Annotated in this window: 46 protein-coding genes and 1 pseudogene (1 of these 47 running past the window's edge); 13 read left to right on the forward strand and 34 right to left on the reverse strand. The window is 40.1% G+C overall.

All coding sequences use genetic code 11. The features are described 5' to 3' along the window. The first annotated feature begins 90 nt into the window (after window positions 1-90). Entirely contained in the window at window positions 91-852 is a 762-nt protein-coding gene (locus tag L641_RS0120940) for an IS5 family transposase (protein WP_024600859.1), read from the forward strand. Between the two features lie 67 nt (window positions 853-919). On the opposite strand, the gene L641_RS0120945 is transcribed toward L641_RS0120940, so the two are convergent. Further along, entirely contained in the window at window positions 920-1,732 is an 813-nt protein-coding gene (locus tag L641_RS0120945) for a DUF3025 domain-containing protein (RefSeq protein ID WP_024603029.1), read from the reverse strand. A 107-nt stretch (window positions 1,733-1,839) separates the two neighbouring features. Between L641_RS0120945 and L641_RS0120950 the strand changes: the two genes are divergently transcribed. Both L641_RS0120950 and L641_RS0120955 read left to right on the forward strand, forming a co-directional pair. Then, a complete protein-coding gene (locus L641_RS0120950) occupies window positions 1,840-3,468 on the forward strand; it encodes a M28 family metallopeptidase (protein ID WP_024603030.1) in 1,629 nt (542 codons plus the stop codon). A gap of 85 nt (window positions 3,469-3,553) precedes the next feature. Next, window positions 3,554-4,723, forward strand: coding sequence for a putative manganese transporter (locus tag L641_RS0120955; RefSeq protein ID WP_024603031.1), 1,170 nt, complete (start codon window positions 3,554-3,556; stop codon window positions 4,721-4,723). An 80-nt stretch (window positions 4,724-4,803) separates the two neighbouring features. Here the strand turns inward: L641_RS0120955 and L641_RS0120960 are convergent, their stop codons facing one another. From L641_RS0120960 to seqA, 6 genes are all read right to left on the reverse strand, one after another. Continuing rightward, on the reverse strand, window positions 4,804-6,372 hold the full coding sequence (locus L641_RS0120960) for a dihydrolipoyllysine-residue acetyltransferase (protein ID WP_024603032.1): 1,569 nt from the start codon (window positions 6,370-6,372) through the stop codon (window positions 4,804-4,806). Window positions 6,373-6,380: 8 nt separating this feature from the next. Beyond that, a complete protein-coding gene (locus L641_RS0120965; protein ID WP_013464999.1) occupies window positions 6,381-7,358 on the reverse strand; it encodes a transketolase C-terminal domain-containing protein in 978 nt (325 codons plus the stop codon). Continuing rightward, window positions 7,358-8,572 carry a thiamine pyrophosphate-dependent dehydrogenase E1 component subunit alpha gene (locus L641_RS0120970; RefSeq protein ID WP_024603033.1) on the reverse strand — a complete coding sequence of 405 codons (1,215 nt, stop codon included), beginning with the start codon at window positions 8,570-8,572 and terminating at the stop codon, window positions 7,358-7,360. The genes L641_RS0120965 and L641_RS0120970 overlap by 1 nt, the downstream gene beginning before the upstream one ends. A 265-nt stretch (window positions 8,573-8,837) precedes the next feature. Next, window positions 8,838-9,890 (reverse strand): succinylglutamate desuccinylase, encoded by a 1,053-nt coding sequence (gene astE, locus L641_RS0120975; protein WP_024603034.1) that lies wholly within the window; start codon window positions 9,888-9,890, stop codon window positions 8,838-8,840. Window positions 9,891-9,971: 81 nt separating this feature from the next. Continuing rightward, window positions 9,972-11,609 (reverse strand): phosphoglucomutase (alpha-D-glucose-1,6-bisphosphate-dependent), encoded by a 1,638-nt coding sequence (gene pgm / locus L641_RS0120980; protein ID WP_013465002.1) that lies wholly within the window; start codon window positions 11,607-11,609, stop codon window positions 9,972-9,974. 9 nt (window positions 11,610-11,618) lie between these two features. Continuing rightward, window positions 11,619-12,203: a replication initiation negative regulator SeqA gene (gene seqA, locus L641_RS0120985; RefSeq protein WP_008113782.1), complete on the reverse strand. Its 585-nt coding sequence runs from the start codon at window positions 12,201-12,203 to the stop codon at window positions 11,619-11,621. A gap of 488 nt (window positions 12,204-12,691) precedes the next feature. On the opposite strand from seqA, the gene L641_RS0120990 reads away from it, so the two are divergent. From L641_RS0120990 to fur, 5 genes are all read left to right on the forward strand, one after another. Beyond that, a complete protein-coding gene (locus tag L641_RS0120990; RefSeq protein ID WP_013465003.1) occupies window positions 12,692-13,459 on the forward strand; it encodes an alpha/beta fold hydrolase in 768 nt (255 codons plus the stop codon). Between the two features lie 95 nt (window positions 13,460-13,554). Continuing rightward, window positions 13,555-13,776, forward strand: a complete 222-nt coding sequence (locus L641_RS0120995; protein ID WP_008113777.1) for a DUF2788 domain-containing protein — start codon at window positions 13,555-13,557, stop codon at window positions 13,774-13,776. 2 nt (window positions 13,777-13,778) lie between these two features. After that, entirely contained in the window at window positions 13,779-14,057 is a 279-nt protein-coding gene (gene ybfE, locus L641_RS0121000; protein WP_008113775.1) for a LexA regulated protein, read from the forward strand. A 13-nt stretch (window positions 14,058-14,070) separates the two neighbouring features. Beyond that, window positions 14,071-14,598 (forward strand): flavodoxin FldA, encoded by a 528-nt coding sequence (gene fldA, locus L641_RS0121005; RefSeq protein ID WP_008113772.1) that lies wholly within the window; start codon window positions 14,071-14,073, stop codon window positions 14,596-14,598. A gap of 182 nt (window positions 14,599-14,780) precedes the next feature. Continuing rightward, window positions 14,781-15,224, forward strand: coding sequence for a ferric iron uptake transcriptional regulator (fur, locus tag L641_RS0121010; protein WP_013465004.1), 444 nt, complete (start codon window positions 14,781-14,783; stop codon window positions 15,222-15,224). A gap of 72 nt (window positions 15,225-15,296) precedes the next feature. Here fur and glnS read toward each other — a convergent pair whose 3' ends face one another. Next, the gene (glnS, locus tag L641_RS0121015; RefSeq protein ID WP_013465005.1) at window positions 15,297-16,961 is read right to left on the reverse strand and encodes a glutamine--tRNA ligase; all 1,665 of its coding nucleotides are present in this window, start codon (window positions 16,959-16,961) and stop codon (window positions 15,297-15,299) included. Window positions 16,962-17,175: 214 nt separating this feature from the next. On the opposite strand from glnS, the gene L641_RS0121020 reads away from it, so the two are divergent. Next, window positions 17,176-18,246 carry a DUF3083 family protein gene (locus L641_RS0121020; RefSeq protein ID WP_024603035.1) on the forward strand — a complete coding sequence of 357 codons (1,071 nt, stop codon included), beginning with the start codon at window positions 17,176-17,178 and terminating at the stop codon, window positions 18,244-18,246. A gap of 77 nt (window positions 18,247-18,323) precedes the next feature. Here L641_RS0121020 and sucD read toward each other — a convergent pair whose 3' ends face one another. The 8 genes from sucD to sdhC form a co-directional block, all read right to left on the reverse strand. Further along, window positions 18,324-19,196 carry a succinate--CoA ligase subunit alpha gene (sucD, locus tag L641_RS0121025; RefSeq protein ID WP_024603036.1) on the reverse strand — a complete coding sequence of 291 codons (873 nt, stop codon included), beginning with the start codon at window positions 19,194-19,196 and terminating at the stop codon, window positions 18,324-18,326. Further along, window positions 19,196-20,362, reverse strand: coding sequence for an ADP-forming succinate--CoA ligase subunit beta (gene sucC / locus L641_RS0121030; RefSeq protein WP_008464053.1), 1,167 nt, complete (start codon window positions 20,360-20,362; stop codon window positions 19,196-19,198). The genes sucD and sucC overlap by 1 nt, the downstream gene beginning before the upstream one ends. 176 nt (window positions 20,363-20,538) lie before the next feature. Then, window positions 20,539-22,056 carry a 2-oxoglutarate dehydrogenase complex dihydrolipoyllysine-residue succinyltransferase gene (gene odhB / locus L641_RS0121035; RefSeq protein ID WP_024603037.1) on the reverse strand — a complete coding sequence of 506 codons (1,518 nt, stop codon included), beginning with the start codon at window positions 22,054-22,056 and terminating at the stop codon, window positions 20,539-20,541. Window positions 22,057-22,059: 3 nt separating this feature from the next. After that, complete coding sequence (sucA, locus tag L641_RS0121040) at window positions 22,060-24,879, reverse strand: 2-oxoglutarate dehydrogenase E1 component (protein WP_024603038.1); 2,820 nt, start codon at window positions 24,877-24,879, stop codon at window positions 22,060-22,062. An 87-nt stretch (window positions 24,880-24,966) separates the two neighbouring features. Continuing rightward, a complete protein-coding gene (locus tag L641_RS0121045; RefSeq protein WP_008112091.1) occupies window positions 24,967-25,683 on the reverse strand; it encodes a succinate dehydrogenase iron-sulfur subunit in 717 nt (238 codons plus the stop codon). Between the two features lie 10 nt (window positions 25,684-25,693). Continuing rightward, the gene (sdhA, locus tag L641_RS0121050; protein WP_013465011.1) at window positions 25,694-27,466 is read right to left on the reverse strand and encodes a succinate dehydrogenase flavoprotein subunit; all 1,773 of its coding nucleotides are present in this window, start codon (window positions 27,464-27,466) and stop codon (window positions 25,694-25,696) included. Beyond that, the gene (gene sdhD / locus L641_RS0121055; protein WP_013465012.1) at window positions 27,467-27,814 is read right to left on the reverse strand and encodes a succinate dehydrogenase, hydrophobic membrane anchor protein; all 348 of its coding nucleotides are present in this window, start codon (window positions 27,812-27,814) and stop codon (window positions 27,467-27,469) included. Then, window positions 27,805-28,182 (reverse strand): succinate dehydrogenase, cytochrome b556 subunit, encoded by a 378-nt coding sequence (sdhC, locus tag L641_RS0121060; RefSeq protein WP_076916082.1) that lies wholly within the window; start codon window positions 28,180-28,182, stop codon window positions 27,805-27,807. Before sdhC ends, sdhD begins: the two co-directional genes overlap by 10 nt. A gap of 406 nt (window positions 28,183-28,588) precedes the next feature. On the opposite strand from sdhC, the gene L641_RS0121065 reads away from it, so the two are divergent. From L641_RS0121065 to L641_RS0121075, 3 genes are all read left to right on the forward strand, one after another. After that, window positions 28,589-29,875 carry a citrate synthase gene (locus L641_RS0121065; RefSeq protein WP_013465014.1) on the forward strand — a complete coding sequence of 429 codons (1,287 nt, stop codon included), beginning with the start codon at window positions 28,589-28,591 and terminating at the stop codon, window positions 29,873-29,875. Between the two features lie 111 nt (window positions 29,876-29,986). Beyond that, window positions 29,987-31,213 carry a SufS family cysteine desulfurase gene (locus tag L641_RS0121070; protein WP_024603039.1) on the forward strand — a complete coding sequence of 409 codons (1,227 nt, stop codon included), beginning with the start codon at window positions 29,987-29,989 and terminating at the stop codon, window positions 31,211-31,213. A 12-nt stretch (window positions 31,214-31,225) separates the two neighbouring features. Continuing rightward, the gene (locus L641_RS0121075; RefSeq protein ID WP_024603040.1) at window positions 31,226-31,642 is read left to right on the forward strand and encodes a SufE family protein; all 417 of its coding nucleotides are present in this window, start codon (window positions 31,226-31,228) and stop codon (window positions 31,640-31,642) included. A gap of 36 nt (window positions 31,643-31,678) precedes the next feature. Here the strand turns inward: L641_RS0121075 and tcdA are convergent, their stop codons facing one another. Genes tcdA through L641_RS0121110 form a run of 7 tightly spaced genes read right to left on the reverse strand, consistent with a single transcriptional unit; the run spans window position 31,679 to window position 39,139 of the window. Continuing rightward, a complete protein-coding gene (tcdA, locus tag L641_RS0121080; RefSeq protein ID WP_024603041.1) occupies window positions 31,679-32,476 on the reverse strand; it encodes a tRNA cyclic N6-threonylcarbamoyladenosine(37) synthase TcdA in 798 nt (265 codons plus the stop codon). Continuing rightward, complete coding sequence (locus tag L641_RS0121085) at window positions 32,477-33,157, reverse strand: TIGR01621 family pseudouridine synthase (protein WP_024603042.1); 681 nt, start codon at window positions 33,155-33,157, stop codon at window positions 32,477-32,479. Further along, a complete protein-coding gene (gene kdsB, locus L641_RS0121090; protein ID WP_024603043.1) occupies window positions 33,150-33,914 on the reverse strand; it encodes a 3-deoxy-manno-octulosonate cytidylyltransferase in 765 nt (254 codons plus the stop codon). The genes L641_RS0121085 and kdsB overlap by 8 nt, the downstream gene beginning before the upstream one ends. Next, complete coding sequence (locus L641_RS0121095; protein WP_008112074.1) at window positions 33,902-34,099, reverse strand: Trm112 family protein; 198 nt, start codon at window positions 34,097-34,099, stop codon at window positions 33,902-33,904. Before L641_RS0121095 ends, kdsB begins: the two co-directional genes overlap by 13 nt. Beyond that, a complete protein-coding gene (gene lpxK, locus L641_RS0121100) occupies window positions 34,089-35,069 on the reverse strand; it encodes a tetraacyldisaccharide 4'-kinase (RefSeq protein ID WP_024603044.1) in 981 nt (326 codons plus the stop codon). The genes L641_RS0121095 and lpxK overlap by 11 nt, the downstream gene beginning before the upstream one ends. Further along, entirely contained in the window at window positions 35,066-36,811 is a 1,746-nt protein-coding gene (msbA, locus tag L641_RS0121105) for a lipid A export permease/ATP-binding protein MsbA (protein WP_013465021.1), read from the reverse strand. The genes lpxK and msbA overlap by 4 nt, the downstream gene beginning before the upstream one ends. 60 nt (window positions 36,812-36,871) lie before the next feature. Next, on the reverse strand, window positions 36,872-39,139 hold the full coding sequence (locus tag L641_RS0121110) for a DNA internalization-related competence protein ComEC/Rec2 (RefSeq protein ID WP_024603045.1): 2,268 nt from the start codon (window positions 39,137-39,139) through the stop codon (window positions 36,872-36,874). On the opposite strand from L641_RS0121110, the gene L641_RS0121115 reads away from it, so the two are divergent. After that, window positions 39,119-39,625, forward strand: coding sequence for a DUF2062 domain-containing protein (locus tag L641_RS0121115; RefSeq protein WP_024603046.1), 507 nt, complete (start codon window positions 39,119-39,121; stop codon window positions 39,623-39,625). The genes L641_RS0121110 and L641_RS0121115 overlap by 21 nt on opposite strands. A 97-nt stretch (window positions 39,626-39,722) precedes the next feature. Here the strand turns inward: L641_RS0121115 and L641_RS0121120 are convergent, their stop codons facing one another. The 11 genes and pseudogenes from L641_RS0121120 to L641_RS0121170 form a co-directional block, all read right to left on the reverse strand. Further along, the gene (locus L641_RS0121120) at window positions 39,723-41,462 is read right to left on the reverse strand and encodes a DUF3466 family protein (protein WP_024603047.1); all 1,740 of its coding nucleotides are present in this window, start codon (window positions 41,460-41,462) and stop codon (window positions 39,723-39,725) included. 11 nt (window positions 41,463-41,473) lie between these two features. Next, a complete protein-coding gene (locus L641_RS0121125) occupies window positions 41,474-43,387 on the reverse strand; it encodes an ABC transporter ATP-binding protein (RefSeq protein ID WP_024603048.1) in 1,914 nt (637 codons plus the stop codon). A 15-nt stretch (window positions 43,388-43,402) separates the two neighbouring features. After that, on the reverse strand, window positions 43,403-43,642 hold the full coding sequence (locus L641_RS0121130) for a glutaredoxin family protein (RefSeq protein ID WP_024603049.1): 240 nt from the start codon (window positions 43,640-43,642) through the stop codon (window positions 43,403-43,405). Further along, complete coding sequence (rlmKL, locus tag L641_RS0121135) at window positions 43,635-45,752, reverse strand: bifunctional 23S rRNA (guanine(2069)-N(7))-methyltransferase RlmK/23S rRNA (guanine(2445)-N(2))-methyltransferase RlmL (RefSeq protein WP_024603050.1); 2,118 nt, start codon at window positions 45,750-45,752, stop codon at window positions 43,635-43,637. Before rlmKL ends, L641_RS0121130 begins: the two co-directional genes overlap by 8 nt. Window positions 45,753-45,842: 90 nt before the next feature. Continuing rightward, window positions 45,843-46,373: a cell division protein ZapC gene (locus tag L641_RS0121140; RefSeq protein WP_024603051.1), complete on the reverse strand. Its 531-nt coding sequence runs from the start codon at window positions 46,371-46,373 to the stop codon at window positions 45,843-45,845. Between the two features lie 125 nt (window positions 46,374-46,498). Then, window positions 46,499-47,509: a quinone-dependent dihydroorotate dehydrogenase gene (gene pyrD, locus L641_RS0121145; RefSeq protein WP_024603052.1), complete on the reverse strand. Its 1,011-nt coding sequence runs from the start codon at window positions 47,507-47,509 to the stop codon at window positions 46,499-46,501. Window positions 47,510-47,615: 106 nt separating this feature from the next. Beyond that, window positions 47,616-52,457, reverse strand: coding sequence for an NAD-glutamate dehydrogenase (locus L641_RS0121150; RefSeq protein ID WP_024603053.1), 4,842 nt, complete (start codon window positions 52,455-52,457; stop codon window positions 47,616-47,618). Between the two features lie 210 nt (window positions 52,458-52,667). After that, a complete protein-coding gene (locus tag L641_RS0121155; RefSeq protein ID WP_024603054.1) occupies window positions 52,668-54,989 on the reverse strand; it encodes an MMPL family transporter in 2,322 nt (773 codons plus the stop codon). After that, window positions 54,989-55,989: pseudogene (locus tag L641_RS22545) on the reverse strand (YCF48-related protein). Before L641_RS22545 ends, L641_RS0121155 begins: the two are co-directional and overlap by 1 nt. A gap of 123 nt (window positions 55,990-56,112) precedes the next feature. Beyond that, entirely contained in the window at window positions 56,113-57,477 is a 1,365-nt protein-coding gene (locus L641_RS0121165) for a DUF1329 domain-containing protein (protein ID WP_008112052.1), read from the reverse strand. Window positions 57,478-57,490: 13 nt separating this feature from the next. Next, window positions 57,491-57,671 carry the final stretch of a DUF1302 domain-containing protein gene (locus tag L641_RS0121170; protein ID WP_024603055.1) on the reverse strand. 1,916 nt of this gene lie beyond the right edge of the window, so only the last 181 of its 2,097 coding nucleotides appear in the window; its start codon lies beyond the right edge, outside the window; it ends in the stop codon at window positions 57,491-57,493.

The raw sequence follows: 57,671 nt of genomic DNA on the forward strand, positions 1-57,671 counted from the left end.
TAGGGCGTGTTGATCTTTGTGGTATGAAAAACAAACAGCATGAAGATAAGGTATAATTGAATTCGCCAGAAAACTTTACACCGAACCTACATGCCAAGATTAATGCTAACAGACGGGACATGGAATGTCTTATCAAAAGTAATGTACTTAAGTGGTCGAATTTATAATAAGCCCGACCATAGAAAAACGCTCGAAGGCATACTGTATAAGATGCGCACAGGTATTCCATGGCGAGATTTACCTTCTGATTTTGGCCGTTGGAGTGCTATCTACAGACGGTTTAATTTATGGTCCAAAAAAGGGATTTTGAATGAACTGTTTCGCGCATTATCTCGTGATGCGGACATGGATTGGGTCTTCATTGATGGCAGTATTGTCAGGGCTCATCAACATAGTTGCGGTGCAAGAACTGCTGACAATGAATCAATTGGAAAGAGCCGAGGTGGAAATTCTACGAAAATTCATCTTGCAGTCGATAGCGGAGGGTTGCCTGTTTATTATGAATTATCCTGTGGAAATACGCATGATATCGTCCATGCAGAGTCACTCGTAGCTAATTGCCCAACAAGTAATATGGTTGTCGCAGATAAAGGCTACGACAGTGAAAAACTGAGAGCGTTTGTTCGTGATAATAACGCTACACCCGTTATTCCACGTAAGGGCAACAGTTTAGTAGGCAATGAAGATATTGACTGGTGCATGTATAAATATCGGCACTTGGTTGAGAATGCATTTGGCCGTATTAAGCAATATAGAGGGATAGCCACGCGGTATGAAAAGCTTGAACGAAATTATCATTCAATGCTCGCTTTAGCATTTACTATGATGTGGCTACCAATGTGGGCTGATTGATATATGTACTACAAAGATCAACAGCCCCTAGTGAGCTTAAACTTCTTTTTAAGCGCGGTAACTTCTATCATTTTCGTGTCCTTCGTTTCGGTCTAAAATAGTCCGTGTTATCGTAAAATGATGGATTGTTATTCTCATCAAACCAACCAGGAACACCTAATAAAGGTAAAGGTGAAAGCTGTTTGTTATCGGCTAAACAATCATCAGTTTTAATCATCTCATAAAGGCGCTGATCTAGGTACTGGTATTGCGTTACTAAATCTTTACAAAATATTTCATCCGGTACATTTACAAATAAGGCTTTGCCAGTCAGTCCAATATAAGGTTTGGTTAACATTTCATAATTGGCATGGCCAAACATGAAAGGTGCAATGGTTTTACCCCACTGCTCTCTATGTTCGATGAAGGCTGTTTTCCATTGATGATCTCTTAACCACTCTTTCCACTGTGATTCGCTAATAGCTAAAACCACACCGCATTCGTCAAACAAGGTCAGTGCGTTACGGTGTTTACTTCGTTGTTTTAACCCATGCAACGCTATTTCATCAACATGACGCTGATTAATAAGGGCTTTTGTTTTTGGAAATAAGCACCAAATAAAACCACCAAACAGATCATGCCAGTTTTGTTGTCGGGTGGGCACGTCCCCTGTTTCAAAAATGACTTGTTCATAATAGCGCTCAGCAAAATCAACCTTGGCATCATCGACAAAACGAATGGGCAGATTATTAGCATTGATGGCGTTTAAATACGGGGTAAAGTACGCAGGCTCAGGCCAGTCTGTTTGCTGATCTATTTTAAACAGCTGACGAAGGTGCTCAAATGCACCTCCATTTATACTCGTTACTTGAAATTGTTCTGGGGGAGTAAAACGCTTCATTGTTACCTTTACTGTACATTTTTATCAGCAACAGTTTACCGCAAAAACTGGTTCTAATTAACAGAAGTTCATATACTAACGCCACTTAGAACAAAAAAAGAGCTAATATGAAACGTTATTTTTCTTTGACCCTAATAACAACGGCAATTTTAGCCGGCTGTGCAACAACAAGTATTACATCTGATGATGTCGCTAAAGGCTACAACAGCATTCAAGCGGATGAAATTGCTAAGCATGTAAAAGTGTTAGCTTCTGATGAATTTGGTGGACGTGCTCCTTCATCTGAAGGTGAAAAGCTTACGCTTGATTACTTAACAAAAGAATTTACTGCTTTAGGCTTTGAGCCGGGTAATGGCGACAGCTTTTTCCAAGAAGTGCCGCTTGTATCGTTAGAAGCAGACTCTGATATGGTGCTTAATATTGGCGGTAAAGACTACCAATACAAAAAAGACATGGTTATGGGTAGTAGCCGTATTAGTGCGCAAGAAGGAATTGAAAACTCGGAGCTTGTATTTGTGGGCTACGGTGTTAACGCACCTGAATATAACTGGAATGATTACGAAGGCCTAGATGTTAAAGGTAAAACCGTTGTTATGCTGGTAAACGATCCGGGTTTTGCAACTAAAGATCCTGCTTTATTCACCGGCGATGCAATGACCTATTACGGGCGTTGGACTTACAAATACGAAGAAGCAAGCCGTCAAGGTGCTGCAGGCGCTATTATTATTCATGAAACTGCTCCAGCGTCTTACCCTTGGTCTGTGGTTGAGAACTCATGGAGTGGCGAGCAATTTGGTTTCGTAAAAGAAAACAATAATATGGACCGTGTTGCTGTTGAAGGTTGGGTTACTGTTGATGTAGCAAAAGAGCTTTTTTCTAAAGCAGGCCTTGATTTTGAAACCGCCAAAGCAAACGCTGCCAAAGGTGCTTACCATGTTGATATGGGCGATTTAACAGCCACTGTAAATGTAAAAAACACCATCAAAAAATCGGTATCTTATAACTTTATTGCCACTCTTCCTGGTAGTAAAACACCCGATGAGCATATTATTTACTCTGCGCATTGGGATCATTTAGGAACGGATAAAAACCGTAAAGGCGATCAAATTTATAACGGCGCACACGATAACGCAACAGGTACAGCCGGTATGATAGAAGTTGCCGAAGCCTTTACCAAACTAGGTAAACGCCCTGACCGTTCAATGACCTTTTTAGCGGTAACCGCTGAAGAGCAAGGTTTATTAGGCTCGAAATATTATGCTGCGAATCCAGTTATTCCAGCTAATAAAACCGTTGCAAATATTAATATGGACAGCTTAAACCTATTAGGTAAAGTAAAAGATATTAGTGTGGTGGGTATTGGTAAATCACAAATGGATGAGCTATTAGCAACTGCGGCCAAAGAGCAAGGCAGAACAGTATCGGGCGACCCTAAACCATCTTCAGGTGGCTACTACCGCTCAGATCACTTTGCCTTTGCTAATATGGGTGTTCCTGCCATGTATGCCGGTGGCGGTACACAAGCGTTTGACGATGAAACTGCAAATTACCGTAAGCGTATGAGCTTAGTACTGCGTGGTTGTTACCATCAACCTTGTGATAGATACCGCGATGAGTGGGATTTATCAGGTGCGGTTCAAGATTTACAATTATTTTATAAAGTAGGTTTTGATATTTCACAACAAACTCAGTGGCCTACGTGGAATGAAAACTCAGAGTTTCAACGTAAAAAGTAACTACTGCGACAACACGTAAATGATATTGATTATCATTTAATAAAATAGTACAGTGCGATCTCATTCTTTAATTAGGTCGTACTGTATGTTTTTAACATCCCATTTAGGAGTTATTTCGCCAGCTGCAAAACGTGTTTTTCATCAAAATAAACGCCTAATTTTACCTCTGTTAATTTTAGTCTGTTTAGCCCTGCCCGATTTACGCGCCATAACAATTACTGCACTCAGTGATGCTTTTTTTCAAGTCAGTGTGTTTGTTGCTGCGACCTTATTTATTTACTACTACGCGATTGATCATTTACCCCAACTAGAGCTTCGTTACCTAAATGCTAAGTCACCGGTATTAGAGGTCAGCTTTGCTGCTTTTTTAGGCATGTTACCAGGCTGTGGTGGCGCGATTATTGTGGTGACTCAATTTACAAAAGGCCAAGCTAGCTTTGGCGCAATTGTTGCTGTATTAACGGCCACTATGGGTGATGCCGCGTTTTTATTGTTAGCGACTCGCCCTACCGAGGGTTTAACCATCATGGCAATAGGGTTTGTGGTTGGCTCAGTAACGGGTTTAATCGTCAACACACTTCATAAAACAGGCTACTTATGCCCAACTGATCAAAAGCACACACCACAGGTTACCCTTTTACCGACGAAAATAATTACGCTCAGTAAGCCTATTTGGTACATCGCTATTATTCCGGGGTTACTCATTGCCTTTTTACTCGCTTTTAATATTGATTTGAGCCAATTTGGGCAGTACACCACATTCACTGTTACTCATTTTGGCGCATTAATGGCGTTGTTTGTCGTATTTATGTGGGCGTTATCTTCAAAAGGTGAAAGCTATAAAGAAGTAACCTCAGAAGATGATATATGCAGTCCACCTTCAAAACTCACAAAAGTACTGCAAGATACTCATTTTGTAACCGCGTGGGTGGTTGCCTCCTTTATATTATTTGAACTACTGGTTACCGTGTTTGGCCTTGACTTAAAAACATGGTTTTTAAATTATGCTTATATGGCCCCGCTCATAGCGGTTTTAATTGGTTTTTTACCTGGCTGTGGCCCGCAAATAATTGTTACCACTTTATATATTCAAGGGGTTATTCCGTTTAGCGCATTAGCGGCCAATGCCATTTCCAACGATGGCGATGCGCTTTTCCCAGCCATTGCCATGACACCTAAAGCGGCTATTATTGCCACGCTATATACCGCTATTCCCGCGTTATTAGTTGGTTATGGACTGTATTTTTTTAGCTAAATCAGTCTAGCTTTTATTTATTAAGTTATAAAAAAACCAGCTAATTGCTGGTTTTTTAATTTATAAATGAATATAAAGACTTAGCGCATAGCCATCATCATTTTAGCTGGCTGCTCTAAGTATTCTTTCCATAAATTATTAAAGCGCGCAATAGTGCCGCCATCAATTACACGGTGATCCCCTGACCAACTTACTTGCATAATTGCACGCGATACCACTTGCCCTTGCTCGTCAAAGCGCGGAAGGTGCTGTAATTTACCTAAGGCAACAATCGCCACTTCTGGCTTATTAATAATTGGCGTAGCTATAGTGCCACCAATCGCACCTATATTCGAAATACTAATAGTACCGCCTTTTAAATCATCTGGTGCTACGCGGCCTTCTCGAGCTGAGTTAGTTAATTGCGTTAAATTATTAGCTACCTCTACAATACTTTTAGTTTGGCAGGCTTTAATATTTGGTACTAATAAGCCCACTTTAGAATCCACTGCAACCCCGATATTGTGATCATCGTAGTAGGTAATTTCACTGCAATCATCGTTTACTTTTGAGTTAAGTACCGGGAATTCAGTCATTGCCAAGGATAACGCCTTAATAAAGAACGGCATCATAGTTAACTTAACACCCTGTGCTTTATATTGCTCTTTAAGATCAGTTCGAAGTGCAATTAAATCAGTTAAGTCAATTTCATCACTGTAGGTAAAATGTGGAATAGTAGAAACCGACGCCACCATTTGTTTTGCCATGGCCGCTTTAATGCCTTTAATCACTTCTGTTCGCGTTCCACCCGAACTAGTTGAGTTCTCAGTACTACGAGTGTTTTTACTCTGAGTCGTTTGTGGCTTGTTAAGCTCAGAGGTATCCATGCCAGATGGCACTTCATTTTTTATAAACGCCTCAATATCTTGTTTATAAATACGGCCATTTTTACCACTACCTGGTACGCAGGTTAAATCAACGTCAAGCTCACGCGCTTTACGCCTAACCGCCGGTGATGCAACCGCTTTTTCGTTAACTATTGCAGTTTGCGTTTGCTTAGCAGGTGCGTCTGACGTTGCGTTACTTTGCGCTTTTACAACTGCTTGGTTAACATCAACGTCTTCTTTTGCGACTTGCCCTGCAACCGTCATTTGAAATAATGGGCTATGCACCTTTGCAATTTCACCTTTTTGATAATACAGCTTTTGCACTGTACCGGTGTATTTAGCCGGTATTTGTACTAATGCTTTATCGGTCATTACATCACAAACGGCTTGGTCTTCTTCTATTTCATCGCCTTCTGCTACTAACCACTCTACAATTTCACACTCAACAATACCTTCACCAATATCGGGTAAGATAAAATCTTCTAAGTGTTCACGAGTAGATGTTGGTGCAGATGATGTTTCAGTCTTTTCGCTGGGTGCTTCCCCGGCAACATCCATTGCAAATAACGGCGCATGTACTTTAGCAATATCGCCTTTTTTACAATGCAGCTTAGTGATCACCCCATCGTGTACCGCTGGAATTTGCACTAAGGCTTTATCTGTCATCACATCACAAATAGGCTGATCTTCTTTTACAGTGTCGCCCTCTTGTACCAGCCATTCGACTACTTCGCATTCAACTATGCCTTCACCAATGTCAGGTAATATAAAATCTTTAGCCATGGAAACCCCTAAAAGTTCACTGATTGTTTAATTGCGGCCATTACTTTTAATGCATCTGGAACATATTCTTTTTCGAGCGCCAGCGGGTATGGCGTATCTAGACCACACACACGTAAAATAGGCGACTCTAAATGCAGAAAACACTCTTGAGCGATGGTTGCGGCTATTTCTGCGCCAAAACCGTTAGTAATAGGTGCTTCATGACTAACAATAAGACGGCCTGTTTTAGTCACTGATTTAGCAATCGTTTCAACATCCCATGGTAAAATACTGCGAAGGTCAATCACTTCACAGCTAATGCCCTGTTCACTGGCTTGCTTTGCCGCTGCTTCTATAATTTCCATTTGTGCACCCCACGCTAGTAAAGTAACGTCAGTACCCTCTTGAACTACTTCAGCTTTACCAAGTTCAATGCTGTAATCTTCTTCAGGCACTTCACCAGTTGAGGCGCGGTATAAACGTTTGGGCTCAAAAAATAGCACTGGGTTGTCGTCTTTAATACACGCACGCAGTAAGCCTTTAGCTTGGTACGGGTTACGCGGCACGACAATTTTTAACCCTGGCGTGTGAGCAAAGTACGCTTCTGGCGATTGCGAGTGATACAAACCACCAGCAATACCGCCACCGTAAGGTGTACGAATCGTTAGATTACCCACATTAAACTCATTACCACTACGATAACGAAACTTAGCCGATTCATTCACTATTTGGTCAAACGCAGGAAAGATGTAATCAGCAAATTGAATCTCTGCCAATGCAGGTGCACCAAAGGCTGCCAAACCATTAGCAAAGCCTAAAATACCTTGCTCTGTGAGCGGGGTATTGAATACGCGATGCTTACCGTACTTTTCTTGTAACCCTGATGTTGCTCTAAAAACACCGCCAAAATAACCCACATCTTCACCAAAAATACACGCTTGAGGATGTTCATTCATGGTGATATCTAAAGCAGAATTAATTGCATGTAGCATGTTCATTTTAGCCATTACTTAATTCTCCCTGCTGTTGTTGGGTAGGCCTCTGGATGTGCTTTTATATGCGTTTTAAGTTCATCATATTGACGTTGTAAAGATGGAATTGGCGTATCGTAAACATCTGAAATTAGCTCTTCTAACGCCGGCTTATCAATTACTTCAGCGCGTTTTAGTGCCGCTAAAATATCATCACGAATTGTTTCTTTCGCTTTGATATCTTCTGCGTCATCTAACCAATTTTGTTTTACTAACCATTTTCTAAAGCGCTCAATTGGGCATGTTTTATAGTTTGCTTCTTCATCTTTTGAACGGTAACCGCTTGGATCATCTGATGTTGAATGCGCACCTAAACGATACGCTATCGATTCAATTAATACCGGTTCACCTTGTGTCGCAGCAATTTCGCGAGCTTTTTTAGTTGCCGCGTAAACGGCGAGCGCATCACTGCCATCAACACGAATGGTTTTAATACCATAACCCACACCACGCGATGCAATCCCATCGCCTTTAAATTGCTCATCGGCTGGGGTTGAAATAGCATAACCATTGTTACGTGCAAAAAAGATAACCGGTGCTTTATGTACTGCAGCCATATTTAAGCCTGCATGAAAATCACCTTCTGAAGCAGCCCCTTCACCAAAATAACAAATAGTAACGTTATCAATAGTACTTGCTAGTTCACCTGTTTTAGCATCAATGTGTTTTATTTTTTGACCATATGCGTAACCCGTAGCCTGTGGAATTTGTGTTCCCAAAGGTGATGAAATGGTCATGTAGTTAAGTGCTTTAGAACCATAATGGATCGGCATTTGACGGCCTTTACCTAAATCTAATTCATTAGAAAACATTTGGTTCATAAATTGATCAAGGGTAAAACCACGATAGTGTAAGGCTGCTTGTTCACGGTATTGCGCCATGATCATGTCATCTTGATCAAGGGCTGCAGCAGAGGCTGTTACCGCCGCTTCTTCCCCTAAACACTGCATGTAAAAGCTAACACGCCCTTGGCGTTGAGCACCCTGCATACGTTCATCCAATAAACGAATAAAACGCATGGTTTCGTATAATTTAATCGCGGTGTGTTTAGAAATATCAGGTGCAGGAGCACTAGGATGAATGTCGCCGTCCTCAGTTAAAATACTCAGGGTTGGAATATTAAGTGCGTGGCCGTCAATAAACTCAAGCTCATGATTAATATTCAGCGATACGTTATTGGGATTACTCATAACCTACCTTCTTTTGTTGTCGGTATCACAGCGCCCCTTTGGATTATTATTATGGGTGATAGTTGCTGAATAAACTTTGCAACATCTGCACTGTATTTAATTAAAGCTGCCAACACTTTACGTTAACGTAAAGTGTTATTCAACAAAACTGTGACCAAAGAAAAGTAAATAATGAGCAAAAAACTGGCAAGTTAACTATACATATAATTAACCACTTATTAATCAGTTGGTTAAACTTTCATAACAAGTGGTCTGATGTGTTGATTTAGCTAAAGCGGCTATCCACTTGCATAGGGACTACTGTAAGTAATGCACGTTGCCCAATGGCAACCTGTGCGTTAGGAAAAATAATTGCTTCCCCTTCTACGTCGGCATATATGGCATTATCGCCATCGGTGGCTAAAAGCTCACCCTTTGCAAACCCTGTAAAATTCTCGGCATCGTCAGAAAACGGAAAACTAAAGTTTTGCGCTGTGCGGTTAATAGTACGATGAACAGAAAACAACTCAAAGTCGCTTGCATTAAATTCTGGGTATTTTACTTCTTCTTGGCTAATTAATGCAGTTAAAGTTTGTTTTGTTTTTGCAAAGCGTGACATGTCGTTTTCACCAAAGGGTTTCACTTGCCCAAGCTCTACAGTAAATGAGTCAGCCCCATGCACAAACGACGAATAGTAGCTAAACGTGGTAGCAGGCGACTTCATCATCAATACTGTATTTACACCACAGCTTAATAAGAACTGCAGTTGCGACTTTTTCCAAGGCTTGCCATGTAAGAATGGGTAAACAGCAAATTTTTCGTTTTTAGAACCGCGAATAGCGGTATGTAAATCATAATGACAGCGATACGTACCCTGCTCTGAACGCGCATAAAAATCGCTAACATATTGCTCAAGTTTATCAGCACGAACACGTTCGTCGTTCATCGCTATGCCATCAACAGTGTGGTGGCCGTTAAACAAGCGGTTTAAGTTCTCTTCTACAAATCGTTTACCAATATTAATTGACTGAGGATTACCAAAAATAAATAAAACACGTTGTTGTAATTCAAGTTGCTCACTAATAATGTGTTTAATGAGTTCATCGCAAATTTCAATGGGGGCTGTCTCATTGCCATGAATGGCACTGGATAGCACCACATTTTTTGACGTTATACAATCAGGTTCAAACTCAATCACTCCGGTATCGTGTATGGTAACCTGAGTATTGTTATTAAGCGTAAATTGACCTGCCTCTAAATGCCATTCATGGTTTCGCGAAAGCGTTAAAAAATCACCATCTTGTTTTAATTGATTAATATATTCTGCAGTGGCTGACATAACGATAAAAGCCCTTTTTTTTGTAAATTATAGATACAAAAACGGCTGATAAAATCAGCCGTTTTTAGTTGTAATTGAAACTTAGCTAATCACTGAATCAACCAGTTTTTTAGCTTCTTTTTCTAATAAGGCTAAGTGCTCTTCGCCTTTAAATGATTCTAAGTAAATTTTATAAATATCTTCTGTACCTGACGGACGCGCCGCAAACCAGCCGCTTTCAGTTACCACTTTTAGACCACCAATAGCTGCATTATTACCTGGCGCATGAGTTAGCTTTTGTAAAATAGGCTCACCCGCTAAGGTATCTGCTTTTACGTCATCAGCACTGAGTGCTTTTAATCGCGACTTTTGCTCAGGCGTTGCTGGCGCATCTAGGCGTTTATAAAGTGGCGCACCAAATTCTTGCTCTAGTTCTTTATACAGCGCAGACGGTGTTTTACCTGTAACTGCAAGAATTTCAGCGGCGAGTAAGCCCATGATAAAGCCATCTTTATCTGTACACCAAACCGTGCCATCAAAACGTAAGAAAGCCGCACCAGCGCTTTCTTCACCACCAAAGGCCAATTTGCCTTTGTTTAAACCCTCAACAAACCATTTAAAGCCAACGGGTACTTCTTTTACTTTACGCTTGTTGCGCTCAGTTACCTTGTCAATCATTGAGCTAGAAACAAGGGTTTTACCGATTTCAACACTGGCATCCCAATCACGATGCGTTAGTAAATAGTCAATCGCTACGGCTAAAAAGTGATTAGGATTCATTAACCCATCTGGTGTTACTATACCGTGACGGTCATAATCAGGGTCATTACCAATCGATAAATCAAAATCATCTTTAAGGGCAATTAAATTAGCCATTGAATAAGGTGATGAGCAATCCATACGAATTTTGCCATCTTTATCAAGCGGCATAAATGCAAAACGTGGATCAACACTGTCATTAACGACCGTTAAATCTAAATTATATTTTTGCGCAATCACTGGCCAAAAGTTAATGCCTGAGCCACCTAATGGATCAATACCAATCTTGATGCCTGCATCGCTAATCGCTTTTAAATTAATAATGTTTTTTAAATCATCAATATAAGGCGTCATTAAATCTTCGTAGCGAATAAAACCAGAACGTGAAGCTTTAGCAAAAGGAAACAGTTCTACTTCAACTAAGTCTTCTAATAATAATTGATTGGCTCTGTCTTCAATCCATTTTGTAACGTCTGTGTCTGCAGGACCGCCATTGGGCGGGTTATATTTAAAACCGCCATCTTCTGGTGGATTATGAGATGGAGTCACTACAATGCCATCGGCAAGCTCATTAGGATGATTTTTATTATAACTAACAATAGCATGGCTAATAACTGGCGTTGGAGTAAAGTCACCATTTTCTTGGGTGATCACTTGGACTTCATTAGCAACCAACACTTCAATTGCTGAGTTAAAGGCCGCCTCGCTCAGTGCGTGGGTATCTTTACCTAAAAATAACGGACCAAATATATCGTTCTGTTTTCTGTAATCACAAATAGCTTGGGTAATTGATAATATGTGTGATTCGTTAAATTTTACATCGTAGGCACAGCCTCGGTGCCCTGAGGTGCCAAATGCAACACAATGCTCGGGGTTTTGCTCTAAGTCAGGCTCATTTAAATAATACGCAGACACTAACTTTGGTACATTCACTAAAGCCGATTGTGGTGCAGTTTTACCTGCGCCGGAATGAATTGCCATGGTCTTTCCTTAAAGATAATCACGAATTTTTTCAGCTTGCTCGTTGCTATAGCCTAAACTAAGTGCAACTTCATGCAGCATCATTTTTTTACGCGTGGTATTAGAATTGGTCATCACCCAATATTCACTGTCAGTGATATTTTTTGGGTTCATACTACTACCGCTATTCACTAAGTCTTCTTTACTGGTCGCGAAGTAAACACGATCTCGACCTTTAATATCTAGTACCGCAGAGAAGTCTGTTTTATGCGTTCGATAAAATGCACTTAAAATAAATAAAAAACGACCTACAACGCCTTTTTGCATCGCCAATTCTTCTTTATTTAAAATATTAAATACGTTCGCATTCTTTTTATTTACCGGCGGTTTTGCCACTTGGGTTGGCTGTTCAACGTCTGCTATAGGTTGTTCTAGTGATGAATTAGACACACTAACGGTTTCATTTTTATGATCAGTGTCTAATTTAGTGGTGTTAATTTTTTCGCCGTTGAGATTTAATAAACGACGTAAAATAGTGGATGCACTCTCACCAATACTCTGTGTATTGCTTGCAATGTACTGATATAACTCGTCGTCTATGTCGATTTGTTTCATGTTCTTCCTGTCATTACGGGTCACATTTTTCTTTCGATATGATTATACCCAAATCACCTCAAGATGCGAGCGTCGTTGGAATTAAAAGCGATTTAGGCAAGGCATTGATTGCAAACAATAGTCGTTCTATTGCTAAAACCAATAACGCAGTATAAATCGCTTTTAAACCAACCCTCTGGGCGTTTCACAGGAACTTACTCTCATCGTTGTTAATTTTTAAAAGGGATCACCATTGTTGCAAACTAACGCCTTGATATTAAGCCCCGGTGAAACGCTGAATTCTGTATCTTGTGATGGTTTGGGTATATACCCAATCCAGTTAGAAATGCGAGTTACAACCCACGCGACCCTAAACATAGTAGTAATTAATAATGACCAAATAATCAGGAAGCTAGGTATTTTTGAGTCCAACATACAAATAATACCTGTATTTTTTGCTTTTTAGGGTAATGCTCGGCAAACTATGCGCAAAATTGAAGGAGACGTCTATGCAATTAAATTACAAACAAATTGGTCAAGGTCCAAATGTTATTTTGATCCATGGACTGTTTGGCTCTTTAGAAAACCTTAATGTGATTGCGAAGCCATTAAGCGAGCATTTTTGTGTAACCAACGTTGATTTACGTAATCATGGCCTTTCGCCCCACAGCGATGAAATGGATTATACTGCAATGGCTAATGATGTTGTTGAATTAATGACGGCATTAAACATACAAAAAGCGCATCTGGTTGGGCACTCTATGGGCGGCAAAGTGGCGATGCAAATAGCACTGAGCCATACTGATTTAGTCGATAAACTAGTGGTTCTTGATATTGCGCCTGTGAGCTACCCTGCGCGCCATACTCAAATACTTGAGGCTTTAAATGCAGTTAAAAATGCAGATATTAGTGATAGAAAGCAAGCTGATTTAGTAATGCAACCGTATATAGAGGAGTTAGGTGTACGTCAGTTTTTATTAAAAAGCTTATATAAAAATGATGATGGGCACTTTGTTTGGCGCTTTAATTTACCTGTGCTCGATAATAAATATTCAACTATTACCGCAAACATTAATGCAAATAATTCTTGTTTGTGCGAAACTCTGTTTATTAAAGGTAATGACTCTGACTACATTTTAACCGAGCATCGCGAAGCGATTAATGCGCTGTTTAAAAACGTCAGTGCAAAAATCATTCATGGTGCGGGTCATTGGTTACATGCCCAAAAACCACAGGCTGTAAACAAAGCAATCAATGATTTTTTAACTGCAGTTTAATGTTATTTTTATGGCGTGTTTTTGATTTATCACACTAAATAATTAAAGATTTATGTGCTATAGTACGCGCCGTTTAATTTAAAGGTTATACGTCGATGGTCAGTCAGTTTATTAACGAATTTGATACCTTAGGGTTGTATTTTGGCTTAGCAGGTATTTTTATTTTTATCGGCTTGGCAATTAAAGACGTACTGAAAAGCGGCAATGTGCCTAAATTTGGTCGTTATATTGTGTGGCTGGTACTCTTTTTAGGTTGCTCTGGCTTTATTGCCAAAGGACTTATTCAGGTATTTTGGCAAGGTGCGGGTGTAGGTTAAGCATGGCCAAGTCAGAAACAGATAGAACAACGCTTGATTTATTTGAATACGAGAAACGTCCAGGTAGACCTAAAACTAATCCCCTTCCTCGGGATATGCAGTTAAAGGTTAATAAACGTAATCAAATAAAAAGAGATAAGGCACGTGGTTTAAAGCGTGTTGAATTTAAAGTTTCGTCACAGCTGTATCAGGCACTGAGTGATATGGCAGATGCACAAAATATTAGCCGCAGTGCGTTGATCGAAACAATTTTACAAGAAAGATTGGCTATTGATAGATAAAAGGTTTAAATCCATGGCAAGTGTAGGCATTTTTTTCGGAAGTGACACAGGTAACACAGAACACGTAGCAAAAATGATCCAAAAAGAATTGGGTAAAAAGCTCGTTGCTGTGCATGACATTGCAAAAAGCTCTAAAGAAGAGATTGCTGAGTTTGATCTGATCTTATTCGGTATTCCAACTTGGTATTATGGTGAAGCGCAATGTGATTGGGATGATTTCTTTCCTGAGCTTGAAGAAGTAAGCTTTGAAGGTAAACTAGTGGCTATTTTTGGCTGTGGCGACCAAGAAGACTATGCAGAATACTTCTTAGATGCTATGGGCATGATCAACGATATCGTAACAGAACGTGGCGCTATTGTTGTTGGCCATTGGCCAACAGACAGTTATGATTTTGAAGCATCAAAAGGCATGGCTGATGACAAGCATTTTGTTGGTTTAGGTATTGATGAAGACCGTCAGCCAGAATTGACTGAGCAGCGCGTTAAGCAATGGTGTGCTCAGGTATATGATGAAATGTGCTTAAGTGAGTTAGCAGATTAATCCCCCCTTTTTTATGCTAACTGTTTAAAATATTATCAAACAGTTAGCATTTTCCGCGTTAATGTTGATATAGATCAATTGTTCTTTGCACTTCCTGCTAAGGCACGTTATCCTAACTGTTATTGTGACGAGTACATCTTGCAAGATGTCTAGTATAACTAAATAAAATTGAGACAGATTTAATGACTGATCATAACTTGGAACTTAAAAAAGCCGGGCTAAAGGTAACTTTACCGCGTATTAAAATTTTAGAGATTCTTCAATCTCCAGATAACCAACACATAAGCGCTGAAGATGTTTACAAGGTTTTATTAGATCTAGGCGAAGAAATTGGTCTTGCGACTGTTTACCGTGTTTTAAACCAATTTGATGATGCAGGAATTGTAAGCCGTCACCACTTTGAAGGCGGTAAGTCAGTATTTGAACTTTCTGGCAGCACTCACCATGACCACTTAGTGTGTTTAAAATGTGGCAAGGTTGTTGAGTTTGAAGATGATTTAATTGAACGTCGTCAACTTGAAATAGCTGAAGAAAACGGTATTAAGCTGACCAATCATTCTCTTTACCTATATGGCGAATGTGAAGATAAAGACGCGTGTAAAGCGTTTGCGCAAAGCAATAGTTAAAAGCCTATTTAGTTTAATAAAAAAAAACCTGCGATTAAGCAGGTTTTTTTATAACTAAAAAATAGAGCAGTATTATTTGTGCTCTATTTTAGCCCACGAATCACGTAAGCCAACCGTTTGGTTAAATACCAGGTTTTCTGATTTAGTATCACGTGAGAAATAACCGGTACGCTCAAACTGAAAACCTTGTGCAGGTACAGAATTAGCCAATGAAGGTTCAAGTTTAGCATTAGAAATAACCACTAATGAGTCTGGGTTTAACGTGCTTTCAAAGTCCTCTGCGGCTGCAGGGTTAGGCACACTGAATAAACGGTCATATAAACGTACTTCAGCTGTCACTGACTCAGGCGCAGATACCCAATGAATAACCCCTTTTACTTTACGACCATCGCTTGGATTTTTACCCAATGTTTCAGGATCGTAAGTACAGTAAATAGTGGTAATTTCACCATTGTCGTCTTTTTCAACACGCTCTGCCTTAATCACATAAGCACCACGTAAGCGTACTTCTTTATCAAGCACTAAACGTTTAAACTTATTGTTCGCTTCTTCACGGAAATCTTCGCGTTCGATAAAAATTTCACGCGTGAAAGGCACTTCACGGCGACCCATTTCTTCTTTATTTGGGTGATTAGCCACAGAAAGCGTTTCTACTTTATCGGCTTCATAATTCTCAATCACAATTTTCACTGGATCAAGTACAGCCATTGCACGCGGAGCATTTTCGTTTAAGTCATCACGGATACACGCTTCAAGCATACCCATTTCAACCATGTTTTCTTGCTTGGTAATACCGATACGCTGACAAAATTCACGAACAGATGCCGGTGTATAACCACGACGGCGCAGACCCGCAATGGTTGGCATACGCGGATCATCCCACCCTTCTACGTGCTTATTAACCACTAAGTCATTAAGCTTACGCTTTGACATAATTGTGTATTCAAGGTTTAAACGTGAAAACTCAATTTGTTGCGGGTGACATTCAAGGCTGATGTTATCCAATACCCAGTCATATAAACGACGGTTATCTTGGAACTCTAGCGTACATAATGAATGAGTAATGCCTTCAAGTGCATCAGAAATACAATGCGTGAAGTCGTACATTGGGTAAATGCACCACTTATCCGCTGTTTGATGATGATTAGCAAAACGTATACGGTATATAATTGGATCGCGCAGCACCATAAATGAGCTGGCCATATCTATTTTAGCGCGAAGGACACATTCACCTTCTTTAAATTCACCGTTACGCATTTTTTCAAATAATGCGAGGTTTTCTTCAGGTGATGTTTCGCGGTATGGGCTGTTTTTACCAGGCTCTTTTAATGTACCACGGTATTCGCGAGCTTGATCTGCAGTTAAGAAACAAACATACGCTAAGCCTTTATTAATAAGCTCTACCGCATAACCATAAAGTAGATCAAAATAGTTTGACGAATACTTAATCTCACCATCCCAATTAAACCCTAACCACTGTACGTCTTCTTTAATTGAATTAACGTAGTTAATATCTTCTTTTTCTGGGTTTGTATCGTCAAAACGAAGGTTACATAAACCGTTATAGTCTTTGGCGATACCAAAATTTAGGCAAATTGATTTTGCATGGCCAATATGTAAAAAGCCATTAGGTTCAGGTGGAAAACGGGTATGCGTTGTGGCATGTTTTCCACTTGCTAAATCTTCATCAATTCGGGTTCTAATAAAGTTATTTGGGCGATTCTCGATTTCCGCCATAGGATTATAAACCTCTGTATATTGCGTGATAACAAAACTACTGCATTATTACAAAAACCAACCTTAACATACAGTAATAGATGCGGGTTTATGCAGTTATTACCAAAGTTTGTTAGATAAGGGATAGTTTATGAGCAAAATTTGTTTTAGCGCAATATTAAAGTCATTAAAGCGATTTATAGTAAACGAATAACCCCAACTTAAAGGAACGAAGATGGCCTCATTAAATCAACACCGCATATATATTCCAAGTAATGCACGTGCAAATCATTACTTATTAGCTGAAATTACACCTAATGAAGATTTTTATAAAAACTTTAGTAATATTAATGCTTGCTATGAACGAATTGCGCGTCAGTTATTTGCATCATGTGATGAATATGAACTGCATAATGTCCATTTACTCGCAAATGATAAACTCCCCGTGGTGAGATTTCATGATGAGTCTTACCAACTTGAAACCGATAAGCAAATGTTGTTTTTTTATAACCCTCGTTACCATGAAGCACATAAACTACATCACACAGAAAATCAGCAAAGTAAAAAAATACGCCTATTGTTTTTAGCTACTGGTGAAGATATACGTGCCCACTCAGCGCAATTTCATACCAATGTACAAAAAGTATTGAGTCATTTACAAGATCAGTTATTCTTAGACCAGCCAAGCTTTAAGCTACGCGATCATCAACATTTAACCTATGATTTATTCGCTAAAGAAAAAGGTAATAAAGAAAGCTATGGTTATAAACTAAGAAGTTTGTACCCTCGCTATCAATCCAGACAATGCGCAATACCTAGTAGCCATGCTGAAATGACTTACGTCACCTTCTCTATTCCCGTGTCACGTAATATTAAAACGCAATTTCAAACACAAATTAATAGCCATACTTATAAACCGTTTTATAACCACTTTTTGCAGTTATTTACTCAACTTTGTGAAGATAATAAACTCACCCATGCAGCGATGGTTGCCAATGGGGCAATGCCAATAATTCGTAATAGTGAAGTAGATAGAAATGAGGGAAATGGTGAGTTACAAAAAATTAGTTTTGATATAGAAGATTCAGCGCCGCAAATAAAAGTATTTTTTGATGAAAATAAACTCGTAGAGACGCTACATTTTGTGATTGTTGCCGCCGCACATAACAAACATGAGATTGGCTATGGTCGCTTTATGAACCAAGTAGAGAAAACCGTTCATGCATTCTGTGATGAATTAGCTATTAATAAGCAGCGCCAAGATTTATCTCTGCGATTTTTTCAACATATTAGTTACCCGTTTTAAGATTAAGGGCAATACGCTCTAGCCATACATAAAAAAAGGCTCGCAATTGCGAGCCTTTTTTAAAGAATAACCGCTGATTACCAGCCTGTTTTTTCTTTAAGTGCTTTACCGATATCAGCCAGTGAACGTACAGTTTTTACGCCCGCAGCTTCTAATGCAGCAAATTTCTCATCAGCAGTACCTTTACCGCCTGCGATGATTGCGCCAGCGTGACCCATACGCTTACCTTCTGGTGCAGTAACACCAGCAATGTAAGAAACAACAGGTTTAGTTACGTTAGCTTTGATGTACTCTGCAGCTTCTTCTTCTGCAGTACCACCAATTTCACCAATCATTACGATTGCTTCAGTTTGGTCGTCTTTTTCGAACATTTCTAAAACGTCGATAAAGTTAGTACCTGGGATTGGGTCGCCACCAATACCAACACACGTAGACTGACCAAAACCAGCATCTGTAGTTTGTTTAACTGCTTCGTACGTTAAAGTACCAGAGCGTGAAACAATACCTACTTTACCAGGCTTGTGGATGTGACCAGGCATGATACCAATCTTAGTCTCACCAGGAGTGATAACACCTGGACAGTTAGGACCGATCATACGTGTACCTGTTTGATCTAGTTTAACTTTAACGTCAACCATATCAAGTGTAGGAATACCTTCAGTAATACAAACAATTAGCTCGATGCCCGCATCGATTGCTTCTAAGATTGCATCTTTACAAAAAGGTGCTGGTACGTAGATAACTGATGCAGTTGCGCCAGTTGCTTCTACAGCGTCACGTACTGTGTTAAATACTGGAAGACCAAGGTGCGTTTGACCGCCTTTACCTGGGCTTACACCACCAACCATTTGTGTACCGTACTCAAGCGCTTGCTCTGAGTGGAAAGTACCTTGACCACCAGTGAAACCTTGACAGATAACTTTTGTATCTTTATTGATTAATACAGACATTATTTGCCCTCCGCAGCAGCAACAACTTTTTCAGCCGCGTCTGTTAATGATTCAGCAGCGATGATGTTTAGATCAGACTTAGCAAGTACTTCACGACCTAGTTCAGCATTAGTACCTTCTAAACGTACAACTACTGGTACTGTTACACCTACTTCTTTAACTGCGCCAATGATGCCTTCTGCAATCATGTCACAACGAACGATACCGCCGAAGATGTTAACTAAAACAGCTTTAACGTTGTCATCTGAAAGGATAATTTTGAATGCTTCAGATACACGTTCTTTCGTTGCGCCGCCACCAACATCTAGGAAGTTAGCTGGCTTGCCACCGTGTAGGTTTACGATGTCCATAGTACCCATTGCTAGGCCTGCACCGTTAACCATACAACCTACGTTACCATCAAGGGCTACATAGTTAAGCTCGAAGCTTGCTGCGTGAGCTTCACGCGCATCTTCTTGAGATGGATCGTGCATTTCACGGATTTTAGGTTGACGGTAAAGTGCATTACCATCGATACCGATTTTACCATCTAGACAGTGAAGGTTACCTTCATCTGTGATTACTAGCGGGTTGATTTCAAGTAATGCGAAATCGAAATCGTTGAACATATTACCAAGACCCATGAAGATCTTAACAAACTGTTTCATTTGCGTTGGGTTAAGACCCAATTTAAAACCAAGCTCACGTGCTTGGTAAGCTTGAGGACCTACTAATGGATCGATCTCAGCTTTGTGGATAAGTTCTGGTGTTTCTTCAGCAACAGTTTCAATTTCAACGCCGCCTTCAGTAGACGCCATGAACACAACTTTACGAGAAGCACGGTCAACAACAGCACCTAGGTACAGTTCGTTAGCGATGTCAGTACAGCTTTCTACTAAAATTTTAGCAACTGGCTGGCCTTTCTCGTCTGTTTGGTAAGTAACTAGGTTTTTACCTAACCAGTTAGCTGCAAACGCTTTAACTTCGTCGATAGTTTTAACTAGCTTTACACCGCCAGCTTTACCACGTCCACCTGCGTGAACCTGAGTTTTAACAACCCACATATCGCCGCCAATCTTTTCAGCAGCTGCTGCAGCTTCTTCAGGTGTATCGCAAGCGAAACCTTGAGAAACTGGTAAACCATATTCGGCAAAAAGTTGTTTTGCCTGATACTCATGCAAATTCATGATGCTTTATCCAATTTTTTATATTAAAAGAGTTGAATATTTATGCAAATAAACAACTATCCCAAATTGCGTGCCTAGTATAGATCTCATGGCGCTACATGAAAACCCCAGTATGACCATAGGCACAAAAAAAAAGCTGTGATTTTAACTCACAGCTTATATTTCATACTACTTAATTAAACATCCAGCAGTAAACGTGTTGGATCTTCAAGTAACTCTTTAATTGTTACTAAGAAACCAACTGATTCTTTACCATCGATTTGGCGGTGATCGTAAGATAACGCTAAGTACATCATAGGTAAGATTTCAACTTTACCGTTTACAGCCATTGGACGATCTTGGATTTTGTGCATACCCAAAATTGAAGACTGCGGTAAGTTAATAATTGGAGTAGATAGTAACGAACCAAATACACCACCGTTGGTGATAGTGAAGTTACCGCCGGTCATATCGTCAAGTGTTAGCTTACCATCACGACCTTTAAGCGCTAGCTCACGAATACCCTTTTCGATTTCTGCAACAGATAGCTTGTCACAGTCTTTAAGTACAGGTGTTACTAAGCCACGAGGTGTAGAAACAGCAATGCTGATGTCGAAATAGTTGTGGTAAACAATATCATCGCCATCAATTGATGCATTTACATCTGGGAAACGCTTTAACGCTTCAGTCACTGCTTTCACGTAGAAAGACATGAAACCTAAACGGATACCGTGGCGCTTTTCAAATACTTCTTGGTACTGCTTACGAAGATCCATGATTGGCTTCATGTTAACTTCGTTAAATGTAGTTAACATTGCAGTAGAGTTTTTCGCTTCAAGAAGACGATTCGCAATTGTTTTACGTAAACGTGTCATAGGCACACGTTTTTGTGTACGGTCACCCATAGGTGCTGCTGGCGCTGCTTCAGCTTTTGCCGCTGGCGCAGGTGATTTTAAGAATTGATCAACATCTTCTTTAGTCACACGACCATTTTTGCCTGAACCTTTGATTTTTGATGCATCAAGGCCTTTCTCAGCAATTAAACGACGAACTGATGGCGTTAACACATCTGAACCCTCGCTTGAGCTTTCTTCTTTGGCTGCTGGTGCATCCGCTTTAGCGTCAGATTTAGCGGGTGCAGCGCCTGCTTTTACTTTACCAATTACTTGCTCACCAAGAACAGTATCGCCTTCGTCATGAATGATTTCACCCATAACGCCGTCTTCTTGGGCAACCACTTCAAGTACAACTTTATCTGTTTCAATATCAACCAAGTTTTGGTCGCGTGTTACCGCGTCACCTGGTTGAACATGCCAAGTAGCAATTGTTGCATCTGCAACTGATTCTGGAAGTACAGGTACTTTAATATCCACTTCTTTACCTTCTGATGCTGGTGCTGATTGCGCCGCCGGCGCGTCTTCTGATTTTTCTGATGCTGAGCTATCTTCTTTTGGCTCTTTACTTGGTGATGCTTCTTGCGCATCACCAATTAAACCGATCACTTGGTCACCAAGTACCGTAGCACCTTCTTCTTGTGAAATTTCAGTGATCACACCGTCATTTTGTGCAACCACTTCTAAAACCACTTTGTCTGTTTCAATGTCTACTAAGTTTTGGTCACGGCTTACTTTGTCGCCAACACTTACATGCCATGTAGCAACGGAAGCATCTGCAACCGACTCAGGAAGAACAGGAACTTTAATTTCTGTGCTCATTGCTTATCCTTTCTTTTCTATAGTAAGCGCGTCGGCAACGAGCGCTTGTTGTTCTTTAGTATGTACTGACATATATCCACATGCAGGAGATGCTGATGCCTTACGGCCTGCATATTTCAATTTTGCACCTTGTGGAATTGCATCAACAAAGTGATGTTGTGAACAGTACCAAGCGCCTTGGTTTTGCGGCTCTTCCTGACACCACACAAAATCAGTAACGTGTTGGTAACGTTCAATAATTGCTTTCATTTCGTCATGTGGGAACGGGTAAAGCTGCTCAACACGAACAATTGCAATATTGTCTTGCTCAAGTTTACGACGCTCTTGTAATAGTTCGTAGTAAACTTTGCCGCTACAAAATACAACACGTTCTACTTTCTTAGCATCAATCTCATCAATTTCATCAATGATGTTGTGGAATACCCCCTCAGAAAGCTCTTCTAGCGATGACGTTGCAAGTGGATGACGTAGCAATGATTTAGGTGTCATTACAATCAGTGGACGACGCAGTGGTCTAACTGATTGACGACGTAACATTGCGTACACTTGCGCCGGTGTTGATGGCACACATACTTGCATGTTGTGATCAGCACAAAGCTGTAAAAAGCGTTCTAGACGAGCTGAGCTGTGCTCTGGACCCTGACCTTCATAGCCATGAGGTAACAAACACGTTAAGCCACATAAGCGACCCCACTTTTGCTCACCTGAACTTAAGAACTGGTCAAATACCACCTGTGCACCATTAGCGAAATCACCAAATTGTGCTTCCCACAATACTAATGAGGTCGGCTCTGCAGTTGCATAACCATATTCAAATGCTAATACCGCTTCTTCAGACAGTACTGAGTCGAACACTTCAAACGTACCTTGATCTTCACTAAGGTTCTGTAATGGTAAATACGTTGCACCATCTTTTTGACTATGAACAACCGCATGACGGTGGAAGAAGGTACCACGACCTGAATCTTGTCCAGTTAGACGAATATCAGTGCCTTCAGCTGCAATAGTTGCATACGCTAAAGTTTCTGCCATACCCCAATCAAGTGGTTTTTCGCCAGCAGCCATTGCTTTACGATCATCGTATATTTTTTTAACACGAGATTGTGCTTTGTACTCTTCTGGGTAACTTGCAACTATGTTACCAAGTTCTTTAAGCTTTTCTACCGAAACGCTAGCATCGTAATCAACACTCCATTCATGGCCTACATACTTAGCCCAATCTGAAGAGTGTGATGTTTCTGGCTGTATTTCTTCAACAACACAGTTGCCATCGTCTAAACCATTACGGTAATCATCAGCAAGCGCTTTCACTTCATCTTCTGTGAAAGAACCTTCAGAAATCAGCTGATCCGCGTAGATTAAACGAGGTACTGGGTGTTTTTTAATTTTTTGGTACATAATTGGCTGTGTAGCGTTAGGCTCATCAGCTTCGTTATGACCATGGCGACGGTAACAAACAAGGTCAATCACAACGTCACGTTTAAACTGATTTCTAAAATCAAGCGCGAGTTGCGTTACAAAAGCAACCGCTTCAGGATCGTCAGAGTTTACGTGGAAAATTGGCGATTGAACCATTTTTGCGATATCAGTACAGTAATCAGTTGAGCGTACATCGTCTTTTTTACTTGTTGTAAAACCAACTTGGTTATTAACAACAATACGGATACTACCGCCACAACTAAATGCATTAGTTTGCGATAAGTTAAACGTTTCTTGAACAACACCCTGACCTGCAATTGCTGAGTCGCCGTGGATAGTGATTGGAAGTGCTTTGCTGCCTGTTTTGTCATTTAGACGATCAAGACGTGCACGCACAGAGCCCATAACCACCGGATTTACGATTTCTAAATGCGACGGGTTAAACGCAAGTGCCATGTGCACGTTGCCACCTTTAGTCGCGAAATCTGATGAATAACCCATGTGGTATTTAACATCACCTGAGCTTAACGTTTCTTTGTGCTTGCCAGCAAACTCATCAAAAAGTTCTGATGGATTTTTGCCTAGCACATTAACGAGAACATTTAAGCGACCACGGTGGGCCATACCAATAACGGCTTCTTTTTGGCCACTTTCACCGGCACGGTGAATAAGCTCTTTTAACATAGGCACTAACGCATCGCCACCTTCAAGTGAGAAACGCTTAGCACCCGGGAACTTAGCCCCTAAATATTTTTCAAGACCATCAGCCGCTGTTAATCCCTTGAGGATTCGTAGCTTTTCATTTTTATCAAATTTTGGCCTAGACTGAACAGACTCTAAACGCTGTTGTAACCAACGCTTTTCTTCTGTTGATGTGATGTGCATATACTCGGCGCCAATAGAACCACAGTAAGTGGTTTTTAGTGCTTGGTATAACTCACCTAAAGGCATAGTATCGCGGCCAACGGCAAACGATCCTACGTTAAATTCGCGGTCAAAGTCAGCATCCGATAAGTCGTGGTACTCTAGCTCTAAATCTCGTACACGTTCTCGTTGCCAAATACCTAGTGGATCTAGGTTTGCATTTTGGTGTCCACGAAAACGGAAAGCATTAATAAGTTGCAGTACTTTAACCTGTTTAAGGTCGCCACCACTGCCCTCTGCTACCACTACTTCTCTATGCTTGTTTTTAGCAAGCGCCGCAAATTGTGAACGAACTTCTGAATGTTTTACTTCAACATCCACACCATCTACTTTTGGTAACTGTTCGAACACTTCTCGCCATTCTTCTGGCACCGAAGTCGCATCGTCTAAATACGCTTCATAAAGCTCTTCAACATAAGCAACGTTACCGCCGTTTAAATGTGAAGATTCTAGCCATGCCTTCATCACACCTTCGTGCATTTATAAGCCCTTTTTTTTAGCGCAGAAATTAATAGTTATATAACAAGATGGCTAATAAATTATTAGCCATCTTTCGTCTACTAGAAATTAAACCGAGCGGTTTAATAACATAGATTTTATTTGTCCAATTGCTTTGGTCGGATTAAGACCCTTAGGACAAACGCTAACACAGTTCATGATACTGTGGCAACGGAACACACTGAATGCATCGTCTAAGTCAGCTAAACGCTCTTCTGTTGCTGTGTCTCGGCTATCAGCTAAGAAACGGTAAGCATGAAGAAGGCCTGCTGGACCTATAAACTTATCTGGATTCCACCAGAAAGAAGGACACGATGTAGAACAACATGCACATAAAATACACTCGTAAAGCCCATCTAATTTATCACGTTCTTCGATAGATTGAAGACGTTCACCTGCAGCAGGCTCATCATTAATTAGATACGGTTTTACTTTTTCGTATTGAGTGTAGAACTGACTCATGTCAATAACAAGGTCTCGAACAACAGGAAGTCCAGGTAATGGACGTACTACGATTTTACCTTTGCCATTTTTTTGCAGCGTAGATAAAGGAGTAATACATGCTAAACCGTTCTTACCATTCATGTTTACGCCGTCTGAACCACACACGCCTTCACGGCATGAACGACGAAACGATAGTGTAGGATCTTGCTCTTTTAATAGTAAAAGTGCATCCAATACCATCATGTCTTGGCCTTCCTCAGTTTGCAAAGTGTAATCTTGCATACGAGGTGCGTTATCAACATCCGGATTGTAACGATAAACTGAAAATTGTACTTGTGCCATCGTCTCGCTCCTAGTAGGTACGTGCTTTAGGTGGGAAAGCTTCACGTGTTTTAGGCTCGTAGTTTACTTTACGCTTGCTCATTTCATCCGTTACCGGATTAAATACTGAGTGACATAACCAGTTTTCGTCATCACGATCTGGGAAGTCAAAGCGAGAGTGTGCGCCACGGCTTTCAGTACGGAAGTTTGCAGCTACTGCAGTTGAGTAAGCTGTTTCCATTAAGTTGTCTAGTTCTAAACATTCAATACGCATGGTGTTAAAGTCTGATGATTTGTCATCAAGACGCGCGTGCTGTAAACGTTCACGGATTTCTTTAAGTTCAGTAAGACCTGTAGCCATTGAGTCACCTTCACGGAATACCGAGAAGTTAAGCTGCATACATTGTTGTAGGTCTTTCTTGATTTGAACTGGGTCTTCGCCTTGACCAGCTGTTGAGTTTTCCCAACGGTTAAAGCGCGCAAGAGACGCTTCTAAGTCAGACTCTGAAGCCGCTTTAGAAATTTCAACGTCATTTAGGTATTTACCTAAGAAGTTACCTGCTGCACGGCCAAATACAACTAAATCAAGTAATGAGTTACCACCTAAGCGGTTAGCACCATGTACAGATACACAGGCAATCTCACCAACAGCAAATAAACCTTGTACTACTTTTTCGTTGCCAGCAGCATCGATATTAAGTACTTGACCATTTACGTTTGTTGGCACACCACCCATCATGTAGTGACATGTTGGGATAACTGGAATCGGTTCTTTTGCAGGGTCAACGTGAGCAAATGTTTTAGCAAGATCACATACACCTGGAAGACGTAAGTTAAGCGTTTCTTCGCCTAAGTGGTCAAGTTTCAACTTAAGGTGAGGACCCCAAGGACCATCACAACCACGACCTTCACGAATTTCTGTCATCATTGAACGAGCAACAACGTCACGAGACGCTAAATCTTTAGCATTTGGTGCGTAACGTTCCATGAAGCGTTCGCCATCTTTATTTAAAAGATAACCACCTTCACCACGACAACCTTCAGTTACTAGCGTACCAGCGCCAGCTATACCTGTCGGGTGGAACTGCCACATTTCCATGTCTTGCATAGAAATACCAGCACGTGCAGCCATACCAACACCGTCACCGGTATTAATGTGAGCATTGGTTGTTGATGCGAAAATACGACCTGCACCACCTGTCGCTAACACAACTGCTTTTGATTTGAAGAAGGTGATTTCACCTGTTTCAATTTCAATCGCTGTACAGCCTACTACATCGCCATTATCGTTTTTAACTAAATCAAGTGCATACCATTCTGAGAATACATTGGTTTTGTTTTTAACGTTTTGTTGATAAAGAAGGTGTAATAATGCATGACCCGTACGGTCAGCTGCTGCTGCAGTACGCGCAGCCTGTTCACCACCAAAGTTTTTCGATTGACCACCGAAAGGACGTTGGTAAACACGGCCATTTTCAAAACGCGAAAATGGTAAGCCCATGTTTTCTAATTCAGTAATAGCTTCTGGGCCAGTTTGACACATGTATTCGATAGCGTCTTGGTCACCGATAAAATCGGAACCTTTCACGGTATCATACATATGCCATTCCCAGTTATCTTCATGCGAGTTACCTAACGCGACTGTAATACCGCCTTGAGCAGATACAGTGTGTGAGCGTGTCGGGAAAACTTTAGAGATTAGCGCACATGTTTTGCCAGATTCAGTAATAGCAAGGGCAGCGCGCATACCTGCACCACCGGCACCAATTACTACGGCGTCAAATTCACGAACAGAATATTTCACTTAAACACCCCATAAAACGATTAAACCCACAGCTACGTAAGCAACAGCCATTAGGTTTAGTACAAAGCCTAAAAAAGCACGCAATTTAGCGTTCTTTACATAGTCGGTAAGAACCTGCCAAAGGCCGATACGGGTATGAACCATAATGCAAACTAGGGTGATTAACGTTGCCCCTTTCATTGCTAGGTTTGAGAATAGGCCTGTCCAGGCTTCATATGTGACTTCTGGCATTGCTAAAAAATAGCCAATAATAAAGATTGCATACGCGCTGATTATTAATGCCGTTGTGCGTAAAGATACAAAATCTTGTACGCCATCACGTTTAAGAGTTGCTTGATTTAAGACCATATCCACACCCCTGCCAATACAGCAAACACAACGCCAAGTGCCATCGCAATTTTAGCGCTAGTATTGCCTGATTCAAGTTCTTCCCAATGCCCCATATCCATAATAATGTGACGGATACCACCGATAAGGTGATAACCCAATACAGAAAGGGTGCCCCAAGCTATAAATTTGGCAATGAATCCGTTAAACAGACTCTTGACGAATTCAAAACCTTCAGCTGAAGAAAGAGACTCTGACCAAGCCCAAATGACAAACGTTAAAGCAAAAAATAATGCAACACCGGTGACGCGGTGAAAAATTGAAGCTTTAGCCGTTGCCGGCATAGATATAGTTGTTAGATCTAGATTTACAGGTCTTTGCTTTTTCACAGTTACTTGCCCATCTTGCCCGCAGTGGGGCTCATCTACTTGTTTTTCTAAAACCCACCAAATGTTTCTGGTGGAACTATCAAAATAAACGTATTGATACTAATAAAGTTCACTTTTTATGAAAATTATTATGTAAAAAAAAGTTTACCCAAATACAAATTGGTTAAAAACCTCCGTTAGTATATATAGCCGGAGACTCTTTTACAATTCTTGTTTACTTTGAGTCGTTTGCGAATTAGCCAATGGTATAATATTCAATCTATACCGAATATTTATTATACATATGTGCATAATACTTATAAAAATTGACTTTATACCCCTCTTTCACGTTAAAATGTAAAGATGTGCTTAGAATAGATTTTAGAATATAAAAATCAGAATAGTTATCTTAATAGGAGATACATAGATGGCAGATAAGAAAGCCACGGTCCATATTGATGGGCTAGATCCAATCGAACTTCCAATTTATCAAGGTACTGCTGGCCAAGATGTAATTGACGTACGTACACTCGGCTCACATGGTCACTTTACTTATGACCCAGGTTTCATGTCGACTGGTTCTTGTGAATCTACCATCACTTACATCGATGGTGGCAAGGGTGTTTTATTACACCGTGGTTACCCAATCGAACAGTTAGCAGAAAGCTCTAACTACGTTGAGTTATGCTACTTACTATTAAATGGTGAGTTACCAACTAAAGAGCAATACGATGATTTCGCTACAAAAATCACTCGTAGCACTATGCTAGATGAAAAAATCGCAAACTTCTTCCAAGGTTTCCGTTTTGACGCTCACCCTATGGCGATGCTATGTGGTGTGGTTGGTGCTTTATCTTCTTTCTACCATGAAGATCTGGATATCACTGATGCAGTTCAACGTAAAACAAGCGCTATTAAATTAGTTGCTAAGTTACCAACAATTGCAGCAATGGCGTACAAAACAAACATCGGTCAACCATTTGTATACCCACGCAATGACTTAAGCTATGCAGAAAACTTCTTACACATGATGTTCTCTGTACCTGCTGAAGAATACAAAGTAAACCCTGTCACAGCTAAAGCAATGGATAAAATCTTCATGCTTCATGCTGACCATGAGCAAAACGCATCAACCTCTACAGTACGTTTAGCAGGTTCTTCTGGTGCTAACCCTTATGCATGTATTGCTGCGGGTATTGCATCACTTTGGGGCCCTGCTCACGGCGGTGCTAACGAAGCATGTTTAAACATGTTAGAAGAAATTGGCTCAGTTGATCGCATTGACGAATACGTAGCAAAAGCAAAAGATAAAGCGGACCCGTTCCGTCTTATGGGCTTTGGACACCGTGTTTACAAAAACTTCGATCCTCGTGCAACAGTAATGCGTCAAACATGTCATGAAGTGTTAGCAGAGCTAAACATTCAAGATCCATTACTTGATATCGCAATGAAACTAGAGCAAATTGCACTTGAAGACCCGTACTTTGTTGAGAAGAAACTTTACCCTAATGTAGATTTCTACTCAGGTATTATCTTAAAAGCAATCGGCATCCCTACCAGCATGTTCACTGTAATCTTTGCAATGGCACGTACTGTAGGTTGGATCTCACACTGGGACGAGATGCTTTCTCAACCTGGTCATAAGATCAGCCGTCCACGTCAGCTTTACACAGGTGAAACACACCGTGATTATAAAGCAACTGACAAGCGCTAAGCATTAAGTTAGTTTAAAAGGCCGCCTCTGCGGCCTTTTTTATTACCTGCTACTTGAGAATTATCTTAAACAGATTACAATTCCTGCCCACTTGATTAACTTTATGAGCCTATGTCTGTGTCCTCGTTTGATCCTAAAAAAATCCGTAATGACTTTCCTACTCTAAATCAGACAATCAATGGCTACCCTTTGGTTTATTTAGACTCAGCAGCAACAACACAAAAACCACAATGCGTGATTGACGCTACCACAGAGTTTTACACCTTACAGAATGCAAATGTTCACCGCGGACGTCATACGCTGAGTGAACAAGCTACAGCGGCTTATGAGCAAGTACGTCAACGCGTTGCCGATTATTTTCAAGTAACCAGTAGCGAAATTGTCTGGACCAAAGGTGCCACTGAAGCGATTAACTTAGTTGCTCATGGCTTAAGAAATACATTAACAGCTGCTGACACTATTTTAATTAGCCCAATCGAACACCACGCTAATATCGTGCCGTGGCAAGAACTGGCAGCGCAAACCGGGGCAACATTAAAAACTTTACCACTTAACGCAGATGCTACGTTTGATATAGCACAGTGTTGTGAAGTGATTAAGCGCACCAACCCTGCACTACTGGCTATTACTCACGCTTCTAATGCGCTAGGCAATATTACTGATTTAGTCCCCTTAATAGCCTCAGCTAAGGCGGTAGGCGCGCTAACCTTAGTCGATGGCGCACAAGGGGCGCTGCATTTAAGACCGAATTTAAAAAAGCTCGATTGTGATTTTTACGTGTTTTCTGCTCATAAAATGGTGGGGCCAACAGGGCTAGGCGGTTTATATGGCCGTTATACAGCCCTTAATGCACTATCGCCTTATCAAACAGGCGGTGAAATGATTGAAAAAGTAACCTTAACGCACAGTACTTATCGTAATGCACCGGCTAAATTTGAAGCAGGAACGCCAAATATAGCCGGTGTTTTAGGTTTTGGCGCTGCACTTGAGTATTTAATGGCGCTTGATCTGCAAACATTACAGCATTATGAACAGCAGTTGTTTATTTATGCAGCGAACGCATTGAGCAAAATAGACGGTATTATTATCTACAGCGACCTCAAATCGAATATTGGCACACTTTGCTTTAATTATAAAAATGAACATCCTTATGATCTGTCAACTTTACTTGACGGCTATGGTATTGCTGTACGAAGTGGTCATCATTGTACCCAACCTTTAATGAGTCATTTAAACCTAAATGGTTCACTGAGAGCGAGTTTTGCTTTTTATAATACGACTAAAGATGTAGACCAATTTATTGCCGCACTCAAAGAATGCATTGCTTTATTAGACTAATTTGGATAAATAATGACACACACATATCAACTCGTAACTAAAAGTATTCAAAGCAGTAGTAGCTGGCAACAAAAGTACCGTGAAATTATGTTACTCGGTAAAACGCTGCCACCTTTAGCCGATATATTAAAAACAGATGATGCGTTAGTGCCAGGCTGTGAGAGTAAAGTATGGATGTTTGTCGAGTTTGACTTAACCGAGAATGCACTGGTTGTAATTGGTGACTCTGATACTCGCATAGTAAAAGGCTTATTGGCGTTAATTTTAGCCCTGTATAACGGTTTAACACCCGAAGAAGTGTTAGCAGTAAATGCTTATGATGAATTTGAAAAGCTTGGCTTAATCAGTCATTTGAGTGCGTCTAGGGGTAATGGAGTAAAAGCCATGGTTGAAACAATACAAACCATGGCCAAACAAAAAGCGCTTTAAGCGCTTTTTAAATACTATTAAACCAAAACACTTTATCTAAGTATTTAGACGCGCACGCTTGTCTAAGTATTTTCGAACCGCTTTAGCGGCAACAAAAAAACCAAAACTACCGGTGATCATCGTCACTGAGCCAAAGCCATTATTACAATCCATGTTCATACTGCCATCAGCATTTTGCTTCGCATGACACACACTGCCGTCACTACCTGGGTAAACAAGCTGTTCAGTGGAATATACACAGTCAATATTAAATTTACGTTTTGGGTTTGAACTGAAATTATATTGTTTACGCAAAATGTAACGCACTTTTGCAAGTAATGGATCTTGAGTGGTTTTTGCCACATCGCCAAAGGTAATTTGACTCGGATCGGTTTGACCACCTGCACCGCCAGTTGTAATTATAGGCATTTTATTACGTTTACAGTGAGCTATTAACGCCGCTTTTTCTTTAACCGCATCAATACAATCTATTACATAATCAAAACCTTGAATATGTTCTTGAATATTATCAAGGCTAATAAAGTCATCAATCACATTCACCACACACTCAGGGTTGATAAGCTTGCAGCGAGTTTTCATCGCCTCAACTTTAGCTTCCCCTATTGTGCCTGTTAAGGCATGAATTTGACGATTTACATTAGTTGCACAAATATCATCTAAATCAATTAAGGTGATTTTACCTACGCCGGTACGCGCTAGTGCTTCAGCAGTCCAACTGCCTACACCACCAATACCCACAACACAAAAATGTGCTTGCTGTAACCACTCAAATTGCTGTTGACCATACAGACGTTTAATACCACCAAAGCGGATATCAGTTACTTGTTCACTCATTTACCAATCCAGTTTCCACGGCGTTTGCCAAGAATTAAAATCTTGATGTTTAATCAATTGCGCATACTCTTCACCAGATTCTGGCAACAGGGTATGTTGTATTTTTTGCCCTTTCCATAAAAAATCCAGCGCAAATGCATGTAAATAGGTACGCTCTGCAGGGCTGCCTGCATAACTTGCATCACCCATTATGGGGGCACCCAAACTCTTTAAAGCAACTCTGAGCTGATGGGTTTTACCCGAATAGGGTTTTAATAGGTAAGCTCTAAAACCACTTTTAAAACTAAATGAATAAAACCGCGTTATAGCGGGATTTATTTGCGAGTTTAATAATTTAAAAGTACCCCGACGTGACTTCGCCATGTCTCCTTTAACCCAACCTTGCTTTTTTTTAGGCTTAGAATCACTTACAGCTAAATAAAATTTATTTATAGTATGCTCAGTAAACATCTGGGTAAACTTTGCCGCAGCGTCTTTATGCCGCGCTAATATGATCAGCCCTGAAGTCACTTTGTCTAGACGATAAACCGCAAACAATTTTTCGTTTAGTTGTTGCTCAGCAAGTACCACAAAACCAGGGCTATCTTCTGAATGAAAATTAAGCCCTGCAGGTTTAGTTATAATATAAAAATCATCGTGCGTGTATTGCACCTTAAACACAGGCGTATCTGCTTTATTCACGCGCTTTACTTTGAATATGCGCAACGACTTTAGCTAAATCCTCTGGTGTATCAACCCCAGCATGAGGGGTCACCAGCGCTTGCTCTATTTTAATCGCATAGCCATGGTAAAGCACCCTTAGCTGCTCTAGTGATTCTAAAACTTCTAATGGTGATACCGATAATTGAATATATTGCTTTATAAACCCTGCGCGATACGCGTAAATACCCACATGGCGTTGAAAAGGCGCTAAATTAAGTGGTTGCTGCTCTGCCATCATAGCACTTCTATCAAATGGAATGCTGGCTCTTGAAAAATATAAGGCATTTTTATTAATATCGCTGACCACTTTAACCGCATTAGGGTTAAACACCTCATCACGCTCTTCAATGGCAACACTTAGGGTTGCCATAGGCGCGGTTGATTGCGCTAATAATGTAGCCACTTGTGACACGTTATCAGGGGATAATAATGGTTCATCGCCCTGCACATTAACCACGATAGTATCTTCTGATAAATTTAATAAATCAACGACTTCTGCTAACCGTTCAGTCCCTGATTGATGATCTTCTCGAGTCATCAATACATCATTGGTAAAGTGTTTAGCCGCATCAAATACTTTTTGATGATCGGTGGCAATAACCACTTTACTCGCTCCCGACAAACACGCTTTTTCATAGACATGTTGGATCATTGGCTTGCCACAAATATCAGCAAGTGGTTTACCTGGCAAACGAGTAGAAGCGTAACGCGCAGGAATAACAACTACGAATTCCACTTTTCTACCTCTTCAAGAGACAATTCTCGGGCTTCATTTTCAAGTAATACCGGAATATCATCGCGTACCGGGTAAGCAAGCTTTGCAGCTGTACTGATCAGCTCTTGGTTTTCTTTATCAAAGCGCAACTTACCTTTACACACGGGGCAAGCAATAATTTCGAGTAACTTCGTATCAAAGGCCATGATGGATCCCTTTTTCTTTTAATAGTAAATTTAATGTACTTATTACCGCCGCTGTTGGTTGAGCATCAACAGGCAGGTAATACCAATTAGGTTTTGCAAAATCACGGCATTTAACCGCATCTTTTTCTGTCATTAATACACAGTCATCGCCAAATTGAGCGAAATCATCAGCGCTATAAGCATAATGATCGCGAAAATGATGTGTAGACAGTAATTTAATACCCTGTGCTTGCAGTGAAGCCTCAAAACGACCTGGGTTACCAATAGCACTCACCGCATGCGCAGCCTTTAAAGGCGTCGCTATATCCGTGTTATCGGCAACGCGTTTAATAACCGATGGCTGCAAGCGATAACTAAACTCATCCTCAGAGCCATTTTCAATTACTACGTCTACGCTCTTTAATCGAGAGACGGTTTCGCGCAGTGGCCCTGCGGGCATTAGCAAACCATTACCAAATTTTCTTTCGCTATCAACAATACAACATTCTATGCTGCGTGCCATTTTGTAATGCTGCATGCCATCATCAGAAATGATCACATCAAGCTTAAAGTTTGCGTTGAGCTTTTCTATATTGTGCTGCCTATTTGGCCCCACAACTAACGGACATTGTAAACGGTTAAATAAAAGTACCGGCTCATCCCCAGCCTCTAAAGTAGTCGTATTAGCAGTCACTAATAATGGGTAATGAGCTGCTTTCCCACCATAGCCGCGACTAATTAAACCAACAGATAAACCTTGGGCGATTAAGTGATCATGCAGCCATAATACAAATGGGGTTTTACCATTACCGCCAACGCTTATATTACCAACCACAATAACCGGTGTTTTGCTGATAAACGATTTAAAAATGCCGAACTTATAGCAATATCTACGCAGCAAAGAAATACAGCCAAAAATAGCGGACAGTGGTAATAGCAATAATGTAATTAAGCTAAAAGGTTTATACCAGCTTTGCTCTATTTTACTCACCCTTGCTCACCAAACTGCATTTTGCATAACGCAGAATAAGTGCCATCGTTAGCAAGTAAATCTGTATGGGTACCACTTTCAATAACTTGACCACTGTCTATTACATAAATGCGGTCACTATTTTCAATAGTCGATAACCTATGCGCAATTACAATAGACGTTTTGTCTTTCATTAATGTATCGAGGGCATGTTGAATGAGTTTTTCTGATTCAGTATCCAGCGCCGAGGTCGCTTCATCTAAAATTAAAATTGGTGCATCTTTTAATATTGCGCGAGCAATCGCGATACGTTGACGTTGACCACCTGAAAGCATCACTCCATTCTCACCAACCATAGTGTTAAGTTGTTCCGGTAAATCTTTAACAAACTCCCACACATGAGCTTGTTTAGCCACAGCATGAAGCTCTTCCATCGATACATCGCGTTGGAGGCCATAACAAATATTATTTGCAATCGTGTCATTAAAAAGCACCACTTGCTGCGATACTAAAGCAAATTGACGACGTAAATCGGTGAGCTTATATTCATTTAAAGCAATACCATCCAGTAATATTTCACTGGGCGCTTCTAAATCATAATAGCGAGGTAATAAATTTGATATGGTGGATTTACCCGAGCCTGAGCGGCCAACAAGCGCAATGCTCTCGCCCGCTTTAATAGTCATAGACAAATTATTTAATACCGGCTCGTCTTTGGTTGGGTATTTAAAGGTGACATTTTTTACCTCAATATGACCTTTAACTTTATCAACCGATAAGGTGCCTGTGTCCTTTTCTATTTCTTCATCTAGCACTAAAAATACACTCTGCGCAGCTGAAATACCGCGTTGTAAATCGCTATTCACATTGGCAAGCTGTTTTAACGGACGTAGTAACATCATCATCGAAGAAATAAGCACTACAAAATCCCCAGAGCTAATACTGTCTATCATTGAGGGCATAGACACCACCCATAAAATAACGGCCATTGCACTGGCGGCTAAAATTTGAATGATAGAGACACTTAACGCCTTAGTCGCATCCATTTTGATACGTTGCTGGCGATTATGATTATTAATTTTAGAAAATTGATCGATTTCTTGAGTTTGACCACCAAAGCCGTGGATCACTTTGTGACCACTGAGCATTTGCTCTGAGCTGCGGGTAACTTGACCCATCGCAGACTGAATATTTTTAGATATATGACGAAAACGTTTAGATACCACCGCCACTATAATAGCCACTAATGGAATAATAACTAAAAAGATTAACGATAATTGCCAGCTGGTATAAAACATAACTGCAAGTAAAAACACCACAAAAGCGCCTTCACGAACTACAATAAGCAGTGCTTTGGTAATCGCTTGCTGTACTTGCTCTGTATCAAAGGTAATTTTTGAAATAAGGTCGCCAGTCGAGTTTTTATCATGAAACGATACTGGCAAATGTAATATATGCTCAAATAGTTCTTGGCGAAGCGCACGCACTACCTGCGAACCAACATAGCTTAAACAGTACGATGACATAAAATTAAATACGCCACGCCCGATCACCAACGCAATAACCACAAATGGCGCATAAGTAAGTACCTGACTATTACGCTCATTTAAACCTTCATCAATAAACGGCTTCATCAGTTGGATGAATAATGCATCCATACCTGAATAACCTATCATTCCAATAATTGCGACGATGGCAACCGACTTATAGGCACCAACGTAAGAAACAAGCCGTTTATAAATTTGTGTAGTACTTTGATCCATAACACTCTCTAAAACCACTGACAGCCTCTATTGTATCCTTAGCAACAGCAAAACAAAACGTCAATCTTTGATAAACCAATAACTTTCCTGCGCCCTCGCTGTAGTAAGCTCAAGGTGCTTAGCATAAAAATCAACCCTAACTTGTCCTACATCACCGGTGCTATATTGTTTGGCGTTTATTTTATTGTAACGCTCAACTACCGCTTTACTTGGAAATTGCCACTGACCTTGATAGGCACTTGAATGAATCACAATCGTTGGGTTTACTGCCTTAATAAACTCGTTACTCGAGGAGCTGTCACTGCCGTGGTGTGGGCTTATCAAAACGGTACTTTGTAAATCATCTTCCTTTATAATTAATTGCGACTCTCGCGTCTTTGATATGTCACCGGTAAGTAGCACACTATAGTTTGCAGCTGAGATTTTAACGATACAGGAATTATCATTACTATTATTAAATTCCTCTTTAGCAAAAGTTTGAATACTCAACCCATTAAAATCGAGTGTTGTTGCTATACAGTCGTTATATACACCATTTGGATGAAAATAATCAAAACTCCTTGCATAACCGGCCGCTTTAAAATGCGCAACACCTCCGGCATGATCGTTATCTTGATGACTGACAATCGCGGTACTTACCGTTAGATTATGGGCGTCAATATAGGGTAGTAATACACTAGGCACACGACTAAAGCGATTAAAGTAACTCGGGCCAAAATCATAAATAAACGCATGTTTGTCTTTTTTTATCAATACCATTAGGCCATGGCCTACATCAAATACGTTCAACTGCCAAAGACTAGATTGCGTAAAATAATAATTAGACAGTAAAGTCAAAAGCGGAATACACGCCAGTACGCGAAGCTCAATAAAATAAAGTAAAGGAACGACACTATAAAGCAGCACCACAGTGGTTATACTTACCTGACCAACATTAAGCCAACGTATGTGCTGCGGTATTGCCAGCAACATTTGATAAATATAGGTCAGTGGAAAATCATACAACACAATAAACGCATACCAGTCGGTTAATAACCCCAGCAACACACTTAAAAATAAAGCAGGCATTAATACAAAAGATAAAATGGGAATAGCGACAAGATTTAAAACTAAACCTGCTAAACTCACGCCATTAAAAAAGTATAATGACAGCGGTAATAAGCCAATAAATAATCCCAGTTGAATAATAAAAAGAGTGCGAATGTTGGCTAACAATGAATGACCTCGCAGCGGAAACTGTTTTAAAACCATAAAAATAATACATACCGCTAAAAAGGAAAAATACAGGCCAGGATTAAGCAAACTAAATGGATTAACCGCTAGAATAATAACCAACGCATATAAAATACTTCGCCATCTAAGCGCTTGCTTCGCTAAATAATAAAGCAACAAATAACAACCCAACATAATTAAGGCGCGGGTTGCCGAAATAATGAAATCACTCAAGTAAACATAAATAAAAGCGGCAACAAAGCCAGCAGCGCTATAAAAAATAGCAATATTTAATGATTGATTTAGTTCAGGCTTAATCAACTTAAGAAAACAGCGCACTGCAAAATAACAAAAGCCGAAAACCAAAGAGATATGCAATCCAGAAATAGCCAGTAAATGGCTTAACCCAAGACTTTGCATTAATTGTTTATGCTCAAAGGTCATTAACGACTTGTCTCCAGTTAAGAGCACATAATATAGCCAATTAAGTTCAGCACTACTTACGAGCTTTTTGACATAAGTCCTATAAGCCGCGATATGATTATTTTGTGGGCGGTTGTAAATCGCTAACTGCTTATTTAATACTGTGCCTTTAAACGCTATTTTTTGTGTAAAGGCATAGAGTTGACTGTCGAACACAGTAAAATTTTTAATCCCCCTAAAATTTTTTAACCTAACTTGAGCAGTAAAAGCATCACCTGGCTGAATAGGTTGTGTTGAATTAATACTTAATAAGGCATTAGGTGCTCTAAACTGACTATATTCGCTATCTTCCAAACGGGTTATTTTCACTTTTACGTATTGTGGAGGTGTTGAAGAAATAACTTCTTCGACAACAACATTGACTGAATAAGCATATTTTTCGTGCTCATTAGGTAATTCAAATGAATAAAACAAGATAAAATGTGCCGCTACACAGCAAATACCGCAAATAAAGCCTAACAATACAGTTAAAAACGGCTTAAAATACGTGCTCACAATGAGGATTAAAATTGTGATAACTGTAAATTCAAGGGTTTGGTAATAAAATACGGTAACAACAACTCCGATAACAAACCCAAGACTCATCCACACAGAAGTAAATGGTTGCTTTAAATGGCTAAAAAAACGATCCAACGGTTTTTACCCGATCCAAATAAAATTAGACATCACAAATCGCTAAGAATATTTGGCCGTCTTTTACATGATGCTAACCTTTGGCATTTAAATAGACGTTCGGCACGAGGTGCTTTTGCTGTTGGGCTTTTTTTTGCTTTCATCCCTGTTCCTTTTCAAATGGTGCTCGCGGCTGCCGCAGCGATAATTTTGAGAGTTAATTTACCCATTTCTGTTGCGCTAGTATGGATCACTAATCCACTGACTATGCCGCCAATTTTTTACGGCTCCTACCTTGTTGGTACATTAGTACTTAATCAACCAGAACAACACTTTGCGTTCGAAGCCAGTTGGGCATGGTTTATAGAAAGCTTAACGACAATTGGCCCTGCATTCTTAGTCGGTTCTTTGGTATGCGCCTCTATCGCCAGTGTTATTGGCTACTTTGGAATAGATCTAATGTGGCGCCGCTCTGTAAGGCGGGCATGGGGAATGAGAAATAATTAGCCTCTCTTCCTTTAAATGCTTACATTACTATAGACAAAAAAAACCCAACTTAACAAGTTGGGTTTTTTAGTCGTTCTGTTTAACGATTTAAGCTCATTTAAAATCTAAATACACGTCTTAAACCAACAAGTGGTAGTAATAATAAACCAAGCCAAGAAAAGCTCGCAGAACTGCGTTCGTAAAATTCAGCATCTGGGGCTTTACAATTCTCAACTTCACCATTAGGGATAGGCGAAAGTTTTACCGCAACGGCTACACTTTCATATTCAATATTACCATTTACATCGGTAACAACTCCGCCCAATGAATTTCGTTTTTCAACTGTTTTAGTCGCAACACCAAATACTTCGTTGTTTTCATTAATCGATTTAGCTTCTACCATTTTATAGCTGAAACTGGTTTCACCATCACTGTCATAACAAGGCAGCAATTTATTTAGGTTAGTGATCTTGTCATCGCCAATTTTATAAATGAAGGCTTCTGAACGGCGGGTGTTCTCAGATTCACCAATTTCACCTTCACCAACAATGTAACCTTGATTATTAATGTCATTTGCATATGAGCTTGAGCTTATAAAGTAATCTTCAGGAAACACGGTCGTGTTTGTATTTATATCATGGTAAAAAAGTTTATTTCTTAGCGTGCCTTCTATTCGCTTGGTCGCATAACCTACAACAATATCGTTATCGTTGATAGCAAATGCTTTACCACTTTGCCAGTCATCTCTTTGTTCAATAAAATCAACCACTTCACCATCTTTAAAGTAAACTGGCATCGTTAAAATTGTGGAATCTCTATCAAAGTAACGGGTATTAGAAAAACCGGCCGCAACGCCATTTTTATTAACCGCTAATGCATTACTAATAAATGGGTTACTGTCTTCATCTTCTTTTGGTGTCAGCGCTAAACCTAACAATTCTGTTGAGGTTACATTATAGGCACTATCTAGTGTCCACTTAACCGCTGTTTTATTAAATAAACCACGTGTGTTACGACTATTAATTGATTCAATACACGTCATTACAGGTTCATCAAGACCATCACAATTATCAGCAATTAAGGTTTGTCTCTCTGTAGGGATACTCACTGATACATTACCAACAACAACGTAACCCGTGTCAGTGGCAACAATATCAGACGCTTTACTCGTCCCACCATGTTCAGTAAATTCTGGAACAAGCGGCACTTCTACACCGCCTTCAGAAATTAAAATACCACGTTCTATAAACTCTCGGGTAAACCAAGTTTCTTCTTCAGTTTCACCATCTGGTGTAAAAGTGATTTTATCAAACGGTGCACTGCCCCAACCTACGGTCGTACCGTCCTGTGCAACAGCATTATAAAAATTGCTGGTCGATCGCGTTAACCCATCATAATCAACCGAAGCCACATCAAACAAAGATTGCTCTGTAATTACACCACTGTTGTAATTTGTAGCAACAATTGAGCTAATTTTTTGATATTCAAAGTTAGCAGATAAGTTTGACAAAAAACGAACCATAAAAGTATGCGCATCAGCATTGGTATAAATAGCGTCGTTGTTTTCGATGTCATCAAGTGTAAACGTAATTTCTTTGTCACTTAGTTCAAATGAATTTACTTCATTAGTATAAGCGTTCTTAATTAAACTATCGGTAAAATCAATATAACTAATATCAATTGGGATATTGTATAAGCCATTAGCAAGCCCAATGACATGTCCGTTTTCACTCACATCGGTAACATAAGTATGTTTTGCGTTTTCAAAGTTACCTAACTCCGTTAACGCATAGGTAGCACTTAATGCCGATGTACTCAGTGTTGCTAAAACACTGGCCGCGAGTAATTTATATTTCATTTTATTCCTTACTACTGATTCTTTAATTCTTCAAGTTCTTCCCAGCGCTCAAAAGCGGCTTCAAGGTCAGACTCGAGTTGGGCTAAATGGTTCAATTCCTTAGCTGTTACATCACTGTCTTGCTTGAAAAAGTCTTCGTGACTTACTCGTTCTTGTTGTTTTTCAAGCTCAGCTTCAAGTTGTTCCATTTTATTAGGTAGTTGCTCTAGTTCAAGTTTTAATTTGTAAGAGAGTTTATTTGCTTTGTTATTACTTTTAACGGGTGCCGGCTCTGATTTTTCAACCTTTTTAACTGGCTGTTGTTGCTGCTGCTTTTGCTGCTCTGCTAAATAGTTGGTATAGGCTTCATAATCGCTGTAACCGCCAACGATATCTGTTACCTTACCATTACCTTCAAAGGCCCATACACTCGAACACGTATTATCAATAAACTCACGGTCATGGCTAACTATCAGCACAGTACCTTGGTATTGATTGATGATATCTTCTAGTAACTCTAACGTTTCTATGTCTAAGTCGTTGGTAGGCTCATCAAGCACTAATATATTTGAAGGTTTCAAAAATAGTTTGGCTAATAACAACCTGTTTTTTTCACCACCTGAAAGTGCTTTTACGGGGGTGCGAGCGCGTGCTGGCGGGAATAAAAAGTCTTGTAAATAGCCTAACACATGACGTGAGCGCCCGCCCATCATGACCTCTTGCTTACCCTCAGCTACGTTATCTTGAACGGTCGCTTCTTCATCAAGCTTTTCACGGTACTGATCAAAATAAGCAAACTCTAAATTAACACCTTGCTTTATTTCGCCACTGTCTGCTTTTAAATCACCAAATAGAAGCTTTAATAGTGTTGTTTTACCAATGCCATTGGGGCCGACTAATCCAATACGATCACCACGCATAACCAAAGTAGAAAAGTCATCAGCAATGATTTTATCTTTAAATGCATGGTTTAAGTGTTTCGCTTCAAACACTAATTTACCTGAACGATCAGCCGTTTCAATATTGAAATCGGTTTTGCCTACTTGATCAACACGCTTTTTACGCTCATTACGTAATTGTTTAAGCTCACGAACTCGCCCTTCGTTACGCGTACGACGCGCTTTAACACCTTGGCGGATCCACGCTTCTTCTTCTGCTAAACGCTTATCGAACAATGCATTTTGCGTTTCTTCCACTTTTAAATCATGCGCTTTTTGTTCTAAGTAAGTGGCATAATCACCTGGATAAGAAATTAGTTTACCGCGATCTAAATCTAAAATACGTGTTGCAACGGCGCGAATAAAAGCACGGTCATGCGATATAAATACAATCCCGCCTTTAAACTCTTTTAAAAATTGCTCTAACCACATTACACTTGTCATATCTAAGTGGTTGGTAGGCTCATCGAGTAATAATAAATCAGGCTCGCTCACTAGCGCACGCGCAAGTGCAACTTTACGTAACCAACCACCAGAAAGTGATTCTAGTTTTGCATCGGGGGTTAATTCTAGTTGGGTTAAAACCAGTTGAATACGGCTATCAAAACGCCAGCCATCAGCTGCTTCTAACTTATTTGATAAGCGCTCTAATTTATTGAGTAACTGATCAGTACAATCTGTTTGCAATTGTGTACTTACATGATGAAAATCAATCAGTAAGTTAGCAATTTCAGGCATACCTTGGGCAACATAATCAAATACAGTACCGCTTGCCCCTTTAGGCGGATCTTGTTCTAAACGCGATATTTTTAAACTACCGACTTGGTTTATTTCGCCGTCATCGAGTATTACTTGGCCATCTAATACTTTTAGAAGCGTTGATTTACCCGCACCGTTACGCCCTACAATACATACTCGTTCACCGCTTTCTATAACCGCATCGGCATTATCTAATAATGGGTGCGTACCGTAGGCTAATTGTGCTTTTGAAATTCTAATTAAATCCATAATTAATCTTTACTCTTATTCTGCTTGCGCTAAAAACTGCTGCGCCTGAGGTGCAGTAAACGGCCAAAACAATTGCTGGCCTTGTTGATTTTTTAAAACCGGAATACTGATTTGATACTCTAAAATTAATGCGTCATCGCTCATAATATCAATAAGTTGTAATTCATCAGCTGATGAAAGTAACGGTTTTAACAGTTGCTCTGCTTGCTCACACAAGTGGCAACCATCTGTGTGATATAAAACCCAATTAGCCATGTTTAATTAACCAGCTATTATGAATTTTTTTATTACGTTTAAAATCGGGAGATAAGGTTTTTTCTGAAATATTTTCCGCTTTTAAGCCTAAGCCCATTAACCCTACTTCGTCCATCACAAAGCCGCGTTTATTGTTAGAAAATATAAGCGTACCCGATGGGCTCAATATTTTTTTAACCCAAGTTAACAGCTTAATGTGATCATTTTGTACATCAAACGCATCTTTCATTCGCTTAGAGTTAGAAAATGTTGGAGGGTCTAAAAAGATCAAGTCGTATTGGCCTTGTGCATGCTCTAACCATTTTAAGCAGTCTGCTTGCTCAAACCGATAACGCGTATTGCTAATATCGTTAAGCGCAAAGTTATCTTGCCCCCATTTTAGGTAGGTTTTAGATAAATCAACGGTAGTAATTGCTTTTGCACCGCCTAATGCAGCATGAACCGACGCTGTTCCCGTGTAGGCAAACAGATTTAAAAAGCGCTTATCTTTTGCATTTTCTTGAATGTAACGACGTGCAAGACGGTGATCTAAAAATAGTCCGGTGTCTAAGTAATCAAATAAGTTAACTTTAAACTTAGCACCAAACTCCTCTACCACCATGGTTCTGTTTTGCTTAGCCATGGGGGTATATTGTTCTTCACCTTTTTGCTTTTTACGTACTTTTACCGCAATGTTTTCAGGTGCAATATCAAGTTGTTGCGCTGTTAAGCTAATAACATCTTGCAAGCGTTTTTCTGAGGTTTTTTCATCAATTTCTTTTGGTGCTGCGTATTCAAAAATAACCGCTGAATCACCATAAATATCAACCGCAACGTTATATTCAGGAATATCCGCATCATACACGCGATAGGCATGTACTTGATTTTGCTTAAGCCAATTTTTTAAGCCTTGCTTATTCTTTTTCAAGCGATTAGCAAAGGCCATTGAGCCTTCAAAGTTTAAAGCCGGTTTGTCATCCGTGGTAAGACTCACTTGCTTGTCATCAAGTTGATACAAGTTTAATTCAACATCAAGTGGGCCATTTTTAAATTTATAACGTTTTTGCTTCACCAATTTAAGCAGTTTAAACAGGCTTTCATCCATGCCTAATAAAGCTAGTTTCCAGTGGTTGAAGTGTTTTTTAAAGCCAACACCTAAACTGCGGTGTAAGTTAACCAGCTCAGCCATAGAGCCAATTCGCTCACCATAAGGTAAGTTAGAAATAACAACACCCGGCAATTTAGCAACCGCAGTCAATTTAGTTGCATCGCTTTGTTTAAACTTAATTACCGTATCAAGTTCTGCGCGCTGCGCATTGGCAATGGCTTTATCAAGGACATTTGCGTCGTAATCATGGCCAATTAACCACAATTTAGGATCGGTAATATTTGCTAAAAGCTGCTCTTTAAGTTCTTTAAACTTTGCCACTCTAAAGCTAGGTAAACGTTCAAACGCAAAGCCTTCACGAAATAGACCTGGCGCTTCATTACGCGCCATTCCAGCGGCTTCAATTAAAATAGTACCAGCACCACAACAGGGATCAAATAAAGGCTGATTAACATTTTCAAGCCAGCCACTGCGCTTAATAATCGCTGCAGCTAAATGTTCTTTAATTGGTGCTTTACCTTGACCTTGACGGTAACCACGCTCTGATAAACGCGGGCCAGAGTAATCAATATAAAGTGAAACACCATGGCGATTTAAACGTGCAACCACTCGTACATTGGCATCTTGCTTATCAACATTTGGGCGCTGTTCATACAGATCATTAAAATAATCAACAATCGCATCTTTAATCACTAAGCCTGAAAACTGTGTATTTTTAAGCGAGTCATTGGTGCCATTAAAGTCAACAGCAAAGGTTTGCGTAGGGCCAAACCACTCTTGCCAAGGTTGCAAGCGTGCAAATTTATACAAGCTGTCTTTGTCATTTACGCCTTCTTTTTCTTCAATAAGCATAAGTACACGCGTAGCAAAGCGTGTTGATAAACACACCTTTTGCGCTAGCAATGAGTCAGCCTCAAAGCGAACAGAACCCACAGTTTGTTTTGACACCGTAGCGCCAAGCTCTGTAAGTTCATCAACCAATAAATTTTCGATTCCGATAGAAGTAAGTGCGATAAATTGCAAAGTAAAAACCCTTAATAGCTAATTGCGCGGGATTATAACATAGGTTTGCGTACAAATACGCCATAAACACGGTGGGAAAACTAAATTAGATTAAGCGGTTTGACTATCGTACTGTGAGATAATAAGCGGGTGAACACGGTTGTTTAATACGCGGATCACTTCAAACTGTGAGAGTGATAAATTATCGTCAAGCGCAAAGGTTTCGCTTAAATTAATACACACAGAAGCATCAGGGCAATGCTCCACAATTAAAAACTCGCCAGTTTGAGATTCAGAGCTCAAGTTGATAACGGCTTCAGTACTAGGTGTTGTACCCGTGTAGGGTTTAAAAAACCAACTTTTAGCTAAAACGGGCTTTAATTGAAACTTAACCGCGGTGGCATTGAGCGCTATTTGACATAATTGCGCAGGATTCCATAAGTTAAACTGCTCGAGGTAATAATATACCTGCTCATAAAAAGCGGCGTCTTCTAAACTAAAGTAAGGGTTTTTAAAGGTGCAATCCGTTAATTGCCTTAGTTTATAAGGTGTACATAGTTGCATATCGTCATTTAAATCAAGCAATAAGCGGTTTTTTTTAGCACACGCTATCCACTGCCATTGCTTTGACGCTTGTAACATTTTCTCCTCCCTACTTAGTACTTAAAAAATAAGACAATAAGCTTAGAGTATAGCTGCTTTTGACCATTTTTAAAACGTCTTTTTAGAACATTTATCGAACGATCAAAAGCTTACATAACTGATCCTTATAAGTCGTTAATGATCGACTTGACCAATTGTGGTCCTTTATAAATAAATCCAGTGTAAACTTGAATCAAATCAGCCCCTGCGTTCATCTTCTCTTTAGCCGATTGAACGTCATCAATACCGCCTACACCAATGATAGGTAATTGATTATTAGTTAAACGTTTTAGTTCAGAAACAATATGAGTTGAACGCTCTCTTACCGGAGCACCCGATAACCCCCCTGCTTCATCAGCATACTGCTGACCTTGCACTAGGCTACGCTCAAGGGTGGTATTTGTGGCAATCACACCATCAATTTTATTCGTTAATAATGATTCGCTCACTTGTTCAATTTGAATAGGATCTAAGTCTGGCGCAATTTTAACCAGCATAGGTACATTTTTATTATGCTTGGCAATTAAATCTAACTGTTCATTTTTTAAACTTTGCAATAGGTCATCTAATGCTGCGCCATATTGTAAGTCACGCAATCCTGGTGTGTTAGGTGATGAAATATTGACGGTTATGTAAGATGCATACTCAAACACTTTTCGCATACAGTGAATGTAATCATCTTTGCCTTGTTCATTCGGCGTATCTTTATTTTTACCAATATTAATACCTAAAATGCCATCATACTTTGCTGCTTTTACGTTATTTACTAGATTATCAACGCCTTTATTATTAAAGCCCATGCGATTAATAATTGCATTCGACTGTGGCAATCTAAACATACGAGGCTTATCGTTACCTGCTTGTGGACGCGGTGTTACTGTGCCTACTTCGACAAAACCAAACCCCATTTGGGCGAATGCATCAATACACTCGGCATTTTTATCAAGACCAGCGGCAAGCCCTACGGGATTTTTAAATTCGAGGCCTAAAAAGTTCACAGGCTTATTTGCCACGCTTTGTGACCACGCGGCACTTAACGGTGTATTAGCAAAGCGACGTAAGTTATTAAGAGCAAAATCATGGGCCCACTCCGCATCACGGGTAAACATAAAACGGCGAGCTAAATCGTAAAACATGAATATAATCCTCTTAAAGTTGTAGACAAAAAAATACCTCAGACAAGGCTGAGGTATTATATAACAAAAAACTGTTTAACGATTAATTTTAATCAGTTGCAGTTTATTACTTTGCAGAGGTATCACAGTTGTGGCCTAGTAACATAAGCTCTCTAAGTGCAACTGAGAATTTTGCAAAGTCATGACTTTGCGATGTTTTAAATTCAGTTAGCATTTGTTTCCAGCGCTGTAATAACAGATCTTGGCTATCCATCCACTGTTCAATTTGGCCATCAACATCACTACTATCACCTTCAAAGCTGTTTAACACTACTTCAGATAATGTACGTTGTTGCCAATCTAACTCTTCACGATATGAAGCACGCGCAAGTGCTTGCCAATGGTTTGAAACAGGTTGATTAGTAATTTGGTCTAAGAACCAATGTAGCCCCATTTGCGCACCAAGTTTGAAGTAAGTGTGCGATACCATATCGATTTTACGATTAGAGTTTTGCGCAATTTGTGTCAAGTCCATTACAGAGAACAAGCTTGATAACGATACAATACGCTGAGCAATCTCAACCGGAACACCGCTTTGCGTTAGCTCTTCACGTGCACTTTCTATACGATCGCTTTCTGTTTTCACGATGTATTTAGTTAAGTTTTCACTTAAATCGGCAAACGTTGGTGCAAATGCTTCAATTGATTGCTCAATGGTTTGTGCTTTCGTACGATGACGTAAGAACCAACGAGTTGCACGACGAACAGTACGACGTAACTGGTACAACATTTCTGTTTGTACGTTAGACGGTATCTTGTTATCTAAATCACTAATCGATAACCAAGTGTCACGCATTTGGAATATTTCACTTGCGATTGAATAACATAATGCAATCTCAGCTTCGTTTGCACCTGTTTCTTCATTCATACGCACCATAAAGTTTAAGCCCATATCGTTAACAATATTATTTGCTAACTTAGTGGCAATGATCTCTTTGCGTAGTGGGTGATTATTCATAGCATCGTTAAACTTCTCACGTAATGGACGTGGGAATGATTTAACCAATAACTTACGATAGTAAGGGTTTTCGGTAATTTCGTCGGTTACTAATGACTCTTTAAGAACCATTTTCGCATAAGAGACCAACACTGAAAGCTCAGGACGTGTTAAATCTCTGCCTGCGGCAGCACGCTCTGCTAACTCCTCATCCGTCGGAATAAACTCAATCGTACGGTCTAACTTGCCCTCTTTTTCAAGCGCATGAATAAAACGAATTTTTTCTTTAAGCGTTGAGGTTCCTTTCGATTGGGTAATCGATAAAGTGTGTGTTTGACGATAACAGTCTTTAAGCACTAATTCAGATACTTCGTCGGTCATTGAGTAAAGTAACTCATCACGTTGCTTACGTGTTAAATCACCTTCGGCAACTAAACCATTAAGTAAGATTTTAATGTTTACTTCGTTATCTGAACACGCAACACCGCCTACGTTATCGATAAAGTCAGTATTAACACGGCCACCTTTAGCTGCAAATTCAATACGACCTAACTGGGTTGCCCCTAAGTTACCGCCTTCGCCAAAGACTTTAGCGCCAAGGTCTTTACCATTAATGCGCAGTGCATCGTTTGCACGGTCCCCTACATCCGCATCTGTTTCTTTTGAGTGCTTAATGTATGTACCAATACCGCCATTCCACAATAAATCAAACTCCATCATAAGTGAGGCTTTGATCAATTCATTAGGCGTCATGCTGGCTTTTTTAGTGCCCAACATTTTTTTCATTTCTGGGCTTAGCGTAATCGACTTGGCTGCACGAGAGAACACACCACCGCCGCTTGAAATTAACTCTTTGTTGTAATCTTCCCATGATGAACGTGGCAAATTAAATAAACGCTCGCGCTCTGGGTAAGAAGCAGCTGCATCGGGGTTTGGATCCACAAAAATATGTAAGTGGTTAAACGCCACTTGCAAACGAATGTGCTTTGATAACAACATACCATTACCAAATACATCACCGGCCATGTCACCAATGGCAACGGCAGTAAAGTCTGTGGTTTGACAGTTAATATCCATTTCACGGAAATGACGCTTAACAGACTCCCATGCACCACGCGCAGTAATACCCATTTTCTTATGGTCGTAACCTACTGAACCACCTGATGCAAACGCATCACCTAGCCAGAAGTTATATTCGATTGCGATACCGTTCGCAATATCAGAGAAAGTCGCAGTTCCTTTGTCCGCTGCAACCACTAAGTATGCATCGTCTTCATCATGACGAGTAACATCAACAGCAGGTACAACTTCGCCGCGCTCAATATTATCTGTGATATCTAATAAGCCACGAATGAAGATTTTATAACATTCTTGGCCTTCTTTGATAAACGCTTCGCGCTCACTAGGCAGTTGTTTACATACAAAGCCACCTTTTGAACCAACCGGTACAATTACGGTGTTTTTAACCTGCTGCGCTTTTACCAAGCCCAAAACTTCAGTACGGAAGTCTTCACGACGGTCTGACCAACGTAGGCCACCACGCGCAACTTTACCAAAGCGTAAATGCACACCTTCAACACGCGGCGAGTAAACGAAAATCTCAAACGCAGGAACAGGCAGTGGTACTTCTGGAATTAAACTTGGTTGAATTTTAAGTGAAATATATGACTTAAACTTACCTTCACCATCTTTTTGGAAGTAGTTTGTACGCAGCGTTGCAACAATCATATCAACGTATAAACGGATAATACGGTCATCATCAAGATTCGCTACGTTTTCTAACTCTGCATAAATTTCTAAGCCTAGTTTTTCAAGTGTTTTAGCACTTGCAGGACTTTTAACTGAGAATTTTTTAGCAAATAAATTAACGATTTTAGCCGCGATGTGTGGGTAATTAGCAAAGGTACTTTCGATGTACGTTTGCGAGAAAGTTACCCCAATTTGGCGCATGTATTTAGCGTACGCACGTAAAATTGATGCTTCGCGACCGGTTAACCCACCCATTAACACTAAACGGTTAAAACCATCGTTTTCTAAACGATTTGCCCACACACTGGTTAGTGCGGCACGAAAACGTGCGGAAATTTTATCAAAATCGGCCATCCCTTTGCTATCAATCAGCATTGAGAAGTCCATGATCCAATTAATGCCACCATCACTGGTTTTAACTGAGTAAGGTGTTTCACCTACAACACGTAAACCAAAGTTTTCCAGCATTGGCATCACATCTGATAAGTGAATTGGCTCATCTTTGTGGAATAAGCTTAAACGAACAATATTGCTGCTCGCCTCTTCTTGTGGACGATAAAACAACATCTCAAGTTTGTTGTCATCGTTTAGCATTTCTAGCTTTTCAATATCAACAACAGCGGCACTTGGAAGTACTTCTTCTTTGTATGAACGTGCAAAAGCGTTGCAGTATTTACGGTTTAATTCGTTACCACGTGCTTCACCAGCAGATTCTAGTAAGGCTGATTGGAGTTTATCTTCCCAGGTACGAGCGGCTTCAATTAGATTATTTTCTATGTCTTTCACGTTATATTCAATATTGTTATCGGTCACACGAACGGTGTAATGAGTACGCGCCAGTGTTGACTCTGAGAAATAGGTAGTAAATTCGACTTTAACGTCAGAATTAAATGCATTCGCTAAAATAGCCTGCGTTTCGCGGCGCAGCGCCGTGTTATAACGTTCACGTGGTACATACACCATACAAGATAGGAAGCGACCGTATGCATCTTTGCGAACAAATAAACGACACATATCGCGTTCTTGAATTTGTAACACGCCCATAGCAACTTCAAGTAGCTCATGTTCGCGAGCTTGCACTAATTCGTCACGTGGGTAGGTTTCTAAGATGTTTAATACCGCTTTGTATGCATGTGTACCCTTAGCAAAATCACACATATCCATAATGCGATTAATCTTGCTTTTAAGAACCGGGACATCAGCAGCGCTGTTGTTATAAAAGTTAGATGAGAATAAACCTATAAAACGGTCTTCACCAATTACATTACCTTTGTCATCAAAACGCTTAACACCCACATAATCAATATAGGCTGGGCGATGAACTCGAGATAATGAATTGGTTTTCGTTAAAATTAATAAGTTGCTACTACGTGCTTCTTGACGAGCCACTTCAGGTAACTCAGAAAGCAAACGTGTATGCTCAGCATCTGAGTTTTTCATTAACCCTAAGCTGGTATCCATTTTACCTTTTAATTGATAATCACCTTGGACTGGCGAAAGCTCATATTGGCGGTAACCCATTAATGTAAAGTTGTCTTTTACTAGCCAATCTAAGAACTCAACGGTTTCATTTATTTCGTTATCATTTTTATCTTTGTGGCTTTTAGGTAAGCTTTTGCTAACTGCGATTAGTTTTTCGCGAATAGGCTGCCAATCTTCAACCGCAACCGATACATCAACGAGTACAGATTCAAGTTCTTTTTTGAAAGACTCAATAACAGTTGCATCTGTTTGACGGTCAATTTCTATAAAGAATACAGTTTTTGTTGATGTTGATTCTTGCTCTGCTTTTAAGCTTGATAACCCAGATATTTTTTCGTTTTTATCACGTTGAATTTTCAGTGGACTATGAAGAAGTAAGTGAGAGGCGATGTTTTCTCGTGTCATGGCCATACGTACAGAGTCAACTAAAAACGGCATGTCTTTAGCAATGATCTCTACAATGGTATGTGATGACTGCCAGCCATCTTTTGCCACTTCAGGGTTGAAAACGCGAATAACTGCGTCATCTGATGTATTTTTTTCTAGCGAATTCCAAAGGCTAAGTGCAGCACCATATAAGTCACTGTCGTTGCGATTTGCCAAATCCTCTTTAGACATATTGCTGTACAAGGCTTTGGCGAATTTCTCAACGAGTAACACATTATCAGCGCGAACTTTTTTCTGGATAAGCTTACAGACGTTATCTAAAATAACCGAGGCTTGGCCTTCATTTCGTGTCATTGTATGTTCCTTAATCTATCACTGCTAGTTTAGCAGAGTATTTGTACAGCCATTTATTAGCGTGGAGTCAGTTAAATTCTAACCCTTTTAAAACTAATAAACAGCCTTTTCGATGAAAACATTTTAAGCATTTCAGCTATTTGGTCATCTATTCACAAAATATAGATATAAATGGCCATTACTGGCCATTTTGGAGCAAATTTATTCACCTTATTTTTTCTGGTCAGTCCAGAGCAAGCTGCCAATTGCAGGTAGAAGTAACACTGCGCCCAACATATTTACTAAAAACATGAAGGTAAGCAGAATTCCCATATCAACTTGGAACTTCAAATCAGAAAAAATCCACGTACTTACACCAATCGCTAATGTAATACCGGTAAATAACACCGCACTACCACGTTCAACTAATGCATTACGATAAGCAATACTCAATGGTACGTTTTGTTTTAACTGCCCCATCATCGATGACAAAATATAAATACCGTAATCAACACCAATACCTACACCCAGAGCAATCACTGGTAACGTTGAAACAGTCAGACCAATCTCAAGCTGTACCATCAGTGCTTGTGCAAGGGTTGATACTATGTACAAGGGTAATACCACCGCAATTGTTGCTTTTACACTCTTAAAACTAAGTAAGCATAAAATAATAACCGCACCGTAAACATACAACATCATAGGTATTTGCGCTGCTGAAACAGACTCATTCGTTGCAGCCATCACACCTACAGGGCCTGATGCCAATTTAAAGGCCAGTTTATCTGTGCCCTCTTCATCGGCAAATTGTTTTACTTTTGCAATCACGTTATCAATTGTTTGTGCTTTGTGATCGTCTAAAAATATAATCACCGGCATTACCGAACAATCACCGTTTAATAACCCTGTGCTTGTTTCCACACGTGACGTTGATTGCACTAAGCTGGCAGAATTGCGCGGCAAACTTTGCCACTTTAAATTGCCCTCGTTGTAACCGGCATTGACTGATTGTGCCACTGAACTTAAGCTCACTGCTGACTGCACGCCCGCTAAGTTTTCAACTTTATATTGAAAACGCGATATACGTTCCATTACATCGTGCTCTGTACAGGCCGCAGGGTATGCTTCCACAATCACTTTTAAAATATCAGACGAAATGGTGTATTTGTCCGATATTAAAAAGGTATCTTGGTTGTAACGTGCATCTTGGTGCAACGATGGCGCACCTGCGTGTAAATCACCGATTCGCATTTTATCCGCTTGCCAATAGCCCAGTGCAAATAAAACCAGAGTGAAACCAATAATGATTTTTGCTGTTTTTGGGTCAGTTGCTTTAACTAATAAATCGCGCATTGCATCGAGTATATTCGGTTTGTTGGCATCACCCGATTGAATATGGATGCTGTTTTCAAAACGCATATACGATGCCCATACAGGCAATAAAATAAGATTAGTAAATATAATAACAGCTACCCCTAAACTTGCTGTAATAGCCAGTTCACGAATGATGCCGATATCTATAGTTAAAAGTGTTAAAAAGCCAACCGTATCTGATAACAACGCAATCCCACCTGGCACCAGCAAAGCTCTAAAGCTAGATTGACAACACACGGCGGTCGTTTTGCCCTCAGTGACTTTTTTACCAATGGCGTTGATCATCTGCACACCGTGGCTTACACCAATTGCAAAAACTAAAAAAGGAACTAAAATTGACATAGGATCAAGGCCAAAGCCTAAACTAGACAATAAGCCTAACTGCCAAATAACGGCAATAATAGAACACACAATCGGTAAGATAGTAAGTTTCAAGCTGCCACAAAATAGCCATACCATGACGAATGTAAACGCAATTGCAATGGCAAAAAATAAAACAACCCCTTTTGCGCCTTCAGCGATATCGCCAGCCATTTTTGCAAAACCGATAATATGAATACTGATATTATCAGTACTTAAAGGTTCACGAATCTCGGTTTCTAATTTTTTTGCAAACGCAAGGGTGTCTAATTTTTCTTGTGTTTGCGGATCAGTCTCTAACAGTTGGGCGGTGACCATGGCACACGAATAATCGCTTGCTATCATACGACCCACTACTTTTGCCTTTTCAATATTTTCTTTTACAACGCCTAACCCTTGCTTGTCTGCTTTAAAGTTAGCTGGAATGATAGGGCCACCGGCAAAACCGTCTTCAACGACTTCAACAAAACGGGCACTGGGTGAAAAGATAGAATTTACTAAAGGACGATTTACCCCAGGAATAAAATAAAGCTGATCGTGCACTGCTTTTAATTGGGTAAAAAATTCAGGATTGAAAATATCACCACTGTCATCACATACTGAAATTAAAATACTATTAGCGCCACCAAACTGTTTCTCATGTTTAGTGTATACCTTCATGTATTCATGATTGAGCGGGATATTTTTATTAAATGACGCATCAAGTTGAATCTGTGTTGCTTTAAAAACCAATAAACAGGTGATCAACACAAAACTTATGAGCACCACTAAGCGGTGTCTAAAAATCGCTTTTTCTAAGAAATCTAAAATTGCTTGCATTAAGGGGTCAACTCCTTCACTTTAATGCCATTTTCTGTCGCCAGAATAAGTCTATCTTTAACAATTACACCATCAAGTATTGCCTTACCATCGGCCAATTGCTCGTATGACAGCTCATCATCTTTTAGATGAAAAATAACACCGCTATTAGCCAGTAATAGCCATTGTTTATTGTTGTAGTTGATAATGCTATTAATAGTGGCGNGGCGGTTTTGTCATTTTCTAAATGCTGCCATTGTCCACTGTCGGTTTTATTTACGAAAATATTACCGCGTAGCCCTGCGACGATTTGTTGCGATGAATCAAAAGCAAAACCAAAAAACGAGCCAGGGTAAATTTCATCTAAACGTTGCCAAGTTTGGCCATCGTCATCACTTTTTGCCATTAAGCCCATCTCTCCCACTAGCATTAAACCCGAACTAGTCGGTTCAATGCGATTAAAGTGAGGTAATATAGACGAGGTTTCTATTTCGTAACCCTCAGGATCGGTTTGTTTTAAATCGTTTAAGTACGCTCTATCTTCACTAAATAACAGTGAATCTAAAAAGCGTTTTTGCCAATGTTCGCCGCCATCACTGGTTTGATAAAACATACCGTAGGCGCCCACGGCATAACCATGTAAATCGTCTTTAAAATAAATATCTAAACAGGGTTTATCAAGTGAGAGCTTTGCTTGTTGTAACTGCCAGTTCTCACCACCGTCGGTGGTATTTATAATTGTGGCGTCATGTCCACATGCCCAGCCATTAGAATCATTAGTAAATTCAACCGCTGTTAGTAATACTTGTGTAGGCACTGATTGTGCTTGTTGCCAATTGTTACCATCAACACTTTTAATGACCGTACCGTGCTTACCCACAGCAATGAGCCCTGCTGAGGTTTGTGTGATATCGGTAAGGAGTGTTTTATCTGCATTAATCGCGCTAATCGCACTTAAAGGTGCGTCTTGTGCAAAACTCGCACCGCTTAGAATCAGGCTGGCATAGACCAAATACTTCATAAATTAAATTCGCCTTGAACTGAGGATTTGTTTGTCTGTTATAAAGAGGAAAACCTGTGCGTTAATAGACAAACGCGATGTGAAAGAAAAAAGCACCTAGGAAACTAGGTGCCTGCTTTTATACTATCTGCCAGCGCGACGTAAAGCGCTCGATGTGAACTCATTATCATTAAATGACTGAGAAAAATCATACATCTTTTCTTGGTTATCTAAACCAATGGCTAAGTAGCGACGTGAGTTAAGGTCGTGGTAAACCTCAAGCGTACTCCACTGAGTCGGTACTTCGTAGTAGTTAAGGCCATAAGCCATTGCTACACGATACAGTTGGTCGCGATTATCGTATATATCGGTAACATGTACTTGCCAGCTGTCTTCATCAATGTAGAACACACGTTTTTTATAAATATGGCGCGTGTCATCTTTTAAGTTCGCTTCAACAACCCACACACGGTGTTTTTCATAACGTGTATGCTCTGGGTTGATGTGGCCCGGCTTTAAAATATCATCATAGGTTAGCTTATCACTGTGAAGCTTGTAGCTATTGTATGGGATGTAAAGCTCTTGCTTGCCTTTTAGCGTCCAGTTATAACGATTTGGTGAGCCGTTAAACATGTCAAAATCATCGGTAGTACGTAAGCTATCTGCTGCTGTACCCGGAGCATCATACGCTACATTAGGTGCACGACGAACACGACGCTGACCTGAATTATACGTCCACGCTTGACGCGGCGTTAAAATTTGATCCATGGTTTCATGCACTAACAATGCCGTACCTGCCAAACGTGCTGGCTCTGTCACTTGCTGTTTAAACTTAAACAAAATATTAGAGTCTTGTAGTTCAGCCGGCGTTGCACTTGGATCAGAATATTTAACTAATAGTTGCTCATCAAAGCCAACATAGTTGTACGACCCCGATGCCGTTGGCGCTGCTTGACCACCAAAGCGCTCAATTGATTGACCACGATAGCGAAGTAAATGGTTCCAAATTGCTTCTAAACCTGTTTTAGGAATTGGAAATGGAATACCAATTGCTGTGTTCTTAATCCCGTTACCGCCTTCAACTAATTCAGCTGTAGTAGCAAATTTCTTTGTCGCATCGTATACAAACTGTGGGTATGACGCTGAACGACGTGTTTTGTAAATAGGCATTTTAAACGTATCTGGGTACGCTTCAAATAATGCTATTTGCCCTGGGCTTAAATTTTCTTTGTACTTATCAATATTGCTTTTATCTATAGTAAACAATACTTCATCAGTTGCGTAAGGGTCTAAGTGGTGCATACCTGGCTCATAACCTGCTGGTGCAGCAGTAATACCACCGTTCCACGCTGGGATTGAACCATCTGCATTAGCTGCTTTTTCTGCCCCAATTGGGCTTAGGTCTTTACCTAGACGCGCAGCTTCTTCTGGACTAATTTTAGCCAGTGCTGTGTGACTTGCAAACAAACTACAAAACGCTGTAGCAATGAGGGTAGGTTTTTTAATCATAATAATGTTACCCCTAGATAGAATATTTTAAGTTAAAAGAAACGTAATCTCGGTCAGAGAAAGTGTTGGTGTCGCCACCACCCCAAAATGAGTTGTAACTTACATCTAAAGACCATGCATTTTGGTAATTAAAGCTCATAGTAGCACCTAGTGACTTACGATCTTCAATGAATAAGAACATTGGATCAGGCGTA

Source organism: Pseudoalteromonas sp. TB41, assembly GCF_000497975.1.
Taxonomy (GTDB): Bacteria; Pseudomonadota; Gammaproteobacteria; order Enterobacterales; family Alteromonadaceae; genus Pseudoalteromonas; species Pseudoalteromonas tetraodonis.

Coding starts and splice junctions, on each gene's coding strand:
- L641_RS0121115 (WP_024603046.1), top strand. CDS start 39,119: ATGGCTAAAAAAACGATCCAACGGTTTTTACCCGATCCAAATAAAATT.
- tcdA (WP_024603041.1), bottom strand. CDS start 32,476: ATGAGTGAACAAGTAACTGATATCCGCTTTGGTGGTATTAAACGTCTG.
- astE (WP_024603034.1), bottom strand. CDS start 9,890: ATGTCAGCCACTGCAGAATATATTAATCAATTAAAACAAGATGGTGAT.
- seqA (WP_008113782.1), bottom strand. CDS start 12,203: ATGAAACAAATCGACATAGACGACGAGTTATATCAGTACATTGCAAGC.
- glnS (WP_013465005.1), bottom strand. CDS start 16,961: ATGGCGGAAATCGAGAATCGCCCAAATAACTTTATTAGAACCCGAATT.
- L641_RS0121130 (WP_024603049.1), bottom strand. CDS start 43,642: ATGGCTAATTGGGTTTTATATCACACAGATGGTTGCCACTTGTGTGAG.
- msbA (WP_013465021.1), bottom strand. CDS start 36,811: ATGGATCAAAGTACTACACAAATTTATAAACGGCTTGTTTCTTACGTT.
- sdhD (WP_013465012.1), bottom strand. CDS start 27,814: ATGGTCTTAAATCAAGCAACTCTTAAACGTGATGGCGTACAAGATTTT.
- L641_RS0120965 (WP_013464999.1), bottom strand. CDS start 7,358: ATGGCTAAAATGAACATGCTACATGCAATTAATTCTGCTTTAGATATC.
- fldA (WP_008113772.1), top strand. CDS start 14,071: ATGGCAAGTGTAGGCATTTTTTTCGGAAGTGACACAGGTAACACAGAA.
- sucA (WP_024603038.1), bottom strand. CDS start 24,879: ATGCACGAAGGTGTGATGAAGGCATGGCTAGAATCTTCACATTTAAAC.
- L641_RS0121095 (WP_008112074.1), bottom strand. CDS start 34,099: ATGGCCTTTGATACGAAGTTACTCGAAATTATTGCTTGCCCCGTGTGT.
- L641_RS0120960 (WP_024603032.1), bottom strand. CDS start 6,372: ATGGCTAAAGATTTTATATTACCTGACATTGGTGAAGGCATAGTTGAA.
- L641_RS0120945 (WP_024603029.1), bottom strand. CDS start 1,732: ATGAAGCGTTTTACTCCCCCAGAACAATTTCAAGTAACGAGTATAAAT.
- ybfE (WP_008113775.1), top strand. CDS start 13,779: ATGGCCAAGTCAGAAACAGATAGAACAACGCTTGATTTATTTGAATAC.
- L641_RS0120970 (WP_024603033.1), bottom strand. CDS start 8,572: ATGAGTAATCCCAATAACGTATCGCTGAATATTAATCATGAGCTTGAG.
- L641_RS0120990 (WP_013465003.1), top strand. CDS start 12,692: ATGCAATTAAATTACAAACAAATTGGTCAAGGTCCAAATGTTATTTTG.
- L641_RS0120950 (WP_024603030.1), top strand. CDS start 1,840: ATGAAACGTTATTTTTCTTTGACCCTAATAACAACGGCAATTTTAGCC.
- L641_RS0121070 (WP_024603039.1), top strand. CDS start 29,987: ATGTCTGTGTCCTCGTTTGATCCTAAAAAAATCCGTAATGACTTTCCT.
- L641_RS0120940 (WP_024600859.1), top strand. CDS start 91: ATGCCAAGATTAATGCTAACAGACGGGACATGGAATGTCTTATCAAAA.
- L641_RS0121120 (WP_024603047.1), bottom strand. CDS start 41,462: ATGAAATATAAATTACTCGCGGCCAGTGTTTTAGCAACACTGAGTACA.
- L641_RS0121140 (WP_024603051.1), bottom strand. CDS start 46,373: ATGTTACAAGCGTCAAAGCAATGGCAGTGGATAGCGTGTGCTAAAAAA.
- L641_RS0121155 (WP_024603054.1), bottom strand. CDS start 54,989: ATGCAAGCAATTTTAGATTTCTTAGAAAAAGCGATTTTTAGACACCGC.
- fur (WP_013465004.1), top strand. CDS start 14,781: ATGACTGATCATAACTTGGAACTTAAAAAAGCCGGGCTAAAGGTAACT.
- pyrD (WP_024603052.1), bottom strand. CDS start 47,509: ATGTTTTACGATTTAGCTCGCCGTTTTATGTTTACCCGTGATGCGGAG.
- L641_RS0121150 (WP_024603053.1), bottom strand. CDS start 52,457: ATGACACGAAATGAAGGCCAAGCCTCGGTTATTTTAGATAACGTCTGT.
- L641_RS0121065 (WP_013465014.1), top strand. CDS start 28,589: ATGGCAGATAAGAAAGCCACGGTCCATATTGATGGGCTAGATCCAATC.
- L641_RS0121075 (WP_024603040.1), top strand. CDS start 31,226: ATGACACACACATATCAACTCGTAACTAAAAGTATTCAAAGCAGTAGT.
- L641_RS0120995 (WP_008113777.1), top strand. CDS start 13,555: ATGGTCAGTCAGTTTATTAACGAATTTGATACCTTAGGGTTGTATTTT.
- L641_RS0121020 (WP_024603035.1), top strand. CDS start 17,176: ATGGCCTCATTAAATCAACACCGCATATATATTCCAAGTAATGCACGT.
- pgm (WP_013465002.1), bottom strand. CDS start 11,609: ATGGCAATTCATTCCGGCGCAGGTAAAACTGCACCACAATCGGCTTTA.
- L641_RS0120955 (WP_024603031.1), top strand. CDS start 3,554: ATGTTTTTAACATCCCATTTAGGAGTTATTTCGCCAGCTGCAAAACGT.
- sucC (WP_008464053.1), bottom strand. CDS start 20,362: ATGAATTTGCATGAGTATCAGGCAAAACAACTTTTTGCCGAATATGGT.
- sucD (WP_024603036.1), bottom strand. CDS start 19,196: ATGTCTGTATTAATCAATAAAGATACAAAAGTTATCTGTCAAGGTTTC.
- L641_RS0121165 (WP_008112052.1), bottom strand. CDS start 57,477: ATGATTAAAAAACCTACCCTCATTGCTACAGCGTTTTGTAGTTTGTTT.
- L641_RS0121125 (WP_024603048.1), bottom strand. CDS start 43,387: ATGGATTTAATTAGAATTTCAAAAGCACAATTAGCCTACGGTACGCAC.
- L641_RS0121045 (WP_008112091.1), bottom strand. CDS start 25,683: ATGGCACAAGTACAATTTTCAGTTTATCGTTACAATCCGGATGTTGAT.
- odhB (WP_024603037.1), bottom strand. CDS start 22,056: ATGAGCACAGAAATTAAAGTTCCTGTTCTTCCTGAGTCGGTTGCAGAT.